This window comes from Actinocorallia libanotica, assembly GCF_039525175.1.
In the GTDB taxonomy this organism is placed as follows: Bacteria; Actinomycetota; Actinomycetes; order Streptosporangiales; family Streptosporangiaceae; genus Actinocorallia; species Actinocorallia libanotica.
Genome location: NZ_BAAAHH010000020.1, coordinates 112322 through 153487, shown reverse-complemented (window position 1 = coordinate 153487; position 41166 = coordinate 112322). Strand labels below are relative to the sequence as shown.

Sequence of the window (41166 nt, the reverse complement as noted above, 5' to 3'; positions counted from 1 at the left end):
TGTGTCCGGGGGCGAATCCTCAACTCGCGATCATGCCGTGATCAAAGCCCTTCGCCGAGGATGAAAGAGGCTCAGTGGGAGCTGATCGAGCCGCTGCTGCCCGACCCGAATACCGGCGGCCGCCCGGAGAAGCATCCGCGTCGGGAGGTCGTCAACGCGATCCTGTACGTGGTGCGCTCGGGCTGTCCGTGGCGGTATCTGCCCACCGATCTGCCCCCGTGGCAGACGGTGTACTGGTACTTCCAGCAGTGGGAAGAGGCGGGGGTGACCGACCGGCTGCTGGCCGAGCTGCGCATCAGGGCCCGCCGTCAGCAGGGCCGCGAGGACGAGCCGTCGGCCGGGATCCTGGACTCCCAGAGCGTCAAGGGCGCCGACACCGTCGGGAGGAACAGCCGCGGCTACGACGCGGGCAAGAAGGTCAACGGGCGTAAGCGCTTCATCGTCACCGACACCACCGGCCTGCTCATCACGGTGGCGGTGATGGCCGCCTCCTGGCAGGACCGGGACGGGGCCAAGACCGCACTGCTGTCGGCGTACCTGAGCACCCCGATCCGCTACGTCTACGCCGACCAGGGCTTCGCCGGCCGACTGGTCGAGTGGACCCGCACGACCCTGCGCACCACGCTCGACATCGTTCGCAAGCCCGCCGACCAGCGGGGATTCGCCGTCCATCCCCGCCGGTGGGTGGTCGAGCGCACCCTGGCATGGCTGACGTCCCACCGCCGCCTGGCCCGCGACTACGAACGCGACCCCCGCGTCTCCGAAGCCCTCATCCGCTGGGCGGCCATCGGCCAGACGGCCCGCCGCATCACCCGAGGACACCCTGCACAACGCCAGCCCCGCTACACCCTCGACTGAACTCCAGCCCCTTCTCAAACACTCACTTAGAGCCTGCCCGGTTGAAGCGGTTCGTGTTCGAGGAGCTCAGCTATTGCCGGTGGCCCCGGTTCTCGTTGGCGGAGGTGCGGGGAGTTCGTCCACGACCTGGAACAGGAGTGTGGTGTCCAGTTCCGCGGCGCGGTTGCGGATTCCGGTGCGGGCGTGTTCGAAGTCGAAAGCGGCGTGGACTCTGGCGGTGATGTGGTCTTTGCCGGCCGGGCCGAAGTCGATGCGTGTGACGTTCACGCGGTTGTGGGTGGCCAGGAGATAGATCGAGCCGTCGATGAAGCCTTCTTGGAAGGCCGTGGGGAATGTGAAGGTCCGCCGATTCAGGGTGGTGAGATGATCGGCTGGCAGCGTGATGAAGTCCAGGCTGATCTCGGCCTCGACGATCATCGGCCCTTCGATGCCGGGGCGGAAGGTCGACGGCTCGTATTCGTCTTCTGCGGAGAAGGGCAGCAGAGGGATCTGGATGCTCCAACTGCCGGCGGCAGGGTGGTCGAGGCTTGCTCGGTAGCACCGGATCGCTCCGGTGCGGGGCTGAAGGAATTCGTCGGCCAGATCGAACATGGGTGTATTCTCCCAGTTCATCCCGTAGTTCGGGTTCGTTGCGGCTGGAGGACCGGTGTGCGTTGTCCGCATCGAATGCTCAAATGTCAGATGTTCGGCTGCGGGTGTTCACGGGATCAGATGGGCATCGCCTTCGAATGCGCGATACGCAGCTCCTCCAGCCTGCCGGGATCGGCGCGCGGAGCGAGGCCATCTGAGGAGACCTGGACATCGAAGGCATCGGGACAGGGCTCTGTGCTTGGTAGTGGGACGCTGCCGCCGCCGCGTTCTATCAGAACCAGCGACGTCGCGATGAACCCCTCCATCAGCGATCTGAGGATCAGGTGGGTCGACTGCTGGTACCGGCTGACCAATTCTCCTACGAACTTCTCGAAAACTGGCATGTCGATGACCCACTCGTCCGCACCCGACGCGGTTATGCCCGTCGGGGCATCGACAGCGAGCGCCAGCGCTTCGGACGAGCGGATGAACAACAGACCCACACCGTTCGATGGATTCCAAACGGTTTCTTCGCCAGCCTCAAAGTACTGACTCAACGTTCCGCTCCCCTGCTCGTTCGGTGGCGATGACCGATCCGTGGGTGAGTGATGCCTGGGCGGACAGCAGTTTCCAGTGGTCGTTGCCGTCGTCCCAGGGGGCGGCTTCCCAGAGCCAGAGGCCGGCGGCGGCCATGGCGGCCGCGGCCGGCTTCAGGAGCATGAGGGAAGAGTACGAAAGCCGACAGGGCGGCGCATGGGTATGCGTGCTCAGGCGGGGGTGGGCTGCCAGGCGAAGCCGTCGGGGTCGGTGAAGGGGGTGGTGGCGCCGCTGAGCAGGATGCGGTGGGAACCGGTGCCCTCCGGGGGGACGCCGGTGTCCTTGGCGAGGGCGTGGCGCGGGTAGAGCGCCAGGGTGACGGGGGAGGCCGGGGTGTCGAACTCGGCGTACTTGCCGCCGAAGCTCTTGCCCACGGACAGGCCGCGGTCGACGTAGAAGCGCTTGCTCGCCTTGACGTCGGCGACTCCGAGCAGGAGGGCCACCTGGTCGATGTGCGGGGCGGCGGGGGCGGTGTCCTTCTTCTTCGAGGACGCGACCTTGCAGATCGTGCCGTCGGGGGCGCGTACGAAGCCGCCGTAGCCCCAGAAGCTCTTCGTGGCGGGCTTCAGGGTCGTGGCGCCGGCGTCGAGGGCGGCGCTGATGAGGGCGTCGACGTCGCCCGGCTGGGACGCCACGAGGGACAGGGCGAATCCGCGGAAGCCGGTCGTCGGCGCGTCCGAGGCGCGGACGTTCACGTAGGAGCCCAGGCCGAAGGCCTTGTAGAAGGCCTCGGCGGCGGCGGTGTCGGGGACTTCCAGAGTGATGGAGGTGAAGGTGGTCATGTCGGCTCCTTGGGGTGAGGTGGTCGTCGGGCGGGGGTGGGCGGTGGTCATCGGTCCTGCAGGAGGCCGAGGACGTTGCCGTCGGGGTCGGTCACGGTGGCCACCGTGCGGCCGCCGCCGACCTCGTGCGCGGCTTCCTTCACGGTGGCGCCCGCGGCGGTCAGCTCGGCGATCTTCGCCTCGATGTCCGTGACGTGCCAGTAGGCCACCGGCGAGGTCATGCCCTGCGGGCCGCCGCCGGGGACCAGTCCGATGTGCTGGTCTCCGGCCTCGAAGCCGACGTAGTAGGGGGAGTCGGTCTGCGGCGGGATGCCGAGCAGGGCCGCGTACACCGCCTTGGCCTTGGCCAGGTCGGACACGGGGTGCAGCACGGTTTTGATCATCGGCGGGGTCATGGTCGCTCCCGGGGTCGTGGGTCGCTGTGTGTCCTTGAGTTTTCCGCCGGAGGGGCCCGGACCACATCCGTGGTGACCACGGAGCCGGACACGGACCGGAGTTACGGATCAGGGCCGGGGGATACGGCAAACTGGGGCGGTGGTGACAGAAGTTGACATCTCACCTCGGGAAGCCGAGGTGCTGGAACTGGTCGGCGCCCATCTCAGCAACGCCGAGATAGCGGCACGGCTGTTCATCTCGGTGCGCACCGTGGAGAGCCATGTCTCCTCGCTGCTGCGCAAGCTGGAGGTGCCGGACCGGCGTGCGCTCGCCCGGCGTGCGCCCGAGCCGGTCGCCGCCGGTCCGGCACGTCCGGCGCCGGTCCTGCCCGCCCCGCTGACCTCGTTCGTCGGCCGGGCGCGGGAGCGCGCCGAGCTGGCCGGGATGCTCGGGTCGCACCGGCAGGTGACCGCGGTCGGCCCCGGGGGCGTGGGCAAGACACGGCTCGCGCTGGCGGTGGCCGCGGACGTGGCCGGCGAGTTCCCCGACGGCGTGTGGTTCGTCGACCTCGTCCCGGTCACCGACGCGGGCCTGGTCGCGGCCGCGGTCGCCGGGGCGCTCGGCCTCGGCGAGCAGCCCGGCCGCGACATGGCCGAGGCGCTGGCCGCCGCGCTGGCCGACCGCCACGCGCTGCTGGTGCTGGACAACTGCGAGCAGGTGGCGGACGGGGTGGCGCTGTTCCTCGAGCGGCTGCTCGCGGCGTGCCCCCGCGTGACGGTGCTGGCGACCAGCCGGGCCCGGCTGATGGTGCCGTTCGAACGGGTGCATCCGGTCCCGCCGCTGTCCCTGGCCGACGACGGGGGATCGGACGCGGTCGCGCTGTTCCTGGAGCGGGCGGCGGCGTTCGGCCGGCCGCTGGACCCGCCGCCCGCCCAGATCGCCGAGATCTGCGCGAGGCTGGACGGCATGGCGCTGGCGATCGAACTGGCCGCCGCCCGGTATCCCACGCTCGGGCTCGACGGCATCACCGCCGCCCTGTCCCACCCGCTCCGCATGCTCACCGGCGGTTCCCGCGCCGACGACCGGCACCGCTCGGTGCGTGCGGCGCTGGACTGGAGCCACGCCCTGCTGGAGCCGGCCGACCGGGCGCTGCTGCGCCAGGTGTCGGTGTTCGCGGCGCCGTTCACCGTCGCGGCGGCGGCGGAGGTGGCCGGGGCCGAGGAAGGCGTCGTCGCCGAAGGGCTGGCCCGGCTCGCCGAACAGAGCCTGCTGGTGGTGACGGCGACCCCGCACGGCACGGAGTACCGGGCGCTGGAGACCATCCGCCAGTACGCGACGGAGCGGCTCACCGAGGCCGGCGAGCTGGACGGCGTCCGGGCCCGGCACCTTCGCTGGTGCCTGGCCCGAGCCGCCGCTCTGGCAGAGGAGGGCCACGACTGGCGTGCCCGGTTCGACCTGGTGGCGGACGACCTCCGCGCGGCACTGAGGTGGTCGGCCGAACAGCCGGAGCAGCGCACGGACGCATACCACCTCGCCCGGCACCTGGCGGAACTGACCTTCGTCCGCACCCTGATCGGCGAGTCCCAGCAGCGGTACGAGCAGGCGGCCGCGCTCGCCGGGGACCCGGGCTCGGCCGCGTCGGCGCTCCGGCACGCCGCGGCCGTGGCGGGCTGCCGGATGCGCGGTGACGACATGTACCGCCTCCGCCGCGCGGCCGCCGACGCCGCCCGCCGTGCCGGGGACGCCTCCGGCGCCGCCCGCGACCTGGCGGCCCTCGCCACCGACACGTACCGGTTCCTGGGCAAGTTCGCGCGGAAGCTGCCCTCGGAGGAGACGGCCGCGCTCGTCGCCCAGGCGCAGGAACTGGCGGGAGAGGACCCGGCGGCGCAGGCGGCGGTGGCACTGGCCGAGGCCGGGCGGGCGCTCAACGACGCGGTCGGCTCCGCCCAGGGACGGCCCGAGGACTCCGTACAGGAGACGATCGCGCGCGCCGAACGGGCGGTCGAACTGACCCGCCGCACGGGCGACCCCCTCGCCGCATCCGCCGCGCTCGACGTGCTGACCGGCACCCTGAGCTGGGCCGGTGACGCCTTCGAGGCCGCCGCCACGGCCGGACGCCGGATCACGCTGCTGTCGTCCGCGCCGAGGACACCGGCCGCCACCCACGAGCTGATCGAGGCGCTCGGGGAGGCGGCCGAGGCGGGCCTGGGCACCGGCGACCTGCCGGGGGCCCGCCGGTGGGCGCGGCGGCTCGCGGACCATCCGCTGCTGGCGGAGGTCGGCCACCGCGCCACGAACTGGCTGCTGGTCGCCGACGCGCTGGGGGGCGACGTCGACCAGGTGCTCACCGGAGGCGTACGGTTCCTCGACGCGTGGCGCCGGGCCGGCAACCCCGCGGGGTCGGCCCTCGGCCCGGCGGTGGCCGCGGTGGCGACGGTCCACGGCCTCCGCGACGACCACGACGCCCAGCGCGAATGGGAAACGGTCCTGGACCGGTTCGGTGCCTCACCGGAGCGCACCTACGGCTACGGGGCGGTCTTCGACGCGCTGCTCCTGCTCCACCGCGGACGGGCGCCGGAGGCGCTGGAGCGGACGGCTCCCGAGCCGGGCGAGGTGTGGAAATGGGTCACCTGGATCTGGCTCCACTGGTACGTGGCGCTCCGCGCGGAGGCCACCGTGCTCGCCGGGAGCCGCGACGCCCGCGCCCGCCTGGCCGAAGCCCGGACCATCACGTCCGGAAACCCGGTCGCCGGTGCCATCGTGGAGCGGTCCGAAGCCCTGCTCGACGACGACAGGGAGCGCCTGCTCGCCACGGCTGCCGCCTTCGACGCGGCAGGCTGCCGCTACCAGTCGGCGCGCACCCTGGTCCTCGCCGGAGGCGAGCACGCCATCACCGGCGCAGCCGCGCTCGCCGCCCTCGGCCTCGCCCCCATGGCCGTCCGGTAGCCGCACCGCAGGCACCCGCTACGGCGAGCCGTGCGGGCCGGGACAGCGGCCGGGCGGACCGGGATGGTGAGCCGTGCGGGCCGCGGCGGGGCCGTTGCGGCCCCGCCGGATCGGCGGGTGCGGCCGTTCGGCCGGGGGTGCGGCTCAGCTCACCGCCTGCTTCACCAGGGCGGTGATCCTCGCCTCGACCTCGGCCGTCACCTCGGTCAGCGCGAAGGCGGTCGCCCACATCGCGTCCTCGTCCAGCTTCGCCGGGTCGTTGAAGCCGAGCGTGGCGTAGCGGGCCTTGAACTTCGCGGCGCTCTGGAAGAAGCAGACGATCTTGCCGTCCAGCGCGTAGGCGGGCATCCCGTACCAGAGCTTCGGCTCCAGGCCCGGGGCGCCGGCCTTGATGACGGCGTGGACGCGCTCGGCCATGACCCGGTCCGAGTCCTGCATCTCGGCGATCTTCGCGACCACGTCCCGCTCCGCCGCGGCCGCCTTGTCGGCGCGCGAGGCGCGGCGTGCCGCCTTCTTCTGCTCCTGTGCGTGCTCCTTCATCGCGGCCCGCTCCTCGACCGTGAATCCCTCGTACGTGTTGCTGGCGGTGCCGGCCATGATCGCTCCTTGGTGCCTGGGGCTTGACCGCCCGGTGCGTGCCACCGGGCTGTTCGTCGTGGTCACAGCCTCTCCCGGCGGGGGTGCGGGCCGCCTCCGTGCCGACCACGGAAACCACCACGGACCGAAGAGTCGGTGGTCCGTACGGCCACGGCGGGACACGATGGGAAAGGGCCGCACGGCCGTGGACGGCCGTGCGGCCCCGCCTTCGGTGGCGAGCCTGTCGCGGTGGGGTCAGCTCGCGACGATCTGCGGGTGGGTGCCGCCGGAGTTCTTGACGATGAAGGTGCCGGCGAGGGAGGCGACGTCGTTCTTCTTCACGATCCCCAGGCAGCCCGCGGTCACGCTGGTGATCTTCACACCGGTCGCGCCGGTGGTCGTGAGCGCGCCGGTGCTGTTGGTGTAGCTGCCGTTGAGGGAGCCGCCGCCGGCGGTGAGGGTGCACAGACCGCCGAAGGCCTTGCCGGTGACGGTGATCCCGGTGATGTTGCCCGGCGTGACGCCGCCGACGGTGGGTCCGGTGACGTTGATGGCGCTGGCGGAGGTGTTCACCGTCAGGGTGAAGCTGATGGCGGGCGAGGCGCTGGCGCAGCCGCTCAGCGACAGGGAGCTGAGCGTGCCGACCGGGGAGTTGTTGGTGCCGTTCGCGACGGTGCCCGCGCCGCTGCCGGTGGTGCAGTTGGCCGTGATGCCGGCGGTGACGTCCTGGAAGGTGATGGCGCCGGAGTTGACGGCGGTGACCGCGCCGCCGTTCGTCACGGTCCAGGACAGGGCGAGGGCGGGCGAGCTGAAGGCGAGGGCGAGGGCACCCGCGCTGGCGACCGTGGCCGCCGCGGCGAACTTGCGCATGGGGGGAGAGACCTTTCACTGGGGGTGGGATGGTGAGCGGCCCATGACAGGGTGAACAAAAGGCAGCTCATCGGGGGAGCAATCGATTACTTGTGGTTGAGACTAGGTGGGGGTTGTGAGTGCGACAAGAGACAGGCGGGGGCCGGCTGTGCTTCTTTGGAAGTCTGTCAACGGATGAGTAAGAACCGTGCTGTCTTCATACCGCCCGTGATGATGCGGGCTCGAGTCCCTTTTCCGGAACGAGGGCGCTGAATATGATCGGCAGCGCGGCCGGCCGCCCTTTCGCGGCGCGCCGGACGACCGCCGAACGGCCGGGAGAGAAAGGACGGGGTGTGCGGCGAGAGCATGAAAGGCCGCCATCTCCGCAGCTTGCGGAGGCACTGCGGACCGGACTGCCCGGACTCGCGGAAGAGATCTATGCCGAGATCAACGCGTCCGTTCCCGACTACGCGGTCGCCGATCCCAGCCCGCCCGCGATACCCGTCGTGGTGAACGAGATCTTCACCGTCTTCGTGGCGCGCATCGCCGATCCGGCGGTCTCCATGGAGGGGCTCGCCGCGCTGCTCCGCGCGCTCGGCCGCAAGGAGCTGAGGAGCGGCCGGAGCCTGGACTCCCTGCACACCGCGTTCCGCGTCGCCTTCCGCACGTCCTGGCACCGCATCGCCGAGGTGTGCGCCCGGCACCGCTTCTCCGGCGACGTGCTCGCCGAACTCGCCGAGTGCCACATGGCGTACATGGACGAGCTCATCGGCCCGGCCGTCCAGGGCTACCTGGAGGTGGACCGCCGCCCCCAGGCGGAGCGGGCGCGGCTGCGGCGGCGTCTGCTGCACGGGCTGGCCGAAGGAGGGGAGGACGGCGGCGCCCTCGCCGAACTCGCCGACCGGGCCGGCTGGCCGCTGCCGACCACGGCCACGCCCGTCGCCGTACGGCCCGGCGCCAGGTGGCTGCGCGCCGCGGGGACCGGTGACGTGCTCTTCGATCTCGACGGCGCCCGGCCGTGGCTGCTGTTCCCCGGCCCCTTCGACGACGTCCGGCGGACGGCGCTGCGGTCCGCGGTGGCCGGGACCCGGCTGTCGGTCGGGCTGACGGTGCCGCTGGAGCAGATGCCCGACTCGCTGCGGTGGGCCCGCCGGGTGCTGGTGCTCGCGGAGAAGGGCATGATCGACAGGAGGCCCGTGCTGCTCAGCGAGGAGCACCTGCTCGACCTCTGGCTGACCGCCGACCCGGCCCTGCTGGACGAGATCGTCGAGCGGCGGCTGGGCGGCCTCATGGACCTGCCCGCGGCCAAGCGGGACGCGCTCACCGAGACGCTGCGGGTGTGGCTGGAGAGCTGGAGCACCGCGGCGGACGTGGGGCGGCGGCTGCACGTCCATCCGCAGACGGTGCGCTACCGGCTGCACCAGATCAGGGAGCGGATCGGCGACCAGATGGACGACCCCGAGGCGCGGTTCGGGCTGGAGGCGGCGCTGCGCGCGCTGCGGCTGCGCGAACGCGGCCGTGCCGCGTCCGGTCCGGGAGGTCGGCGACTGGTCTCCTGACCGGGGGAATTGGCGGGGTGTTGCCGGGACCGGATCCGTGATCTAACGTCAATGCGGTATGGGTCATCATGATGGCGAGACTTTTTTCTGGAAGGTCTGTCGGGAGACTTTCTTCGCAGAGGGACGATGGGCGCGCAGAAACTGTTTTCCGACCTTCTCCCCGGCCTGATCGAGTTCGCGCCAGAGATCGTCGGCGAGATCATCGACGGCATCCGTGTGAGCATTCCCGACTACGACCGGCCGCAGGGCAGTCCGTACCACGAGGTGATCCGTTCCGGGGTGGAGCAGAACGTCCTCGGCTTCGTCGAATGGCTCGCCGATCCGGAACGGCCGCTCGAGCGGCGCAACGAAATCTGCCGCAGGCTGGGCGCGTTCGAGGCGATGGAGGGCCGCCCCCTGGCGGTGCTGCAGTCCGCGTACCGGATCGGGGCGCAGCTCGGCTGGTCCCGTATCAGGGACCTGCTGGCCGAGCGCGAGATGTCGGCGGCGGCGGTGTCCGCGCTCGCCGACGCCCTGTTCGGGTACATGGACGAGGCGGCCGAGCTGTCCCGCGAGGGGTATGACCGGGCCAAGGGGGAGGAGCACGAGAAACGCGACGCGGCGCGGCTGCTCCTGCTGCGCGACCTGGTGCGCCGCCCCGGCGCCGACCGCGCCGCACTGGCGGCGCTCCACCCGGCCGCCGACTGGGCGGTCCCGGACCAGGTGACCCTGGTCGCCCTCCCGGCGGACACGCCCGCCGTGCGCCCGCTGCTCGACTCCGACCTGCTGCTCGACCTCCACGCCCCCGAGCCGTACCTTCTGGTACCCGGCCCGTTGACCGGGCGGCGCAGGAAGATGCTCGAGTCGGCGCTGGCCGGCGGCCGGGCCGCGGTCGGCCTCACGGTGCCGGCCGCCCGCGCCGCGGACTCCCTGCGCTGGGCCAGGAGGGTGCTCGCGCTGGTGGCCGACGGCGTCCTCGACGACGGCACGCTGACGTTGTGCGAGGACCACCTGGTGAGCGTGTGGCTGCTGGCGGACGGCGCGCTGATGGACCAGATGGCGCGGCGGCGGCTCGCCTTCCTGTCGCGGGCGGGCGAGCGGCGGCGGCAGTGGCTCGCCGACACCCTCCGGGCCTGGCTGCGCACTCGCGGCCCGGCCGGCCGGATGAGCGAGGACCTGGGCGTGCACGTGCAGACCGTCCGCTACCGCATGCGCGTCCTGGAAGAACTCCTCCAGGAGGAGCTCACCGACCCCGACAACCGGTTCGCCACCGAGACCGCGCTTCGCGCGCTGTGGCTGCGCGGCCGTTCCGACCGGACGGGCGACGGCACCGCGACCACGGGCCCATGACCGCTCGGCGGCACCACGGACCCTTCGGTGAACCGGGTCCGGCACCCGGTTCGGGCGCGGCATGCCCGGCCACCTGCCGCAGGAGCCGGAGGCTCGGGCCGTTCGCTCGGACATGTCAGGCCGCCGCAGGGACGCGGAGGGCGGTGGGCTCTCACTCGTCGGGGAGGGAGCGGAGGTCGGCGAGGATCTCGGAGACCGTGACGGGGTCCAGGTCGGGGGACAGGCGGGGGGCGGGAGCGGTGCCGCGCCAGGCGCCGTCGGGGTGAGGGTAGATGCGGATCTCGGCGAACGTCTGCCGGGAGTGTGCTTCCGGTGCGCCGGCGGCGATGCCCGGTTCCAGGGTGATGACGAGGTGGCGGCCGGACGGCAGGGGGCGGGAGAACCCGTGCTCGACGCCGCCTTCCAGCGGGACGCCGCGCTGCCAGCCGCGGCGGGCGAGGCCCATGAGCGCGACGGTGGGGACCGTCCTGTGCTCCTGGTCGGCGAGGGACGGCGCGTTCAGCTCGGCGGGGGTGAGGACGTGCACGGGCCGGTCGAGTTGCGGGAACGGCTGCCCGATCCGCTCCCGGGCGAACAGCGCCCGCCACACGGGCAGCGCGTCCCCGGCGAGCGCCGGGTGCAGGAGGCGTACGGCCGAGTCGTCGGGCACGCCCGCGTCCTTGCCGTCGGTGCCGGTGAACGAGCCGTCGGCGGCGATCCGGAAACGGCCGGTGGGGCACGTCCAGACGAGCCGGCGGGCGGCCTGGACGGTCACGGGATGGTCGGCGAACAGCAGCCGGAACTCCGCGCCCGTCCAGGAGCGCTGGGAGACCATCGCGGCCTCCAGGCGGACCGCGAGGTCCGTGGCGACGGAGCGCAGTTCGCGCTTGACGGCGGAGAACTCCTTGCGGGCCGCCGCGGCGAGGTCGGCGTCGTCGCTCGCCGCCGGTGCGGGGAGGGCCTTGCGGGGCTTGCCGTCTGGTCCGGTGACGAGCGGCCGCAGCTCGGCGTCGAGCGCCAAGGTGAAGCGGCGCGGGCCGTAGTCGAAGGTCCGGCCCGCGGGGTCGTCGAGGCCGAAGGCGGGGACGAGCCGGTCGGCGAGCTGCTCGGCGGTCAGTTTCAGTCCCGCCGCGAGGTCTTCGATGCGGTCGGCCGCCTGCCGGCGGAGCGCTTTGTACCGGGCGCGCTGCGCGATGCCGTTCAGGTGGGTGAACGCGGCCTGGGTGCCGATGCCGGCGAGCACGTCGAGACCGGCGACGGCACGGGTGTGCCCGCCCTCGCCGGGCCACGCCCGGATGAGGGGAGTGAGCCTGCGGATGGTCTCGTCATCACCGATGTGGCCGAGGCCGGCGAGGATCCATTTCTGTTCGGCGGGCTGACCGGCGGCCCGCCACGCCTCGAACAGCCACCAGCCGAACTCGGCGAGCGCCGTCCGGTCGAGCGGCTCCAGGACGGACGGCAGCACCGGATGCGGCCGGTCCGGCTCGGACAGCGCCAGGAGAAGAAGGAGGTTCCGGACGGCGGTGGCGGGCAGCGCTCCGGCACCGTCGCGCAGCGGGACGGGCGGCAGCAGCGCCGGGTCGGTCCAGGAAGGCAGGACGGGGAGCCGAGCGGGAACACGATCGGCGGGCGGCTCGCCGAGGAGCGCGCGGATCTCCGCCTCGACCTCGCCTCCGTGTTCCTGGGCCGCCAGCAGAACGGTCTCCTCCCGCATCATGCGGAGCAGGGCCTGGGCGGCGGTGCGCCGGTCCGCGTGGGCGGCGAGCGCGTCCGGCAGGATGAGCAGCGCCGCGACGAGACCGTGCCGGGCGGTCCAGGCGGCGACGGTACCGTGCGCCGACGCGGTGCGGACCGCCCATGTGGCCATGAGCCGGGCGACTCGCAGGTCGCGGAACGGGACGAGCAGACCGCCGGCGGCCGCGGGCATCCTCTGGGCGAGCCTGAGTACGGGGGTGAGCGCGGCCGTGCCGAACCGCGCGGCGATCGGCTTCATCAGAGCGCCGCCGTCGTGGGAGCCGATCCGGTCCGGACGCCAGGTCTCCAACCTGTTCTGGACGAGTTCCTCCGGGGCATGGGCGAACACTGTATAGACGTCGTGCTCGGACCGCTTGGCGCCGGGTGCGGAGGGCACGTAGTCCAGGATCCGGCTGACCTTCTCCGGCCAGTCCGCGCCGTACAGATACCTCTGGTACTTCTCGGCGGACGCCCACACCTCCCGTTCGCCGTCGACCCAGACGGCGTGCGCGCCGGACGGAGGCGAGATCTCCACGACCCGCTGCGGCCGCGGCTCGCGCTTCCACGGGGGCGTGACCAGCGGTTCCGGGACCGATTCCACAGGGGCCTCAGGCACTGCGGCGGGGGAGTCGAGGGGAATCTCCCCGGCCGCGTCGGGATGGGCGCGCAGATGCGTCCGCAGCATCTGGCGCGCGGTCCGCGCCACCCGCCCCTCCGTGGACGCGGCCTCGTGGAGCAGCCGCGCCGCGCGCGCGGGGAACCGTCCGGCCGCCGCTTGGACGAACGGAACCGCCGCCGCGTGGTCGAGGTGGGCGACGAGCCGGGCGAACGCGGCGTCGGCGGGGATCAGGGCGAGGAGTTCGAGCAGGTGGGTCTGGATCCCGAGATTCCGGCGGTTCAGGCCGTGCGCGATGACCCGGACGATCTCGAGCCCGACGGCGTCGTACAGCGTGCCCCACAGCTCGTCGGACGGGAGGAGGGGTACGCGCCGGTCGAGCAGCGTCTCGATCTGCCCGGCCGTGCCGACCGAGAGCCACAGGATCTGCTCCATCGACCACGGGATCTCGTCCGCACGGCAGCACTCGTCGACCCAGGCGCTCTCGCCGGGCATGAGGTACGACGCGAGGAACCTGGTGAAAGCGTCACGGTCCCGCAGCGGCCGCAGCGCCTCGACGCCCTGCGCGTACGTCTCTTCGCCGCATCCGGCGAAGACCGCCCGCAGGTGGTCCGCCATCCTCGCCTGGACGATCCGCTCCTCGCGGGCGAGCCGATGGACGGTCCTGGTCAGGGGGAGTTCGGACGGCTGGTTCCGGATGGACCAGGACATGTCGGGACCAGGGCCGCGTTCCGGTATCCATTGCCGCTCCGCGTGCAGCGACAGCGGCGCGGCCGCCACGACGGCCTCCGCGGCGAAGGCGATCCCGTGGCCGCGGATCCACGCCTCGACGCACACCGCGGGATCGATCGCGTGGCCGAGCGCGACGGCCAGCACGGCCGCGCCCAGCGGATCGTCCTTGCCCGCGAGCCGGGCCCGGAGCGCGTCGGCCTCCGGCGTGGAAGGACGAGACAGGGCCTCCAGGACCTCGTCCGCCGGTCTCGGCAGGCCGCCCGCCGGCACGGCCACCGGCGCCGTGCCCGCCCGCAGCCGCCCGCCGCGCCGCGGCTTGAACGACCGAAGCCAGCCCTCGGGCACCTGGAAAGGCTCGTTCCCGCTCATCCCGCCTCCGCCGACCGAAGATCCGATCCGGGTGCCCAAGCTAACGAACGCCGCCGACATTTCTTCGGCGTCCGCTCCCGGCAGGCCTACCGCCATCCTCCGTAGGGGACGGTGAGGACCTCCATGCGGTGGCCGTTGGGATCGTCGAAGTACACGCCCCGGCCGCCGTCACGGCGGTTGATCTCACCGGCTCCGCTGCCGTCGGGATTGGCCTGGTAGGGAATCGCCTCCTGCCTGATCCGGGCGAAGACGGCGTCGAACTCCTCCTCCGTGACCCGGAACGCGCAGTGGTGCCACCGGAAGTCCGAAGAGTCCATGTAGTCGAGCGTGACCCCGTTGCCGACGGTGACCGGGACGAACGGTCCCGTCTGGGCGCCGACCTCCACGCCGAGCAGGCGGGCGAGGAACTCCGCGGAGCTCTTCTTGTCCCGCGCGGGAATGATGATGTGGTCGAGCAGTACCGCCACGTTGATCAACCTCCTTCGTCGCCTCGATTCTGCAACTTCGAGTGAGGTTGAGGTCAACACCGCATTCCTTGTCCGGCGTCTACGGGCGCCGGTTCGTCCGGTGGGGGATGCGGGACACCAGGATCGCGCAGGCCAGGGCCGCGAGGGCGAAGATCCAGAAGCTGAGCCGGTAGCCCGAGAGGAGGGCTTCGCGGACCGCCGCCGACGGCCGGGCGTCCGCGCTCGCGTAGAGGACGTGCCTGTCCCGCGGGGCCAGGAAGGAGGAGGCGACCGCGAGGCAGATGGCGGGGCTGAGCGAGACGCCGAGGAAGTGGACGGTGAGGCGCACGCCGTTGACCACGCCGAGCCTTTCGGCCGGGACGCCCATGATGAGCACGGTGGTGTTGGCCGTGTAGAAGACGCCGCCGCCGGCGGACACCAGCACCATTGCGGTGGCGATCAGCCAGTAGGGCGTGTCCTCGGCCAGGGAGGCCGCCAGGAGGGCCAGGCCCGCAGCGGCCGCGACGGTGCCCCACACCGCGATGCGCTGGGGCGGGAACCGCGATCCGAGCCGGCCGCTGACGGGCGGGGCGATCATCCCGGCCAGAGGCCCGGCGAGGACGGCGAGTCCCGCTTCGACGGTGGACATGCCCTGCACGTTCTGCAGGTACAGCGCGATGAGGAACGCCATGCCGACCGAGCCGACGGAGCTCAGCGGCGCGGCGAGGTTGCCGAGCACGAACGCGCGCGTCGAGAACAGGCCGGGGTCGATCAGCGGGGACCGCGACCGCCGCTGGTGCAGCACGAAGACGACGAACAGCAGCGGGCAGAGCACCAGCGGCACCAGCCGCGGCGCGGCGAGCCAGTCCCCGGAGCCGGCCTGCGAGACGACCAGGACGAGGAGGGCGAGCCAGCCGGTCAGCAGCGCGGCGCCGGCCGTGTCGACCGGGTCGCGGGAGGAGGCGGCGGCCCGGGGCAGGCAGTACGCGCCCCACGCCAGGGCCGTGATGCCGACCGGGACGTCCATGAGGAACACCCACTGCCAGCCGAACGTGTCGGCGAGGTAGCCGCCCAGGGAGGGGCCGAGGAGGGGAGCGGCCCCCAGCGCCCCCAGGTACACGCCCATGCTCTGGCTCAGGCGCTCCGCGGGCACGGCGGCCGCGATGAGCGCCGTCCCGTTGGCCATGGCCATGGCCGCGGCGATCCCCTGCAGCGTCCGCAGGACGATCAGCACCTCGATGGTCGGCGCCGAGGCCGCCGCCAGGCTCGCCAGGGTGAACAGGGCGAGCCCCGACAGGTACACCTTGCGCCGGTCGAAGCGGTCGGCGAGCCTGCCGCACACGACCAGCAGGGACGTCTGGACCAGCATGAATCCCAGGACGACCCAGGTCGCCGCCAGCGGACCGGCCTTGTAGTGCCCGGCGATGAGCGGCAGGGCGATGTTGAGGACGGTGCCGCTGAGCACGAGCATCGTCGTCCCCAGGCTCACCGTCGCCACGATCTGCCACGAGGCCGCACCGGACGGCGCCTTCACGTCATGACGCGCGGCCGTCATGACCCGCCACCGGAGCCGGCGGCCGGTTCGGCGGCGTTGCCGCGGACGGAGACCAGCGGAACCTCCTGGTGACGGTCGCGCCGTGACTCGGGACGACATACGCTTTGCCGGGATTATTCTAGAATACCGTTCTGTTCTGTCGCCCCGGCGGGAGCCGCCCCCGTTCGACGCAGCGCGCGTGCAGCGCGCCGAAGAGGACGTGTGCCTCTTCCGGTTCGACCGCCGCCGTCCCCGACACCAGCGTGCACGGCTGAGAGAAGCCCAGCGCCTCCTGCGCGAACACCTCGACCGTCCTCCCCTCGTGGTAGATCTCCCACCCCAGCAACCGGATCCGCGGCCGCAGTCCCACTCCCAGCCACGCGCTCAGCACCCCCGCCACCACCTCCCCCTCCGCGGTGTCCAGATCTCCGCAGAACTCGATCAACGTCCCCATGCGGTGGATCGTAGGCTGGAATGTCCGTCCTGCCTGCCATGATCCATCCCCATGGCGATCAAGGACATGGCGGACGACCTCGCGCAGGCGCGCGGCGTACTCGGCAAGGGCATCTGGAAATGGCTCCGTACCCTGGCACTGAAGGGCGAGTACGACTGCTCCGCCTGCTTCGACGAGGGCGCCTACAGCCTGTGGGCCGAGAGCAGGCCGTCACGGTCGACCGCCCCCGCGATCCCGTTCCTGGTCCGCCTCGCAGCGGCGGGCGTGCACTCCTCCGAGATCTTCGGGCTGGTCGCCGAGATCGGCCACGGCACCCGTGACCGCCGGGGTGCGAAGGCGAAGGCGGCGCACCGGGCCGTCCTCGAGCAGGTTCCCTTCCTGCTGGAACTCGCCCGGACGTCGCAGGAGGGCTACGTGCGCCGCCACGCGCTCCGCACCGCCTCCTGCGGACCGGCGGAAGAGGTCCTCCCGGTGGTGCGCTCGCTGTGGGACGACCCGGGACTCGACGACGGGACCCGGGCCGAAGCGCTGCGCGCCTGGTTGTTCCTGGAGTCGAAGGAGGCACAGCCGATCGCGGCCCAGGTGGTCAAGACGGGTTCCGCTGCGCTGAAGGTCCTCACCGTCGCGGCGCTGGCGGAGTCAGGGGCGAAGTGGAGGCCCCGCTACGGCCGTGCCTTCGCCGCCGCCTACGACGGCTACCTCAGGAGCAAGGCCCCCGCCCTGGAAGACCCGCTCCATAAGGTCGTCACGGCGCTGGTCTCCCAGGACCGCCTGCAGGCTGCGGCACGTCTGCTCGTCCCTTTCCTGAACCCGAGGCGCGACCGCTGGACCAGAGAGACCGCCCTCTACCTCGCTGAGGATCTCGCCGAGAACCGGAAGCCGCGAGCCGTCCTGCTCCATGCGGTGCTTCCCCTCCTCGCGAAGAAACGATCCGCCGAGAACGCGGTGCGCTTCATCGAACGATTCGGCCACGACGACGCCGAAGCCTCTGACGCCCTCGCCGCGCTCGCCGCGACCCCGCGCCGTCCGGGCTCCCCGCAGGCCCTGACCGTCCTGATCGAAAGGAACGACGCCCGCGTCACCGCCCTGCTGGCACTCCACGCCACGGACTTGGCCACGCCCCGGCGCCAAAAAGGCTGGAAGTGGGACTACGAGTCGGTCTTCTGGGCATTCCGGAAGCGGCGCCCCGCGTTCGACGTCCCCCTGCTGGACGCGTTCCGGACCTGGATGCGCACATGGCCCCGCGAACCGGACTGGAGAGACGAGCCCGGCGGCCCCAAGAACACCGTCCTGGACCTGCTCGCCCACTGGGGCCCCGCCGCCCACGAGGCCACCCCCGAGCTGATCGACGTCCTGCCGAACCACTACCTGGCGGTGCTCCCCGCGCTGAGGGCCGTCGCCCGCACCGATGAGGACCACGCCCGGATCGACCTCCACCAGGCCCGTGCCGAAGAGGCCGCGGCCGCCCGCGAAGCCGCCGCCGAGGCCGAACAGAAGCGGCGCCGGGAGGAGTACGCCGCGCTCGGCCCTCTGGACGTTTTCGACCCGGACGACCCCTGGGCCGCGGACGACCCCTGGGCCTGAGCCGGGGCGTAGACCACCCCGTGGAGGCCGGGGTGGTCTACGGGGGCTCAGTCGGCGATGGTGACGCCGAGGGCGTGGGCGAAGAAGGGGGCCATGTCGAGGAGCTGGAGCGGGCTCATGGTGAGGCCGGCCAGGGAGTCGCGGTTCGCCTGGAGGGACAGGTCGCGGGCCTTGCGCAGGTCGACGCGCTTCATGGTCGTGCAGTCGAGCCTGACGTCCTTCAGGGCGGATCCGGGGAAGGAGACGCCGTTGAGGGTCGCGCCGGTGAAGTCGACGTCGTCCAGGACGCAGTCGGTGAAGGTGACGTCGCGCAGGCGCGCCTCGCGGAAGTTCACGGAGACGAGTTTGCAGCCGAAGAAGGACACGCGGCTCAGCTCCGCGCCGTAGACGGGGGTCCCGGCCAGGGAGCTGGTGGAGATCTCCGAGTCCAGCCAGCGGGGCTTGGGCATGGGTTCCTTTCCTGAGCCTCCCGGGCCCGGCCGGCGAGACCGGGACGGCGGGCGGCGCGGCCGATAAACGGAACATCAACGTACCACTTGGTACGATGGTGTTCCGTTTCCCTTCCGTGAGTCGAGCCGCCATGACGAAGCCGCACCAGCCGCTGCGCTCCGACGCGCAGCGCAACCGAGACGCCGTCCTCACCGCCGCGATCGCCGTGCTCGGCCGCCGCCCCGAGGCGAGCATGCAGGAGATCGCCGACGCGTCCGGCGTCGGCCGTACGACCGTCTACCGGCACTTCCCCGCCCGCGAAGACCTCGTCCACGCCCTGTTCGACCGGGTGGTCGACGAGCACCGCGCGGTCGTCACCGACGCGCTCGCCGAAGGCGGCACCGCCGCCGAGATCCTGCGCGGTCTCGGCCCCCGGATCATCCGGGCCGGCGAGCGCTTCCGCTTCCTCAACGCCCACGGCGACCCCGCCCGCGAAGACCCCTTGAAGAACCCGGGTGCCAAGGAGCCGCTGCTCGTCTGGCTCACGGACGCCCAACGGCGCGGAGAGCTCAAACCCGGCCTTCCGCCCGACTGGATGTACACGATGATCCACGCCCTCGCGGTCGCGGCGAACGCCCAGGCCCAGGAGGGCCACCGCACCACGGACGAGGCGGGCCGCCTCCTGGGCGAGACCCTCGTCCAGGCTTTCGCCGCCTGAGACCACCGACGTCCGCATGGGGGGCGGGGTGCGTGATCGCGGTCGCTCGGTCCGCGGACGTGTCGGTCACCGCTGGACGGGCGGGGCCCCGCCGGTCGGCGGAGTGAGCGCCTCGGTGATGCGCTGCCAGGTGCCGTCGCGGGTCCACAGCCGGTACCGGCCGTAGACGGTGCGCCAGTTGCCGTATGCGGCGGGGAGCCGCCGCCAGGGGACCCGCGTGCGTTCGCGGAACCGGATCCCGTCGATCACGGCGCGGTGGTCCACCCAGTTCGGGCCGCCGTCGGCCGGCAGCATCCCGGCGACGGACGCCCACTGCTCGTCCGTCAGGGCGTGCTCGTCCTCCGCCGCGTCCGGAGGCGAAGTTTGTTTTATGAAACACTCGGACACCGGTTCCGCGTGCAGGCGGACCCGCGTCTGGCGGACGAGCTCCTCGAACAGGTCGTCGTTGTGGTACTCGGCCATGCGGGAGGCGATGCGCCCCCACCGCTCCGCGGCGCCGGGCACCGAGTCCCCGAGCGTCCGCCCCACGTCGTGGCCCGCGCTCGCGAGCGGCGAACGCGCCTCGATGAGCACCACCCCCACGGTCGTCCGGACGATCCAGACGAACGCGTCCGCCCGCGCGGTGTCGTCCAGCGGTCCGCGCTCCAGCACGGCGAGCAGCCGGTCGAGCGCCGCCGCCCACGCGGGTGAGAGCCGGGCGTGCGAGCCGAAAAGGGGGCGATCCAAGGATGGGCGACGACGCAGCGCCGCACGTCTGTTCCGGGTGCCGCGGGCCCGCACCACGCTCGGCGCGGCCCTGGCCGCCGTCCTCGTCGCCTGGTCGATGGCGGTCGTCGGCATCGGCCTGGAGCTGACGACCGCCATGCGCATGTACGACTACGGTCATCGGAGTGCCGTGGTCGTCTGCATCATCGACCAGGGCTCGGCCATCGTCCGCCGCAAGATCTCCTGACGGCACCGCCGTCACCCCCCGAAGAAAGAGACCACGCATGACCATCCCCGCCTTCGCCCCCTCCCCGCTGGCCAACCTGCGCGACCTCGGCGGCATCCCCGTCACCGACGGCGCGGTCCGCCCCGGCCTCGTGCTGCGCTCCGACGACGTGTGCACCGTCGACGAGGCGTCCGCCCGGGCGCTGGTCGACGACGGCCTGCGGCTGATCATCGACCTGCGCACGCCCGAGGAGCTCGCCCGCACCGGCCGCGGCCCCCTGGCGGCCCACGCGGACGTGCGCCACCTCCACCTCCCGCTCATGTCGGAGATGACCGGCGGCACCGCCGACCTCATGAAGAGCCTGGCCACCGCCGCCGACCCGGTCGCCGAGTTCGGCCGCTGGTACGCGGCGAGCGTGCGCGGCACCGGGCACCTGCTCGCCCAGGGGCTGTCCGCGATCGCCGAGGCCGACGGCGCCGCCCTGTTCCACTGCGCCGCGGGCAAGGACCGCACCGGCCAGTTCGCCGCCGCGCTGCTGTCCGTGCTCGGTGCCTCCGACGACGCGATCGTCGCCGACTACGTCCGCACCGAAGACGTCCGCGAAGCCCTCATGGCGCGTCTGGCCGGCATCATGCAGCCCTTCATCGGCGATCTGGACCGCTACCGCGACAGGATTCCGCCCGCGCTCAACGGCGCCGAGGCCGGGACCATGCGGACCATGCTCGCCGACCTCGGCGGAACGGCCGGACTGGCCGGCCTGCTGCGCGGAGCGGGCCTGACGCCGAAGACCGAGGCCCGCCTCCACGAGCGGCTGGTCGAGCCCGGAGGCCCGGCCGCGTGAGCTCTCCCGAGGCCAAGCGGCGACCCGGACGGCCCCTGAGCCCCGCCCTCGACGGCCGCGTGCTCACGGCGGGCCGGGCGGCGAGAACACCTGTGACGAAAGGCATCCCGGCCACCGGGACCGGTGCGATGAACCCGCGGTCCGCGGCATAACCTGGATCGGGCATCGTGCATCTATTTCGCCTTGAAAGGGATGATCACCATGGCCGCAGCCGAGACCGATGCGATTCGCGCCATCGAAGCGGAGGCGATTCCCAACCGGTTCGCCCGGGGCTGGCACTGCCTGGGCCTGGCCGAGACCTTCAAGGACGGCAAGCCGCACACCATCAACGCCTTCGGCCAGAAGCTGGTGGTCTTCCAGGGCGAGGGCGGCAAGATCAACGTCCTGGACGCCTACTGCCGCCACATGGGAGGCGACCTCTCCCAAGGCACCATCAAGGGCGACACGATCGCCTGTCCGTTCCACGACTGGCGCTGGGGCGGCGACGGCCGCTGCAAGCAGATCCCCTACGCGCGACGGGTGCCGCTGCGCGCCCGCACGGCCTCCTGGCCGACGCTGGAGCAGGACCATCTGCTGTTCGTCTGGAACGACCCCGAGGGCAAGCAGCCCCCGGCGGACGTGACGATCCCGCGCATCGAGGGCGCCACCAGCGACCAGTGGACCGACTGGCGCTGGACCGAGCAGATCGTCCCCGTCAACTGCCGCGAGATCATCGACAACGTCGTCGACATGGCCCACTTCTTCTACATCCACAACTCGTTCCCGACGTACTTCAAGAACATCTTCGAGGGCCACACCGCCTCGCAGATCATGAAGGGCAAGACCCGCCCCGACGTCGCCCGCCCCGACTCCGAAGGCAACGTCCTGCTCGGCAACACCTCCGTGGCGACCTACCACGGCCCGTCCTTCATGATCGACGAGCTGACGTACCACTACGAGGGCTTCGACCTGGAGTCGGTGCTCATCAACTGCCACTACCCGATCGACGAGAACTCCTTCGTCCTGCACTCGGGCGTCCTCACCAAGTTCAACCCCGACATCCCCTCGGACGCCATCGAGCTCATGGCCCGCAAGATGTCGAACTTCGTCCTCTACGGCTTCGAGCAGGACGTCGCCATCTGGCGCAGCAAGGGCCGCATCGACAACCCCCTGCTGTGCGAGGAGGACGGTCCCGTCTACCAGCTCCGCCGCTGGTACGAGCAGTTCTACCGCGACACCGCCGACGTCGCCCCCGAGATGACCGACCGCTTCGAGTTCGAGATCGACACCACCCGCCCCGTCGAGTCCTGGGCCAAGGAGTGCGAGGACAACCTCGCCCGCCGCACCGAGGGCCGTCCGTCATGAGCGTCCGCCCCGACGACCGCCTCACCGACCTCCCCATGCGCCCCCTGCGGTGCGCCCGCTGCAACGGCCCTGTCCTGGTGCGCAAATCCAGCTGGGAGCAGACCAGCATCCAATGGAGCGAACAGGCCATGGCCGATTGCCCCAATCTCCGCACCGACCGCTACGAGACCTGCCCTGATCTGCGCGCGACGATCCAGCAGGCGACCTTGAACGGCACCGTGCAGGTCGTCGCCACGGAGTAACGGGAACCCGCCGGTCGCGTCGTCTTCCCGCATCGGCACTTCCTCATCCGTGCCGCGGATTCCGCCGGAACACAGATATTGTTCCAACGGAATTCGCGGCACGATGACCTGCGACTCCGCATGAAGCCCTTAATGGGAATTCAGGCGAAGTCGTCCATCGGAGTTCAGTAGGAGACCGTCGCCTCGGGCGGCGGTTCGGCGGCGGTGGCGACGGCGCGGTCGATCTGGAGTTCGGAGGGATAGCGCCGTCCGCTGCGGATCAGTTCGAGCCCCGGCACGACCTCGAGCCGGCTCTTGTAACCGAACGGCGCCGAAGTCCGGTGGACCTTGCGGCGGATTCCCTCGGCGTTGACGACGGTGGTGCCGTTCCGGCTCGAGTCGGTGAAGACCAGCCGGTCGCCGGCCAGTTCCAGGGCCAGGTGCTCGCGGCTGACCTTCAGCCTGGTCGCCGCGCTCAGCCAGGGCGTCAGCACGAACCCGCCGGGGGAGCGGCCGACCTTGACCCGTTCCCCGGCGCGGACGGGGAACCGCGCGACCTCCGCGCCGTTCGAGATCACCTTGACCTGGGCGGCCCGGGGGCGCGGCCCGAGGTCGACGACGTCGAGATCGTGCAGGTCGCAGTAGAGCCGGTCGCGGTACCAGCGCGGGACGAACATCAGGCCCGTCCGCAGCGGATCGTGCCAGGGGCACCGGGGTTCGGGACAGCCCCATATCCGGGTCAGGAGGCCCTGCCGGGCGCGCACGCCCTTCTGCTTGAGCAGATCGCTCTCCTCCGCCCGCGAGACCTCCCAGTCGAGGACCGGGTGGACCACCACGTGGGAGAGAGAGACCCCGCCCCCGGCGCCGGCGCGCGGTTCGAGGACGGCGTCGTCGCTGCCGTCCAGCCAGGGGAAGTCGTCGCGGTGGTTGCGGAACCTGTCCCCGGTGATGATGGGAAGGCCGGTCTGGTCGGCCAGTTCGAGCAGGACCGGGTCCGCGTCCGGCGCGACATGGATGACCCGTTCGGCCCGCCATCGCCTCAGGGCGCGGAACTGCCGCACGTCGGCGTAGAGATTCCGCCGGATGAGGCTTTCGTCGGCGACACCGTACATCCTTGTTTCGGACGATCCATAAAGCGCGGAAAGTGCACGGCCGACTCGCTCCAGCCTCAGCAGGTCGGCGGCGCCCGAACCGCCCAGGCTCCGTTCCAGAACGACGTTCGAAAGGTCGATCAGCGCGTCGGCGCGGTCGATATCGGCGGTGAGGAAATCACTCATTCAAGGATCCGGTCCCCTCAGATCGGCAGGGTGCACTATGTTGACGGTAGTTCCGTATTTAGTCCAGTATGTATTGCTCCAAAAACGGGCATCGGCCATGAATCACGGGGGTTTTCTGCATGCCTGGATGGGACCTCCTCGACGACGATGACCCGCCGGTACGCTCCGCCGCCCGCCCCCCGAGTTCCTCGCAGTGGTCGTCGCTCGACGACGAGCCCGCGCCCGCCGCGTCCGGCTGGGAATCGCTCGACGACCTCGACGACGCCCCGGGCGCCGCGCCCGCCCCGGCCTTCGAGCCGGCCAGGCCGGCGGCGGGGCTCCCGCCCGCCGAGCTGACCGCGGCCCAGCTCACCGACGGCGAGGTGGTGTGGGCGAACGTCGCGGGCGGCTCGGTCACCCTCGGCTCGGGACAGCACCTGTACGTTCCCACGGGCGTTCCCGACGGGATCGGCGGCTGGCGAAGGGCCCGGATCATCGATGCCGCCACGCTCCGCGCCGAGGTCATCGAGGTGCCCGTCGCCCGGCCGGCGCAGAAGGTCGCGCACGAGCCCACGCTGCTGTTCCCCGCCCTGCCGGGCCAACCGCCCCCGCGCCGCCCACCGGGTTTCCCCGTGGGGGAGGGCGGTGATCTGGGCGCGGCCTTCGAGTCGCGCACCGTCCGCGCGCGCGAGGACTACGAGCGCCGCGCCGCCATCGCGGAACAGGACGCCCAGTCGCGTGCCGACCGGGCCGAGCGCCAGGCCGCGCTCGACGCCCGGCTGGCCGCGGAGCGCGCGGAGCTGCGCGTCCAGCAGGAGTCGGCCCGGCTCAAGGCCGAGGCCGAGGGCGCCATCGCCCGGATGCGCGCCGACGCCGACGTCAAGATCAAGGAGGCGCGGGACTTCGCCAACGCGCGGTACCAGCAGCTCCAGTCCGCCGCTGAGGAGCACGAGCGCGCCAAGCGCGACCGGGACGCCGCCCGGCGCGCCCGCGACCTGCTGCTGGCCGCGGCCGCCCTGGGCTGGCTCGGCGTCGTCATCGTGCTCGTCCTCGGAGGCTGAACCCCTTGCCCCAATCCGAAGAACCCGCGGAAGCGGTCACCGACCCGTCGGGAATCGCCGTCCTCGCGCCAGAACCCGCGCTGCCGGAGGGGCCGCTGCTGCGCGCGGAGGTCAGGGTCTCCTGGCCGTCGGAGCCGCTGCCCGAGCTCGCCCTGCCGGCGGCCGATCTCCTCGAGCAGCTCGGCACGCTGTGGCCGCTGCTCGCCGACTCCGAGGCCGCGCACGGGCCCGGCTGCCTGTGGGGGTTGCGCTGGGACGAGGACGAGCACTGGCAGCTGCTGATCGTCCCGCCTTACGGGGCCGAGCTGCCCGTGCCCGCGACGCCCGGTGCCCGCGAACACGATGCCTGGGTGGTGGCCTCGGCCCTGGTCGAGATCGCCATCGGCCGTGCCCCCCGCGACCAGGCCGACGCCTTCGACCTGCTCGATCTGCACGCCGGTGTCGTGCACGGGCTCGACGCGATCGTCCACACCCTGTTCGAGGGCGGCAACCCCGCCCAGGTCCACGGCCTGCTCCGAGCCCGCCACTCCGGCGGGGTGCGGGTGCTGGCGGCGGCCGAGACGGCGGTCGGCTCCGGCAAGGCCGGCTACGATCCCGACTTCGACAACGAGGACTCCCATCTGGTCCTCCGGCTGCCGGACGGCGCGCTCGCGCTCGCGGTCTGCGACGGCGTGACCGGCGAGGGCGACGGCTCCGGCGCCCTGGCCTCCCGCGCGGCGGTCCGTGAGCTGCGCACGGTCCTGGCCGGCGACGGTGACGTCCGGTTGGCGCTGACCACCGCCGACCGGGCCGTTCAGAAGGAGACCACCGGTGCGAGCACCGCGCTGGTCGCGACCGTCACCCCGGACGGCGTCGCCGACCTGTACTCCATCGGCGACAGTCCCGCCTGGCTGGTGAGGCAGCGCAGGCGCGGCGGCAGGGTCGCCTTCCGCCTCACCCCCGACCAGACCCTGCTGGCCGAGGCCAGACGGGTCGACCCCGACGCGGTGGCGGGCGGCTCGCATCTGCTCCACAACCTCGGCGGCAGCGCCGACCAGCCCTACCGCAGCACGATCCGGGTCCTGCCCGGCGATCTGCTGGTCCTGATGAGCGACGGCGCCGCCGTGGCCGACCACGGCTGGTTCGGCTTCGAGCTGGCCGCGCTGGCCGACGCCTTCCCCAAGGCCCCCGCCCTGGCCGCCGCGCTGACGGCCAGGGCCGAACGGCTCGGGGGCCACGACAACGCCACGGCGGTCATCGCAGAGATCCACCCGACCCCCTGACAGACGGGAGCAGTCATGCCTGCAGCCGAGATCTCGCTCGACCGCGACCCCTTGGGCATCGGAGGGGAGTTCGCCGTGGCCGTCCGGGCCGTCTCATCCGGCGGCGGTGCGGTCCGCAGGACCAACCGTGCCTCCTACGCGATCGTGCTGGACGCCAGCCAGTCGATGAGCTGGGCGGCCGAGCCGAGCGGCGGCACCAGCCGGTGGGCGCTCGCGCTCCAGGCCGTCGATGAACTGCTGAGACTCCTGCCCGACGGTGACGAACTCCACGTGGTCGCGTTCAACAACGTGGCGAGGGTGATCGCGCAGGACACCACCGTCGCAGAGCTGCGGGCTTCGGGCAGGGTGGCCAAGGAACCCGCCCCCGAGTACGGCATCACCAACATCGAGGCGGGACTCTCGCTCGCCTATGAGCTGCTGGCCCGCTCGACCGCGCCGGCCAAGCGCGCGATCTTGATGAGCGACGGTGAGCCCAACGACGGCGCGACCTCGCCCCAGGCACTGGCGGCACTGGCCGAACGGGCCGCCGACCGCGACATCTACACCGACACGATCGGCTTGGGCGCGGGCGCGGACATCGACCTGCTGATGGGCATCAGCGCTCGAGGCTCGAACGGGCACGTGCCCTCGGCGGAGGGGGCTCGGCAGGTCATCGCCGAGACCGTCGGGCGGCTGGCGCTCCAGGGACAGAACCTGGCGGCTTCCGGCGGCGAGGTCGATCTGGAGATCCATCCGCTCTTCCCGGTGGAGGCCGTCTACCAGCTGGAACCGGTGCAGCGGCGCCTTGAGATCAGCGCCGGCACCGGGCCCGACGGGGCGCAGACGGTCCGGATCCCGTTGGGCGCGGTCGGCACCGGCGACCAGGAGCCGTTGTACGCGCTGCGGCTCAGGGCGCCGAACAAGATCGTGAACAAGAGCCTGGAGATCGTCAAAGCGTCGGGATCGCTGCGGACCGTGGCGGGCGTGGTCGCCCTCGACCCGTCGTCGGCGGCGATCAGGGGTATCGCGGAGAAGCCCGAGATGCGGCTCGACCGGGTCATGGTCCGGATCAAGACGACCGACCTCGAAGCCGTGGTCGCCCGGCAGTTGAAGGAGAACGCGTCCGCCGCCCACGCCGGTATCTACCGAGCCGCCCTCGAGCGCGCGCTGTCGGAGGGGCTGGACGCCCTCGCCGAGGACTACCAGCGCGCGCTGCGCGGCCTGGAGTCGGGTCTGGACGCCAATGACGTCCGCAACGAGCAGAGATCGCGGTCCAGCACCAACACGAGCGGCGTCAACGAGACACTGCGCAAGCGGTCGACCCTCGACCCCCGCATCGGCCCCCTCCGAGGCGAGGGTCCCCGCGTCGTCGGCAGGACCCGGTCGGACCGCCTGCCTTCCGGCGTGGAGGAGCGGACGGAGGGGTGGTGACCGCTCGAGTGGAGACGGTCGTTCTCGACGCCGCCAACCTCGCCGCCCGCAACCCGAACGGGAAGAAGGCGGACTGGCGCTTCGTCTTCGTCGATCAGGTGAAGGCGGCCTGCGAACGGCGGTGGGACGGTGTGCTCGTGCGGGCGTGGATGGACGCGTCGGCCGAGAGCAGGCTCGCCGACCGCGACCGTCTGCGCTCGGCCCGTCAGGCGGGCTGGTTGGAGATCGCGCCGGGCGACGCCGACGATTTGATCCTGGAGTTCGCCGACGACCACCGGGCCGCGGTCGTCAGCCGCGACAAGTTCAAGGACGCCCGCCGTACCTATCCGTGGCTGGAAGAGCCCCACCGGGTGTGGAACTGGACCTGGGAGAAAGGCGAGGTCACCCTGGCGCCCCGCCGCCTGCGACCGGTGACGGACGAAGAGGTCGCGGCCGCCCGCCGCAAGAAGGCGCTGAAGGCGGGCGTCATCGGCCTGGTCGACGGGCAGGTCTGGATCTGCCGGGCGCCGGTGGGCCGCTGCACGCAGGCGGGCCGGTCGACCACGCCCAAGAAGACCCTGAACAAGTACTACTGCGCGCGGTGCAGCTACCCGGCGGAGGAGCAGGTCTATGCGACCGTCCTTCCCGCCCCGCCCACCCTGACGCTCGTCGTCGACGGCGCGAACCGCGCTCGCCTGGACCTCCCCCCGGGCGGCGTCGTGCTGGGAAGGGGCGGACCGACCAGGCCCGACGTCACGGACGTCACCGGGTTCCTCGACGGCGGCGCCGCGAACGACATCGGCCGCCGGCACCTGCGGATCGACCTGGACGACGAGGGCCGTCCGGTCGTCGTGCACCAGAGCGAGGCCGGCAGCAGCTTCCTCAATCCGCGCTTCGGCGCGGACGGCCTGCCCGCCGACCACCGGCTGGAGCCCGGCACCCGCTACGCCCTGGACGATGACGATGAGCTGGTGCTCGGCGCCGGCCGGGTCAGGCTGCGGGTCTCCTTCGAAGGGGACGACTGATGGAGCAGATCCAGGCCAAGGACGCGACCTCGGTCGCCTACCAGGCCGAGCGGTACGGCGAGCGGTACAAGGTCATCAGGTGTCTGGCGGTCGCGGGCCAGGGGTACGCGCTGCTGGTCGAGGACTCGTGGTGCAAGGGCAAGGCCGTGCTCAAGGGCCTGTGGTTCAAGCGCGGCGAGCTCAACAGCGGACTGTGGGAGAGCGGGCTCGATCTGAACAAGGCCCGCCAGCAGGAGGGGCTGAAGGCCGTCTATCAGGCGATGCAGCTCACCCAGCAGGCTCCGGCCGTCATAGACGTGATCGCTGACCCGTCGCCGACGCTGATCGAGGAGGGGATCGAGCCCGTCGCGGACGAGTACTTCGTGGTGATGGAGTTCGTCGGCGTCGAGGGCCGCCCGGTGCTGACCCTGCTGGATGAGATCAAGGAGCGCAAGCGTGAGGGCAGGCCGTTCACCGAGGACGAGCTGATCGACCTCGCCGAGCAGCTGTGCGGCGCCCTCGGCGCCCTGCACACCCGCCGCAAGGCATCCGGGGCCATGGGGAAGAAGGAGGAGTACTGGATCCATGCCGACCTGAAGCCGGAGAACGTGCTCGTCCTCGGCCCGCCGGCGCAGTACGTCCTGATCGACTATGACGCGGCGGTGGTCGACGGGGAGCCGATCTCGACGACCACCGACGCCTACGCGCCGCCCGCCCCGCCCGGAGCCCGCCGCAGCGAGGAATGCCAGCGCGCGACCGAGGGGTTCGACATCTACATGCTGGGCGCGACTTTGGCCGAGGCGCTGACTTTGGAGAAGCTCGACGAGGACACCAAACGCGGCTTCTACGGGACGCTGCGCGAACACGGCCTGGCCAAGCAGAAACTCGCCGGCCACGGGGGCGGCCCGATCCTGACCACGCTGATCAGCAGCTGTCTCGCCGAGCCGAAGGTCAGGACCAGGAACGTGCAGTCGATCCTCTCCGACCTGGCCAGGGCCAGGGACGGCGCGGCGCTCTACGCGGCACTGATGGACGCCCGATGATCGGCCGGTCGCTGCGCGAATGGACCGTCCAGCGTTCACAGGTCCGCACCGGGCACCTGCGCCCGCACGACGGCGCCAGGCCGCACCAGGTCGACCTGGTGGCGGGCGGCAGCACCTACGGGGCGCTGCGCCGCTTCGCCGACCGCGACGAGCGGGCGCACGCCCTCACCTTCCTGGGGATCGCCGGGCACATCGCACCCGTGCTGCTCGACATCGTCGACGCCGCGGAGTCGCCGTACTCGATCGTCACCGCCTGGGCCCCCGGCCGGTCCAAGGTTCCGCTGTCGGAGCTGATCGAGACCGACGACCTGCTGGCCAGGATCGAGGAGGGGCACCGCTGGAAGCCCGCTGAGGCGCTGCGGCTGCTGATCCCGCTGGGCCACGCGCTGGACCGGCTGGCCGCGCGCGGCTTCGTGCCGGTCGAGTTGTCGCCCGACCATCTGATCGAGAACGGCGGAGGGATCAGGCTCGTCGGGCTCGGCCGCCATCTCTACCTGCCCTCGCAGGGCCGACTGCCCAACCCCTACGGGATGTCGCTGCCGACCAGCCAGCTGCTCTGCGGTGAGCTGCCCGGTCCGTCGGCGAAGGTGGCGGAGTGGCGCGACTTCCAGGTCGCTCTGCTGCTGCGGCTGGCCGGCTGGATGTGCGGCGGGTTGCCGCCAGGCTCCTGGGGGCAGGTCGGCAGGGCGGACGGACAGGCCGCCTACCTTCGGGCGTCGGGGTTCGCCAGCCATCCGGTCCTGCAGCCGGGACGGCTGGCCGAGACGCTCGCCGACGCGGCCGTCGCGGAGCGGGCGGCCGAGGCGCGGCTGCGGGTCGAGCGGGCGGAGTGCGTGCTCTTCTTCGACGAGGCGGCCGGCAAGGGCTCGGTGGAGACCCGCGAGGAATGGCAGAAGAGCCTGCTGGGCAAGCCGCTGGACGCCAGGGTCATCGAGGTCGAGCAGCACAAGGTGCGCATCCAGTTCGACGGCGGCGGCGAACGCTGGCCGATGAACGTCCACTGGCGGCAGACCCCGGAGGGCAAGGACAAGAAGGGGTACGTCGACCTCACTCAGCTGTACGACGTCGGGCGGCATGTCACAGCGGTCATCTCGCAGATCAGGCCACCGGTCGCAGAGATCGTCTACGGGTACGGGGATCAGCCCCGCGCTCGTGCGAAGGCCTCGGGGGTGACCGTCAACGCCGAGTCGGTGCGGCTCGGGCTGCTGGAGGAGCACGGACCCGAGGTCGTGGCCGTCGCGGCGGTCGCCGCGCATCGGCAGGCCTCGCCGGGGGCGGCGCTGCTGTCGGGCGCGGGCTGGGTGCTGGTCGCCGAGGAGGAGTTCACGGCGATCGCGCGAACCATCGTTCGGCGGGCTCCGTCGGCGCGGATCGTCGTCGCCGGACGGGCAGGTCGGATTCTGGCGAATGCGCTTTCCTCTGGATACGAGGAGATCCTGCCGAACGCGGCGGCGGGCCCCTCGATCGGCGGACGGAGCGCGTCCGCGTTGCCGTTCATCGCCGATCCCGACCTCAACTCCTTCTCCAACGAGGTGCTGCACGGCGAGGGCGGCGCCTCGCTGCGCCGCCGGACGTTCTCGGCGGGCTGGGCGCTGAAGCTGAGCGCAGAGGCCTTTCGGCAGAAGCAGGCCGGCGCCGCCCGCGACAAGGGCCGGCAGCTGCGCAACGAGCTCGTCGAGCTGAGCGCCCTGTACGGGACGCACACCGAGCTCCTGCTGCGTGTCATGGACTTCTGCGGCAGGCCTGCCCTGCGCGCCGAGCGCTGGAACCGGATGCGGGAGCGGCTGCGGCTGGCCGCGCCCGTGCTGTCTGGAATGCCCGCGACCGGCGCTCTGCGTAACGACCTGATGCACGCCCTGCTCAGCCGCACCACCGACACGCTGTACAAGGACGTCACGCGGCGGCTTCTGCCGGTCGTGCCCCGGCTGTCGGAGGTGTACGACCCGGAGCTGCGGCTCGGCGGGACCCCGCTGAACGACCTTCTTTACACCATCGAGGGCATCCGCAGGCTCGGACTGCTGGGCCGGCTCGCGACCGCGCTGCCCTCCCACGGCGTCGGCTCGCTGCTCGACTCGGTCGCCGCGCTGAGCCAGGCCCAGGTCGACGCCCTGCTGGACGTTCCCGCGCCCAGCCTGCAGTTCCTGGTCGGCAAGCTCGGCTCCGCCCGGCTCCTGGAGGTGCTGGAGCCGTTCATCGACGGGCCGGACCTCGACCTGCTCGGCCAGTTCCCCCCGCGCGCCTGGAGCCTGCTCCTGGACGGGCTGCGCCAGCCCGAGCACCTCAGCGCGCTGGGACTGGGCTGGGCGCTGGTCGTGGACCGCGACGCCGAGGGGAAGGTCGACGCCAGGTCGCTGCTGGAGATCGCCCGGCTGTCGGGAAAGGAGGCGCGCTACGCCGTCCGTGCTCTGCTGGAGGTGCATCCGGCGCAGTGGCCGGTGGTGCTCGGCGCGCCGGAGGCATCGGCGGCGTGGCTGTCGGCGTTCGGGCGGCTCGATCTCGCGCCGGTGCTGGCCTCGTTCCCGCACGCCGCGTCCCTGCTGCGCACGTTCTCACCCGCGGCATTGCGGGCGGCGGCCTCCGTCGACCTCACCGAGGACCTGCTCGCCCACCTGTCGGCGTACGCGGACGGGGCCGGAATCGATCCGGCCGGCGTCGTGATGACCTTCCTCGACCTCGGGGCGTCCGCCGACGACATCGATGCCTTCCGGACCCCGGCCGCCGGCGCGTGGACCGCCGCCCGGCTGGCAGGCGGGGCCTCCCTCGCCGACACGATGGCCGATCTGATCGAGAGCCCGGGGCTGCTGCGCGCCTGGCTGGTCACCGGGGACCGGCTGCCGCGCCGGGTGCTGACGGACGTCCTGGGGGCGGAGACGGAGTCGCTGTCGATCCCGCCCGAGGAGGGGCGGGCCCTGGTCGAACTCCTGGAGGCGCAGCCGGGGCTGCTGGCCCTGGCCAGATCGCTGGTCTTCCCCGGCCAGCGGCTGGCCCTGCTGCGGCTGGCACTCGCCGACACCGGCCGGTCGCTGGCCGTCCAGCCGGTCGCCGACGCTCTGCCGGGGCTGCTCGACCATCCCTCGGCCGACGCGATCGTCACCCTGATCCTCGACGAGGGCCTGACCGCGGCCCAGGCCGTCGACGCGTTCGCGCGCGGACTCGGCCCCGAGGACCGCGCCCTGGCCCGGCTGCTCGGCCCGCTGCCGATCACCGATGACCTGCTGGCGATCTCCCGGGAGTACGGCCTCGCCGCGGCCCGCGACACCGCCGTCCTCGCCCAGACACGTCCCGACGCCCCGGCGGCCGTCCGGGCCTGGGGTCCGCACTGGATCCCGGTCCTGGCCTCGTCCGAAGGCGCGCACATCGCCCGGCTGCTCGCCGGCCGTTCCGCCCCTTCCCCGGAGTCGAGCCACTGGCTCCTGGCCGCCGGCGAGGACGGCCTGCGGGCCTTCGCAGCCTTCGGTCCCGCACTGCTGGCCCTCGCCGTCGAAGCCCAGGCGGCACCCCAGGACGTCCATATCCTCACCGCCCTGCTCACCCTTGGCGGCGACGCGGCCGCCCACCGCCTCATCACCGGCTACGGTCTCCCACCCGCCACCTGGCCGACCGTCGCCGCCCACTCCCATCTCCCCGCCGAGGACCTTCTCCTCGACCTTTGGAGCAGCGACCGCTGGATCGCCACTTAGAGGCCGATACGCGGTGTTGTTCTGGTTCTGGAAGGGACTGGGAAGGTGTCGAGGTCGGGGGCGTTCCGTTGTCACCGGTCAGCATGCGTCCCTGGGGCCGCTCTTGATCGCCAGGAGGTCGTAGATGTGCTCCTCCCGCCAGCGGGTGGTCTCGGCGAGGTAGGCGCGGGCGAACTCATCGACGGCTCCGTCGTCCAGGGTGGCCGGGTCGAAGGGCTCCGTTCCGGGACCGCCGGTGCAGCGTCGCGAGGATTCCGCGTGCGCTGGTGTCGGTGAGTCGTCCGCTGTAGCCGATGTTCGCGCCGTGGCGGGTGGCGTAGTAGTGGTCGGGGGATCCCCGTTCTGGTCCTGCCGGGTGGACAGGCGGATCCTCGCCAACCAGAACAGTTCGTCGAGGGTGTCGAAGGCGTAGGTGACATCGGCGTTGAGCTGTTCTCGGGTGAGCACTTTGTCGGGGACCGGGTACTCCTGGTAGTGGCCGGAGAGGTAGAAGCCGCCGGCCCGGGCCCTGGCCGGCGGCGAACTCCCGTTCGTTGAGCTCGCGGTAGGCGGTGTGCCGCGGCCCGTCGACCGGCTGGGACAGGTGCCCCGTGAAGTAGCCGCGTTCGTCGATGTGCCAGCTGCACATCACCCTGAAGGATGCCCAGAATTGGAAGTCCCGGGCGAAGCCGACTTTTGGCCGGGGGTCGGCAGGGTCCTTCCCGGACGCTCCCGGTAGGGCGGTGGCGCGGTCAGCGGTCGGCGTATCTGCCGCGCCACCAGGACAGGGTGCCCAGCACGCCGGCGAGGGCCGTGGCGGCGGCGATCGTGATGCTCGTGGGGCCTGCGGGGGTGGGGGTCAGGCCGGACGCGGCGGCGGGGATGGACCAGGGGAAGAGGTGGGCGTAGCCGAGGACGGCGGCGGCCTGGGCCAGGACGAGGGCTCCGACGGCGGCGGCGAGCGGCGGCAGGTACGAGCGGGCGGCGCTGGCGAGGAACGCCGTCGGCGTGGTCACCAGGATCATCAGCGCGGTGCCCGCCGCCACGCCGGAGAGCCCTTCGATCAGGACGCCGGGACGGCCGCCGGGGAGGTCCAGCGCCCATCCGGCGGCGAGGACGAGGGCCGCCAGCCACAGGTTGGCGGCGATCGCCCACACGGTGGTGAGGGTGAACTTGGCCAGGACGGTCACCGCGCGCGGTACGGGCAGGACGAGCAGGTAGCGGTGGGTGCCGGCGGTGTGCTCCTGCCCGAAGACCCAGGCGGTGATGAAGGCGAGGAGCAGCAGGTCGCCCACCGCCACGAGCTGGGCGAGGAAGCCGAGCAGGCCGCTCCAGTCGGCGGTGATGCCCGACAGTTCGGCTTTCTGGCCGAGCAGGCCGAAGCGCTGCGCGCGGGCGGGGTCGGCGAGGATGAACAAGAACAGGGCGGCCAGGCCCGCGGGCAGCGCCATCACCGCGAAGGTCAGTGCGGGGACCCCGGCCCGGCGGGCCTTGAGGAACTCGGCGTGCAGGGCCGCGCGGTAGGCGTTCATCTCCGTGCTCCTTCGGTCAGGCGCAGGAAGTGCCGTTCGAGGTCGTCGCGCTCGACGGCCAGGCGGACCGGCGGCAGGCCGGCCTCCACAAGCCGGACGGCCATCCTGTCGGGGTGTTCGACGGCCTCGGGCGCCGCCGATGTCAGGCCGTCGCCGTCGGCGTGCGCGTCGATGCCCGCGGCGGCCAGTGCGGCCACGGCCAGGCGGGCGTGTTCGCCGTCGCGGAAGTCCACGGCGAGGCGTGCACGTCCGGGCGCGCGCAGTTCCGCGCCGGACAGCTCGGCCACCAGGCGTCCGGCGTGGATGATGGAGACGTGGTCGGCGGTGCGGGCGACCTCGCCGATCAGGTGGGAGGACATGAACACGGTGGTTCCCTCCTCGGCCAGGCGGCGCAGCAGGTCGCGCACATCGACCACGCCGGCCGGGTCCAGGCCGTTGCCGGGTTCGTCGAGCACCACCAGGGCGGGCCGGTGGATCAGGGCGAGGGCCAGGCCGAGCCGCTGCCGGTTGCCCAGCGACAGGGCGCGGGCGGGCACGTCCAGATAGCGGCCCAGATCCAGCAGCTCGGTGACGGCGGGGGCCGCCGAGCGCGGCAGGCCGCGCAGCCGGGCGGCCATGCCCAGGTGGTCGGCCACGGACAGCGCGGGATACAGGCCGGGCCCTTCGACCAGGCAGCCGACCCGCGACCAGAGCGCGGCGGGGGTGCGGCCGCCGCGCACGGGCGTGCCGAGCACCTCGACCCGGCCGGAGTCGGGGACGAGCAGTCCCAGAAGAGCCCGGATCAGCGTGGTCTTCCCGGCGCCGTTGCGGCCGAGGAACCCGTGGATCCGGCCGGCCTCCACCGCCAGGTCGACACCGTCCAGCGCCTTGGTCGTGCCGAAGCGGTGGGTCAGGCCCGTGATCCGGACGGCCGGAGCGCTCACGGCTTCTCCTCGCGCAGGACGTCGGTGAGCCATGCGGTGGTCTCCGAGAGGAGGTCCTCACCGATCTCGGCGCGGTGCATCCCGGCGAAGACCAGGGAGCGCAGCAGTCCGAGGAGCACCCGCTCCGGAACGTCCGGCGCCGCTCCGGCCCGCCGCAGCGCGCCGGTGACCCGGCGGACGAGCCGCACGTCCCGCTCCATCAGCTCCTGCTGCTCGGCGGGCGAGAGGGAGGCCAGGACGCGCATCCCCTCCTCGGACATCAGGACCGCGAAGAGCGGATCGCGCTCGGCGGCGTGCACGGACTCCTCCACCAGCAGCGCCACCCCGCGCGCCGGATCGGCACGGACCGCGGCCTCCAGCCGTGCGTGGACCTGTTGCTCGTGCTCGGACAGCAGGGCCAGGAGCAGGGCCTCCTTGCCGTCGAAGAAGCGGTAGAAGGCCCCCTTGGAGATGGCGGCGGCACGGGCCAGCTCCTCGACGGACGTCCCGCGCAGGCCTCGCCGCGCGAACGACTCTCTTCCGGCGGCCATGAGCCGCTCCCGGATCCTTGCGGCCTCCTCGGCCGTGAACGCTCTGGGCACGCCACCAGTGTATGTCCATATGACCGAACTTGGAAATATGGTCACTGCCGGACCGGTAGGGGCCGGCAGGCCCCCCTCCCGCGAGGGGCCTGCCGGCGGGTCCGGTGCGGTGGCGCCGTCAGACGGGGATCGCCCGGCGCTCGGGGCCGCCGGAGATCTTGATCTTGCGGGGCTTGGCGTGCTCGGAGACCGGGATGCGCAGGGTGAGGACGCCGAGGTCGTAGGAGGCGTCGATGCGCTCGGTGTCGAGGGCGTCGCCGAGGAACAGCCGGCGGGAGAAGGTCCCGGTGGGCCGCTCGGTCGCGATGGGCTCGACGCCTTCCCGGGCGTCCCCGGACGGCCGGCGCCGTTCGGCTCGCACGGTCAGCACGTTGCGCTCCACGTCGAGGTCGATGCTCTCGGGGTCGACTCCCGGCAGATCGAAGTGGACGACGAACTCCTCGCCGCTGCGGTAGGCGTCCATCGGCATCGCCGGGGGGCGCGCCCCCGTACCGAGCAGCTGCTGGGAGAAGTGGTCCAGCTCACGGAAGGGATCGGTGCGCATCAGCATCGCGGGGTCCTCCTTCTTGTCAGTTGTTCATCCGCGTTGCCCTGACAGTTCTTATGTACACCAGACGCCGATTAGTTGACAAGTCGAGGCTCAACTTTTTTGACGTCGCGAGGGGAAGTCGTGCGGGATCTGAGGTCAGGACCGGTTTCGGGAACTTCGAAGGGTCGTCCTGATCGTTTGCCCCGAATACACCGTCAAAGCAGAGGACACCCGCCCGCCGCATGCCCCGGAGGCCGACATCGATCCCCGACTCCCCGCCCCGCAAGCTCCACCGGCGCGACGCGTGCCACCGGCCAGAGTCCTTCTGAGGGCGGGGGCGGGATTCCTGCTGCTGGTGCTCCTCGCACTGCTCCTCACCGAGGCGAAGGCCACGCGGAACGAGAACCTGGAGCGGCGGGAACAGCCGGCGGCCGTCCGCTATACGGACGGGAACACGCACTACGCGGGGCTTGTCAGGGAACGAAGCCTCGTCCTGGGCAGGGAGCGGCGCCACTGGCTGTACACCGGCAGTGATCCCGGAATGGAGTACGGCCATTTCGTGCGGCTGGACTTGACCGGTGTCCGGGCCGAGTTCGAGGACGTCCGGTGGACGAGGGAGGGGGTCCGCGTGCGGTTCACGTCCGGGCACGAGATCTTCGTTCCGGCCCGGTACTTCACCGGCGGGCGCTGAGAAACGGTTCGCGCCCCTCGGTAGCGGACCCACAGCCGTTCTCCGTCGTCACAGGGCGAACACCGCCCCGCCGGCGATCCCCAGGACGAGGGAGAGCACGGCGGCCGTGACGGCCAATGCCGAGGCGGCGTGACGTGGGGTCCAAGGGACGGCGTGTCCCGTTCGGTAGAGCGGGACGATCCAGCGCAGGTAGTAGAAGACGCTGGCGACGGTGTTGACGGCCATGACCACCGCGAGCCAGGCGTGGCCCCCGTCGAGCGCCGATCCGAAGACCAGGAGCTTGCCGACGAAGACGGCGGTGGGCGGAGTGCCGATCAGGCCGAGCAGGCAGACGACCAGGGAGAGGGCCAGCCAGGGGGAGCGGCGGGCCAGGCCGGTGTAGTCGGCCAGGTCGTCGGAGCCCCGGGCGATGACGACGGCGAAGGCGCCGAGCTGGGTGACGGCGTAGGCGGCCAGGTAGAAGAGCAGGGCGGGCTCGGCCAGGTCGCTGCGGCCCGCCACCGCGACCGGCACCAGGAGGTAGCCGGCCTGGCTGATCGTCGAGTACGCCAGCAGCCGCCGTACGTTGTCCTGCCCGAAGGCGGCGAGGTTGCCGAGCGTCATGGTGGCGGCGGCCAGCACCGCGACGAGGGCGCGCCAGCCGACCGACGTGTGGACGAGCACCTCCGAGGCCAGCCGGAACGCGGCGGCCAGCCCGCCGAGTTTGGGGACGGTGGTGACGAACGCCGCGACGACGGGCGGCGCGCCCTCGGTCACGTCGGGCACCCAGTACTGGGCGGGCACCGCTCCGGCCTTGAACAGCAGGCCGGCGAGCAGCGCCACGGTCCCGGCGGCCACGACGCCCTGCGGCGCGGCCGCCAGGCCGCCGGCCAGGACGGGGTAGGCGGTGCCGCGCCCGGCGCCGTAGAGCATCGTCATCCCGGTCAGCATCACGATGCCCAGCAGCGCGCCCATCAGGAAGTACTTCAGGGCGGCCTCGGTGCCGCGGGCGTCCTTGGCGAATCCGGCGAGGGCGTATCCGGGGATGCTCGCCAGCAGGTAGGCAGTCATCAGGACCAGCAGGTCCGACGCGGCGGCCATCACGACGGCGCCCAGCGAGGCCAGCAGCACCAGCACGTACAGCTCGCTCTCCCGGGGGTGCCCGCGCAGGGGCCCGGCCAGGCCGAGGACCAGCAGCGCCGAGACCACCACGACGGCGCGGACCGCATGGGTGGTCGTATCGAGCTCGAAGGAGTCGAACGTCGTCATCCGCGGTCCGCGCGCCGCCAGCGCCGTGGCGGCGAGCGCCCCCGCCAGCCCGGCCGCGCAGACGGCGGCGACGATCCGCTGCCGGTGGCGCGGCAGCCAGAGCCCCGCCACCAGCCCGCACACCGCCGAGCCCAGGATGAGGAGTTCCGGCAGCAGGTCGGCGGGGTTCTCCCGCATCATCGCGACACCAGGGACACGATGGCGGCGGAGGCGGGCTCGATCACGTCCAGCAGGAACCGGGGAGCGACGCCGATGAGCAGGGAGAGGGCCAGCAGCGGGACGATCGCGGTGGTCTCGGCGGCGCGCAGGTCGGTGATCCCGCCGGTGTCCGGGCCGGGTCCGCCGAGCATCGTGCGGTGCAGCATCCGCAGGAACAGGGCGGCGGTGAGCAGGACGCCCGGCAGCGCCAGCGCCCCGGCGACCGCGGTCGCCGCGCCGTCGGCGCCGATCGTGCCGGTGAAGATCTGGAACTCGGCGATGAAGCCCGACAGGCCGGGCAGCCCGAAGGAGCCGAACGCGGCGATCGCGGTGAGGGCCGCGAACACCGGGGCGCCCCGCGCGATCCCTCCGTAGCGGCCCATGTCGTAGGTGCCGGCACGGTCGTGGAACACCCCCGCCAGCAGGAACAGCGCCCCGGTGAGCAGCCCGTGGCTGACCATCTGGGTGATGCCGCCCGACACCGCCAGCCGGTGGGCGGCGGCGTTCCCCGCCATCCCGGCCGCGCCCAGGCCGAGCACGATGTAGCCCATGTGGCTGACCGAGGTGTAGGCGATCATCCGCTTGACGTTCTCCTGGGCGAGCGCCACCAGCGCCCCGTAGACGGCGCTGACCAGGCCGATCACGAGGATCACCCCGGCGTAGCGGCGCCAGGCGTCCGGGAGCATCGGCATCGCGATGCGGAGCATGCCGTAGACGCCCATCTTCAGCAGGATCCCCGCCAGGATCGCCGAGCCCGCCGCGGGCGCGTCGGTGTGCGCGGGCGGCAGCCAGGTGTGCACCGGCACGGTGGGCGTCTTGACGGCCAGCCCGATACCGACCGCCAGCAGCACCAGCGCGGCCGCGCCGGGCGAGTCCGCCAGCGGCGGCTCGGCGGTCAGCTCGACGATGTCGAAGGTGTGCGGCTCGGCCCCCAGGTACAGGCCGATGAAGCCCAGCAGCAGGGCCAGCGAGCCGAGGAAGGTGTAGAGGAAGAACTTCAGGGCCGACCGCAGCCGGTCGCCGTGCCCCCAGCCCGCGATGACGAAGTACATGCCGACGATCGACAGGTCGAAGAAGACGAAGAACAGCAGCAGGTCGAGCGCGGAGAACAGGCCCAGGCAGACGCTCTGCAGGAACAGGAACAGCGCGGCGAACCCCCGTCCGCGGCCGGGGGAGTAGACGGCGCAGACCAGGAACAGCAGGGCGGTGAGCGCCAGCAGCGGCAGCGACAGCCCGTCGACGCCGACGTGGTACGAGGCGTTCACCGAGGGGATCCAGCGCAGGCGCGTCTGGTGGTCCATGCCGCCGTCGTGGGTGGCCCACAGGCCCAGGACGAGGAGCAGGTCGAGGGCGGTGGTCGCGATCCAGAGCACACCGGCGGCGCGCGCGCCCAGCCGGGGCAGGGCGAGCAGGAGCAGCGACGCGGCCAGCGGCAGGAAGATCACGAGGTTCAGCACGGTCACCTCAGCAGGACGAGGACGACGGCCAGCGCGAACAGCAGGACGACGGCCTGGAAGTAGTAGATGTGGACCTGTCCGGTCTGCGGACGGCGCGCCAGCCGGCCGAGCCGCCGGGCGGCCGCGCCGACTCCCCGCACCACCGAGGCGAGCGGGTCCTCCGCCCGTCGCACGCTGAACGCGGCGGTCCGGAGCCCCGCGGCGGAGACCGCGTGCACCGCGCCGTCCAACCCGGCCTCGACCCGCCGTGCGGCGGGGGAGACGGCCCGCAGCGTGGTCGCGGCGACCGCTCTGACGGCGCCGTCGACGACCCGGTCGTCGAAACGGGCGAGGGCCGCGGCCAGCGCCAGGACAGGGCGGACGAGCACGGCCGACACCGCCCGTTCCAGGTGCAGCCAGTCCGCGGCCGCCGACGACGCCCACCGCGGGCCGGTCATGACGGCCGGCCGGAGGGAGCCGCGCACATAGCGGCGCACCGCCCAGGAGAACGTCATGAGCACCAGGACGGCGGAGGCTGCGAGCCCTCTCAGCTCCGGCGGAGGTTCGGACGGGCCGCCGACCAGCCGGTGCCACGGCGTCCAGAACACCCCGACCAGGCCGAGGCCCGCGGCTGCCAGGGCGAGCGGGGGCAGCGGGACCTTCTCCAGCGGTGAGACGGAGCGCGCGGGGGCGTCGCCGGTGGCGGGCAGCCAGACGATGAGCATCGCCTTGGCCGCGTACACCGCCGCCAGGACCGCGGCCGCGAGGCCGACCGCGTAAAGGGGCCAGGACGTCCGGAGCGCGGCGGCGAGCACGGTGTCCTTGGTGACCCACAGGGCCAGCGGCGGCATTCCGGCCAGGGACAGGGCGCCCGCCGTGAACATGGCGCCGACGAAGGGATACCGGCGGGCGGCGCCGTGCAATCCGTTCAGGTCCTTGGTGCCGAGCGCGGCCAGCCACGCACCGGCCACCAGGAACAGC

The 41166-nt window shown here is 72.2% G+C and carries 39 protein-coding genes (1 of these 39 running past the window's edge); 17 read left to right on the top strand and 22 right to left on the bottom strand.

Annotation, left to right across the window (positions count from 1 at the left end):
- Positions 1-60 precede the first annotated feature (60 nt).
- A complete protein-coding gene (locus ABD140_RS23415) occupies positions 61-858 on the top strand; it encodes an IS5 family transposase (RefSeq protein WP_344243085.1) in 798 nt (265 codons plus the stop codon).
- 66 nt (positions 859-924) lie between these two features.
- Here ABD140_RS23415 and ABD140_RS23410 read toward each other — a convergent pair whose 3' ends face one another.
- The 5 genes from ABD140_RS23410 to ABD140_RS23390 form a co-directional block, all read right to left on the bottom strand.
- Positions 925-1449 (bottom strand): hypothetical protein, encoded by a 525-nt coding sequence (locus ABD140_RS23410; protein WP_344243084.1) that lies wholly within the window; start codon positions 1447-1449, stop codon positions 925-927.
- Between the two features lie 116 nt (positions 1450-1565).
- The gene (locus ABD140_RS23405) at positions 1566-1985 is read right to left on the bottom strand and encodes a DUF6086 family protein (RefSeq protein WP_344243083.1); all 420 of its coding nucleotides are present in this window, start codon (positions 1983-1985) and stop codon (positions 1566-1568) included.
- Positions 1969-2148, bottom strand: a complete 180-nt coding sequence (locus ABD140_RS23400) for a hypothetical protein (RefSeq protein ID WP_344243082.1) — start codon at positions 2146-2148, stop codon at positions 1969-1971. The genes ABD140_RS23405 and ABD140_RS23400 overlap by 17 nt, the downstream gene beginning before the upstream one ends.
- Before the next feature lie 47 nt (positions 2149-2195).
- Positions 2196-2807 (bottom strand): VOC family protein, encoded by a 612-nt coding sequence (locus tag ABD140_RS23395; RefSeq protein WP_344243081.1) that lies wholly within the window; start codon positions 2805-2807, stop codon positions 2196-2198.
- 47 nt (positions 2808-2854) lie between these two features.
- The gene (locus ABD140_RS23390; protein ID WP_344243080.1) at positions 2855-3202 is read right to left on the bottom strand and encodes a VOC family protein; all 348 of its coding nucleotides are present in this window, start codon (positions 3200-3202) and stop codon (positions 2855-2857) included.
- 139 nt (positions 3203-3341) lie between these two features.
- Between ABD140_RS23390 and ABD140_RS23385 the strand changes: the two genes are divergently transcribed.
- A complete protein-coding gene (locus tag ABD140_RS23385; RefSeq protein WP_344243079.1) occupies positions 3342-6128 on the top strand; it encodes an ATP-binding protein in 2787 nt (928 codons plus the stop codon).
- Between the two features lie 144 nt (positions 6129-6272).
- Here the strand turns inward: ABD140_RS23385 and ABD140_RS23380 are convergent, their stop codons facing one another.
- Positions 6273-6725: an iron chaperone gene (locus ABD140_RS23380; protein WP_344243078.1), complete on the bottom strand. Its 453-nt coding sequence runs from the start codon at positions 6723-6725 to the stop codon at positions 6273-6275.
- Between the two features lie 234 nt (positions 6726-6959).
- Positions 6960-7574, bottom strand: a complete 615-nt coding sequence (locus ABD140_RS23375) for a hypothetical protein (protein WP_344243077.1) — start codon at positions 7572-7574, stop codon at positions 6960-6962.
- A gap of 332 nt (positions 7575-7906) precedes the next feature.
- On the opposite strand from ABD140_RS23375, the gene ABD140_RS23370 reads away from it, so the two are divergent.
- Both ABD140_RS23370 and ABD140_RS23365 read left to right on the top strand, forming a co-directional pair.
- On the top strand, positions 7907-9112 hold the full coding sequence (locus tag ABD140_RS23370; RefSeq protein ID WP_344243076.1) for a PucR-like N-terminal domain-containing protein: 1206 nt from the start codon (positions 7907-7909) through the stop codon (positions 9110-9112).
- A 126-nt stretch (positions 9113-9238) separates the two neighbouring features.
- Positions 9239-10441, top strand: a complete 1203-nt coding sequence (locus ABD140_RS23365) for a PucR-like N-terminal domain-containing protein (RefSeq protein ID WP_344243075.1) — start codon at positions 9239-9241, stop codon at positions 10439-10441.
- A 151-nt stretch (positions 10442-10592) separates the two neighbouring features.
- On the opposite strand, the gene ABD140_RS23360 is transcribed toward ABD140_RS23365, so the two are convergent.
- The 4 genes from ABD140_RS23360 to ABD140_RS23345 all read right to left on the bottom strand — a co-directional run bounded on the left by ABD140_RS23360 (position 10593) and on the right by ABD140_RS23345 (position 16305).
- Positions 10593-13871: a DUF4132 domain-containing protein gene (locus ABD140_RS23360; RefSeq protein WP_344243074.1), complete on the bottom strand. Its 3279-nt coding sequence runs from the start codon at positions 13869-13871 to the stop codon at positions 10593-10595.
- An 86-nt stretch (positions 13872-13957) separates the two neighbouring features.
- Positions 13958-14338 carry a VOC family protein gene (locus ABD140_RS23355; RefSeq protein ID WP_344243073.1) on the bottom strand — a complete coding sequence of 127 codons (381 nt, stop codon included), beginning with the start codon at positions 14336-14338 and terminating at the stop codon, positions 13958-13960.
- Between the two features lie 79 nt (positions 14339-14417).
- Positions 14418-15872 (bottom strand): DHA2 family efflux MFS transporter permease subunit, encoded by a 1455-nt coding sequence (locus ABD140_RS23350; RefSeq protein ID WP_344243072.1) that lies wholly within the window; start codon positions 15870-15872, stop codon positions 14418-14420.
- A gap of 118 nt (positions 15873-15990) precedes the next feature.
- Positions 15991-16305 (bottom strand): hypothetical protein, encoded by a 315-nt coding sequence (locus tag ABD140_RS23345; protein ID WP_344243071.1) that lies wholly within the window; start codon positions 16303-16305, stop codon positions 15991-15993.
- Positions 16306-16356: 51 nt separating this feature from the next.
- Between ABD140_RS23345 and ABD140_RS23340 the strand changes: the two genes are divergently transcribed.
- Positions 16357-17889 carry a hypothetical protein gene (locus ABD140_RS23340; protein WP_344243070.1) on the top strand — a complete coding sequence of 511 codons (1533 nt, stop codon included), beginning with the start codon at positions 16357-16359 and terminating at the stop codon, positions 17887-17889.
- A gap of 47 nt (positions 17890-17936) precedes the next feature.
- On the opposite strand, the gene ABD140_RS23335 is transcribed toward ABD140_RS23340, so the two are convergent.
- Positions 17937-18338 carry a pentapeptide repeat-containing protein gene (locus tag ABD140_RS23335; protein ID WP_344243069.1) on the bottom strand — a complete coding sequence of 134 codons (402 nt, stop codon included), beginning with the start codon at positions 18336-18338 and terminating at the stop codon, positions 17937-17939.
- A gap of 131 nt (positions 18339-18469) precedes the next feature.
- Here ABD140_RS23335 and ABD140_RS23330 point away from each other — a divergent pair, with 131 nt between their 5' ends.
- A complete protein-coding gene (locus ABD140_RS23330; RefSeq protein ID WP_344243068.1) occupies positions 18470-19036 on the top strand; it encodes a TetR/AcrR family transcriptional regulator in 567 nt (188 codons plus the stop codon).
- 66 nt (positions 19037-19102) lie between these two features.
- Here the strand turns inward: ABD140_RS23330 and ABD140_RS23325 are convergent, their stop codons facing one another.
- Positions 19103-19762 carry a transposase gene (locus ABD140_RS23325; RefSeq protein ID WP_344243067.1) on the bottom strand — a complete coding sequence of 220 codons (660 nt, stop codon included), beginning with the start codon at positions 19760-19762 and terminating at the stop codon, positions 19103-19105.
- A gap of 37 nt (positions 19763-19799) precedes the next feature.
- Between ABD140_RS23325 and ABD140_RS23320 the strand changes: the two genes are divergently transcribed.
- From ABD140_RS23320 to ABD140_RS23305, 4 genes are all read left to right on the top strand, one after another.
- On the top strand, positions 19800-19988 hold the full coding sequence (locus ABD140_RS23320) for a hypothetical protein (protein WP_344243066.1): 189 nt from the start codon (positions 19800-19802) through the stop codon (positions 19986-19988).
- Positions 19989-20025: 37 nt separating this feature from the next.
- Positions 20026-20808 carry a tyrosine-protein phosphatase gene (locus ABD140_RS23315; protein WP_344243065.1) on the top strand — a complete coding sequence of 261 codons (783 nt, stop codon included), beginning with the start codon at positions 20026-20028 and terminating at the stop codon, positions 20806-20808.
- Between the two features lie 201 nt (positions 20809-21009).
- Positions 21010-22152 (top strand): 3-ketosteroid-9-alpha-monooxygenase, oxygenase component, encoded by a 1143-nt coding sequence (locus ABD140_RS23310; protein WP_344243064.1) that lies wholly within the window; start codon positions 21010-21012, stop codon positions 22150-22152.
- The gene (locus tag ABD140_RS23305) at positions 22149-22394 is read left to right on the top strand and encodes a ferredoxin (protein WP_344243063.1); all 246 of its coding nucleotides are present in this window, start codon (positions 22149-22151) and stop codon (positions 22392-22394) included. Before ABD140_RS23310 ends, ABD140_RS23305 begins: the two co-directional genes overlap by 4 nt.
- 164 nt (positions 22395-22558) lie before the next feature.
- On the opposite strand, the gene ABD140_RS23300 is transcribed toward ABD140_RS23305, so the two are convergent.
- A complete protein-coding gene (locus tag ABD140_RS23300; RefSeq protein WP_344243062.1) occupies positions 22559-23650 on the bottom strand; it encodes an FHA domain-containing protein in 1092 nt (363 codons plus the stop codon).
- Between the two features lie 119 nt (positions 23651-23769).
- On the opposite strand from ABD140_RS23300, the gene ABD140_RS23295 reads away from it, so the two are divergent.
- From ABD140_RS23295 to ABD140_RS23270, 6 genes are read left to right on the top strand one after another with little or no spacing between them, the layout of a single operon-like run.
- A complete protein-coding gene (locus ABD140_RS23295; protein WP_344243061.1) occupies positions 23770-24690 on the top strand; it encodes a flotillin family protein in 921 nt (306 codons plus the stop codon).
- A gap of 5 nt (positions 24691-24695) precedes the next feature.
- Positions 24696-25952 carry a PP2C family protein-serine/threonine phosphatase gene (locus ABD140_RS23290; RefSeq protein ID WP_344243060.1) on the top strand — a complete coding sequence of 419 codons (1257 nt, stop codon included), beginning with the start codon at positions 24696-24698 and terminating at the stop codon, positions 25950-25952.
- A 15-nt stretch (positions 25953-25967) separates the two neighbouring features.
- Positions 25968-27362, top strand: coding sequence for a VWA domain-containing protein (locus tag ABD140_RS23285; RefSeq protein ID WP_344243059.1), 1395 nt, complete (start codon positions 25968-25970; stop codon positions 27360-27362).
- On the top strand, positions 27359-28366 hold the full coding sequence (locus ABD140_RS23280) for an FHA domain-containing protein (protein WP_344243058.1): 1008 nt from the start codon (positions 27359-27361) through the stop codon (positions 28364-28366). Before ABD140_RS23285 ends, ABD140_RS23280 begins: the two co-directional genes overlap by 4 nt.
- The gene (locus ABD140_RS23275; RefSeq protein WP_344243057.1) at positions 28366-29388 is read left to right on the top strand and encodes a protein kinase family protein; all 1023 of its coding nucleotides are present in this window, start codon (positions 28366-28368) and stop codon (positions 29386-29388) included. The genes ABD140_RS23280 and ABD140_RS23275 overlap by 1 nt, the downstream gene beginning before the upstream one ends.
- Positions 29385-33068, top strand: coding sequence for a hypothetical protein (locus tag ABD140_RS23270; RefSeq protein ID WP_344243056.1), 3684 nt, complete (start codon positions 29385-29387; stop codon positions 33066-33068). Before ABD140_RS23275 ends, ABD140_RS23270 begins: the two co-directional genes overlap by 4 nt.
- Positions 33069-33146: 78 nt before the next feature.
- On the opposite strand, the gene ABD140_RS23265 is transcribed toward ABD140_RS23270, so the two are convergent.
- The 5 genes from ABD140_RS23265 to ABD140_RS23245 all read right to left on the bottom strand — a co-directional run bounded on the left by ABD140_RS23265 (position 33147) and on the right by ABD140_RS23245 (position 36633).
- The gene (locus tag ABD140_RS23265; RefSeq protein ID WP_344243055.1) at positions 33147-33515 is read right to left on the bottom strand and encodes a hypothetical protein; all 369 of its coding nucleotides are present in this window, start codon (positions 33513-33515) and stop codon (positions 33147-33149) included.
- Positions 33516-33799: 284 nt separating this feature from the next.
- Positions 33800-34579: an ABC transporter permease gene (locus ABD140_RS23260; RefSeq protein WP_344243054.1), complete on the bottom strand. Its 780-nt coding sequence runs from the start codon at positions 34577-34579 to the stop codon at positions 33800-33802.
- Complete coding sequence (locus ABD140_RS23255; RefSeq protein WP_344243053.1) at positions 34576-35502, bottom strand: ABC transporter ATP-binding protein; 927 nt, start codon at positions 35500-35502, stop codon at positions 34576-34578. Before ABD140_RS23255 ends, ABD140_RS23260 begins: the two co-directional genes overlap by 4 nt.
- Entirely contained in the window at positions 35499-36083 is a 585-nt protein-coding gene (locus ABD140_RS23250; protein WP_344243052.1) for a TetR/AcrR family transcriptional regulator, read from the bottom strand. Before ABD140_RS23250 ends, ABD140_RS23255 begins: the two co-directional genes overlap by 4 nt.
- Before the next feature lie 118 nt (positions 36084-36201).
- Positions 36202-36633, bottom strand: coding sequence for an Hsp20/alpha crystallin family protein (locus ABD140_RS23245; RefSeq protein WP_344243051.1), 432 nt, complete (start codon positions 36631-36633; stop codon positions 36202-36204).
- Positions 36634-36916: 283 nt separating this feature from the next.
- Between ABD140_RS23245 and ABD140_RS23240 the strand changes: the two genes are divergently transcribed.
- Positions 36917-37303 (top strand): hypothetical protein, encoded by a 387-nt coding sequence (locus ABD140_RS23240; RefSeq protein WP_344243050.1) that lies wholly within the window; start codon positions 36917-36919, stop codon positions 37301-37303.
- A 48-nt stretch (positions 37304-37351) separates the two neighbouring features.
- Here ABD140_RS23240 and ABD140_RS23235 read toward each other — a convergent pair whose 3' ends face one another.
- The 3 genes in view from ABD140_RS23235 to ABD140_RS23225 are tightly spaced (each overlapping or abutting the next) and all read right to left on the bottom strand, a layout consistent with a single transcriptional unit that may run on beyond the window.
- Positions 37352-38731 carry an NADH-quinone oxidoreductase subunit N gene (locus tag ABD140_RS23235; RefSeq protein WP_344243049.1) on the bottom strand — a complete coding sequence of 460 codons (1380 nt, stop codon included), beginning with the start codon at positions 38729-38731 and terminating at the stop codon, positions 37352-37354.
- A complete protein-coding gene (locus ABD140_RS23230) occupies positions 38728-40212 on the bottom strand; it encodes a complex I subunit 4 family protein (protein ID WP_344243048.1) in 1485 nt (494 codons plus the stop codon). The genes ABD140_RS23235 and ABD140_RS23230 overlap by 4 nt, the downstream gene beginning before the upstream one ends.
- Positions 40209-41166, bottom strand: partial view of an NADH-quinone oxidoreductase subunit 5 family protein gene (locus tag ABD140_RS23225; protein ID WP_344243047.1) — the end only. It continues 965 nt past the right edge of the window; the window shows 958 of its 1923 coding nt (coding positions 966-1923); the start codon falls outside the window, past its right edge — the gene reads right to left on this strand; it ends in the stop codon at positions 40209-40211. The genes ABD140_RS23230 and ABD140_RS23225 overlap by 4 nt, the downstream gene beginning before the upstream one ends.

Coding starts and splice junctions, on each gene's coding strand:
- ABD140_RS23340 (WP_344243070.1), top strand. CDS start 16,357: ATGGCGATCAAGGACATGGCGGACGACCTCGCGCAGGCGCGCGGCGTA.
- ABD140_RS23390 (WP_344243080.1), bottom strand. CDS start 3,202: ATGACCCCGCCGATGATCAAAACCGTGCTGCACCCCGTGTCCGACCTG.
- ABD140_RS23395 (WP_344243081.1), bottom strand. CDS start 2,807: ATGACCACCTTCACCTCCATCACTCTGGAAGTCCCCGACACCGCCGCC.
- ABD140_RS23305 (WP_344243063.1), top strand. CDS start 22,149: ATGAGCGTCCGCCCCGACGACCGCCTCACCGACCTCCCCATGCGCCCC.
- ABD140_RS23235 (WP_344243049.1), bottom strand. CDS start 38,731: ATGATGCGGGAGAACCCCGCCGACCTGCTGCCGGAACTCCTCATCCTG.
- ABD140_RS23350 (WP_344243072.1), bottom strand. CDS start 15,872: ATGACGGCCGCGCGTCATGACGTGAAGGCGCCGTCCGGTGCGGCCTCG.
- ABD140_RS23380 (WP_344243078.1), bottom strand. CDS start 6,725: ATGGCCGGCACCGCCAGCAACACGTACGAGGGATTCACGGTCGAGGAG.
- ABD140_RS23315 (WP_344243065.1), top strand. CDS start 20,026: ATGACCATCCCCGCCTTCGCCCCCTCCCCGCTGGCCAACCTGCGCGAC.
- ABD140_RS23245 (WP_344243051.1), bottom strand. CDS start 36,633: ATGCTGATGCGCACCGATCCCTTCCGTGAGCTGGACCACTTCTCCCAG.
- ABD140_RS23275 (WP_344243057.1), top strand. CDS start 28,366: ATGGAGCAGATCCAGGCCAAGGACGCGACCTCGGTCGCCTACCAGGCC.
- ABD140_RS23345 (WP_344243071.1), bottom strand. CDS start 16,305: ATGGGGACGTTGATCGAGTTCTGCGGAGATCTGGACACCGCGGAGGGG.
- ABD140_RS23330 (WP_344243068.1), top strand. CDS start 18,470: ATGACGAAGCCGCACCAGCCGCTGCGCTCCGACGCGCAGCGCAACCGA.
- ABD140_RS23300 (WP_344243062.1), bottom strand. CDS start 23,650: ATGAGTGATTTCCTCACCGCCGATATCGACCGCGCCGACGCGCTGATC.
- ABD140_RS23415 (WP_344243085.1), top strand. CDS start 61: ATGAAAGAGGCTCAGTGGGAGCTGATCGAGCCGCTGCTGCCCGACCCG.
- ABD140_RS23360 (WP_344243074.1), bottom strand. CDS start 13,871: ATGAGCGGGAACGAGCCTTTCCAGGTGCCCGAGGGCTGGCTTCGGTCG.
- ABD140_RS23410 (WP_344243084.1), bottom strand. CDS start 1,449: ATGTTCGATCTGGCCGACGAATTCCTTCAGCCCCGCACCGGAGCGATC.
- ABD140_RS23335 (WP_344243069.1), bottom strand. CDS start 18,338: ATGCCCAAGCCCCGCTGGCTGGACTCGGAGATCTCCACCAGCTCCCTG.
- ABD140_RS23285 (WP_344243059.1), top strand. CDS start 25,968: ATGCCTGCAGCCGAGATCTCGCTCGACCGCGACCCCTTGGGCATCGGA.
- ABD140_RS23260 (WP_344243054.1), bottom strand. CDS start 34,579: ATGAACGCCTACCGCGCGGCCCTGCACGCCGAGTTCCTCAAGGCCCGC.
- ABD140_RS23295 (WP_344243061.1), top strand. CDS start 23,770: ATGCCTGGATGGGACCTCCTCGACGACGATGACCCGCCGGTACGCTCC.
- ABD140_RS23310 (WP_344243064.1), top strand. CDS start 21,010: ATGGCCGCAGCCGAGACCGATGCGATTCGCGCCATCGAAGCGGAGGCG.
- ABD140_RS23375 (WP_344243077.1), bottom strand. CDS start 7,574: ATGCGCAAGTTCGCCGCGGCGGCCACGGTCGCCAGCGCGGGTGCCCTC.
- ABD140_RS23365 (WP_344243075.1), top strand. CDS start 9,239: ATGGGCGCGCAGAAACTGTTTTCCGACCTTCTCCCCGGCCTGATCGAG.
- ABD140_RS23400 (WP_344243082.1), bottom strand. CDS start 2,148: ATGCTCCTGAAGCCGGCCGCGGCCGCCATGGCCGCCGCCGGCCTCTGG.
- ABD140_RS23270 (WP_344243056.1), top strand. CDS start 29,385: ATGATCGGCCGGTCGCTGCGCGAATGGACCGTCCAGCGTTCACAGGTC.